The organism is Nocardioides jejuensis (genome assembly GCF_004337475.1).
Taxonomy (GTDB): Bacteria; Actinomycetota; Actinomycetes; order Propionibacteriales; family Nocardioidaceae; genus Nocardioides; species Nocardioides jejuensis.
On the sequence record NZ_SJZJ01000002.1, the window covers coordinates 109,003 to 164,424 of the forward strand.

Consider the following 55,422-nt stretch of genomic DNA (forward strand, 5'->3'; position numbering starts at 1 on the left):
TTGAGCTTGCCGAGGTAGTCGTCGAGGCTCGTCAGCGTCTGGCCGAGGGCGTTGCCCTTGCCGTCGAGCGCACCAGCCAGGCTGCCGAGCATCTCGGACAGCTCGGCCGGGCCGAGGGCGCGGACGACGCGGTCGAGGCCGTCGAGGATCGTCTGGAGCTCGAGCGTCTGCTTCGAGGTGTCCTGGACGATGCGCGCACCGTCCTTGAGAGCACCCGTCGGCGCAGCCGGGCGGACCAGGTCGACGAACGACGTGCCGAAGATCGACTGCGGCATGACGCGCGCGGTGACGTTCGACGGAATGTCGCTGGCGTAGCGGTCGTCGATGTGGAGGCCGAGCTCGATGCCGCCTTCGGCGGCGCCGCCGGCGCCCTCGGAGAGGCTGTAGAGCTTGCCGACATTGACGCCCTGGTACTTGACGTCGGCGCCGCTGATCAGCGAACCACCGGCGTTGCGGAAGACCGCGGTGGTCGAGATGCGGTTGGCCAGAGCGCCCTTCGACACCGCCACCAGGCCTGCGAGGAGCAGACCGACGCAGATGGTGAAGATCACGCCACGGATCATCAGGACCTTGGAGGTCGGCGGGCGACCATTGCCCGCCAGGACATCACGGATGTTCATGTTCTGCCTTCCTCAGCCCTGGATCCGGAATCCGGGGTCGTTGCCCCAGAACGCGAGGGTCATCAGCATGTCGGCGATGACGACCACGACGATGGACGCGCGGATGGCGCGGCCGGTGGCCTCACCGACGCCCTGCGGGCCGCCGCTCGCGTTGTAGCCGAACCAGGTGTGGAGAATCGTGACGAGCAGCGAGAAGACCAGGATCTTCACGACGGACAGGATGACGTCCTTCGGCTGCAGGAACGAGTAGAAGTAGTGGTCGTACTGACCGCCGGACTGGCCGAAGAGGAAGACGATCGCGAACTTCGACGCCAGCCACGAGCCGAGCAGACCGACGAAGTAGAGCGGGACGATGGCCGTCATCGCGGCGAGCACGCGGGTGGTGATGAGGTACTCGATCGGGTTGACCGCCATGGTCTCGAGGGCGTCGATCTCCTCGTGCAGCTTCATCGAGCCGATCTGCGCGGTGAAGCGACAGCCGACCTGACCAGCGAGCGCGAGCGACGCGACGAGCGGCGCCAGCTCACGGGTGTTGACGGAAGCGGACACGAAGCCGGTGATCGGTGCGAGACCGATCAGCTCGAGGCCGTTGAAGCCCTCGATGCCGAGCGAGGTGCCGGACGAGAGACCCAGCAGGATCATGATGCCGATGGTGCCGCCGCCGACGAGGATGGCGCCGGAGCCCCAGGCGATGTCCATGACCTGGCGGAGGTACTCCTTGCGGTACTTCAGGATCACCGCGGGGAACGACACGATCACGCGCATCATGAAGGTCGCGAGGTCGCCGCCCCGGACGAGGGTGCCCTTGACGGACGAGATCTGGTTTGCGAGCACGGCCATCTCCTATGCCACCGACTGCGGGACGAGCATCACGTAGGCCTGCGTGATGCCGACGTTGATGACGGCCAGGGCGACGATGCTGATGACGACCGACTGGTTGACCGCGTCTGCGACACCCTTGGCGCCACCAGAAGCGGCGAGGCCCTTGTAACAGGAGACGATGACGGCGACGAAGCCGAAGAGGAGCGCCTTGAACTCGGCCAGGATCAGGTCGGTCGGCTGAGCGAAGGCGATGAAGCCGCCGAGGTAGGTGCCGGAGCTGACGTTGCCGCTCTGGACGTTGAGCAGGAAGCCCGTGCAGATGGCGGCAACCGCGACGACCACGTTGAGCAGCAGCGCGACGAGGATCGCCGCCGCGAGACGCGGAGCGATGATGCGGTTGACCGGGTTGATACCCATGACCTTGAGCGCGTCGACCTCCTCACGGATGGTGCGCGCGCCGACGTCGGCACAGATGGCGGAGCCGACGGCACCCGCGATGATCAGCGAGGTCACGAGCGGCGCGCCCTGACGCAGGACGCCGATGCCGTTGACCGCACCGGCGAAGGAGCCGGCACCGATCTGGTTGGCGACCGCGCCGACCTGCACCGAGACGATGACGCCGAACGGGATGGCGACCATGATCGCGGGCGCAAGGCCGACGCGGATCATGAACCAGCACTGGAAGAAGAACTCACTCCAGGAGAAGTTGCGCTTCACGATGTCGCCGAAGATGGCGATGATCGACTCGACAGAGAGCAGCGCCATGCCGCCGACCGTCGTCACGCCCTTCTTGGCGCGGCCCGTCATGTCACTGACGAGTGCGGTGACCGCGCTCATGAGAGCCGCCCCTCGTCTACGGGGACACATGCCCTGATCTGTGTCACTTGCGCACTCCTCGACTCACACGATCCGACGTCAGCGCAGCGTAACGGCAATCACATCAGTGGTCACAGGAGTGACCAAAGATGGTGTTTACCGGTACCTGCTGGACTGCCTAACGGCCGAATGTGGCAGGGGTCACGGCCTGTCCACATCTCGGCCAGGCAAATGTCTCCTTGGTGCCATTCGCGGTCCGCGGCGCGGCTTTCCCAAGCCAGCAAGGGCAACAAGCACCTGTACGCGCAGGCGATGCGGACGCCACGGCTCGAGCAGTACGGCGAGCTCCGCATCGTCGACCGGGGCACCCGTCAGCGCCCACCCGATGTCCTTCGCGACGTGATAGTCGCCGAAGCTGACGGCGTCCGCGTCACCCAGCGCACGTGCCCGTACCTCGGCACTCGTCCAGACGCCCACCCCGGGCAGCGACTGCAGCTTGCGGTCAGCGGTCTCCAGGTCGTCGGCGGTGATGCGCTCGAGCGCAGCCGCTCGTGAGGCCGCGGTGACCAGCGCGCGCGACCGCGCCGCGTCGACGTGGAAATCCAGCCACTCCCAGCTGGGCACAGCAGCAACCACTGCCGGGCTCGGCTGGAGGAAGAGGTCGGGCCCCTCCCCTGCCGGCGCTGGCTCACCGTACCGACGGACCAGGCGCCGGAAGCCGGCGAACGCCTCCTGGCCGGTGACCTTCTGTTCCAGGATCGCCGGGAGCAACGCCTCGAAGACCAGGCCCGTCCGTCCGATGCGCAGGTGCTGGTGGCGGCGATGCGCCTCGACGAGGACCGGAACCCGCGGGTCGAAGCCGGTCGGATCATCGAGCGCGCCGAGCAGCGCGGGCAGCGCGTCGAGCGCCCAGACGGCGCCCGGCCCCCAGGCACGTCCGCCCACCTCGCCCAGCCCGGGACGCGGCATGACCTGTAGACGGACCGGGCCCTCCGGCGTACGGAAGGCGCGCCAGTGGCTGCCGCCCTCGATCACGTACGTCGGGTCCCCCGCGCCGCGACGGGCCGCCACGAGGATCTGGCCCGCGGGGCACGGCCACGCCGGGCGCCAGGTGCGCTCGGTCGCCGTCATGAAGGCGAACTTACCGAACACGTATGTAACTGGCTGTGACAACTTCGGCCTATGCTGCTGGCATGACCTCCGTGCAGCGCCCTGACGGCCGCCAGACCGACGGTCGGCGTACGGCAGCCGCCGCGCGCCGCCGCGAGCGTCGTCGCGAGATCATCCAGGCCACCCGTGAGCTCTTCGACGAGCGCGGCGTGCGCGACGTGCAGATCGAGGATGTCGCCCGGTCGGTCGGCATCAACCGCGCCATCATCTACCGGCACTTCTCCGGCAAGGAGGAGCTCTTCGCGCTGACGCTCGTCGGCTACACCGAGGAGCTCGAGGAGCGCCTGCGCGAGGCCGTGAAGAGCCGCCGCAAGCCGCAGACCCAGCTGGCTGCTGCGGTCGAGGCCTTCGCGGACTTCGGCATCGAGTTCCCCGCGTTCGTGGACTGCGCACTCACGCTGATGCGCCGACCGGGCGCCGAGCTGCTCGAGGAGGTCAGCGAGAGCGCGATGTTCAAGCTGGGTCGTGGCATCACCGGGTGCATGGAGCAGCTCGCCGACGTCGTACGCCGCGGCAACGACAGCGGCGAGATGCGGGTCGAGGACCCCTACCAGCTGGCCAACACCCTGTACGCCGCCGGCCTCGGCTCCCTGCAGCTCGCGCGGCTCGGCATCACCGTGCGCCCCTCCTCGTCGGGTCTGCCGACCGTCGTGCCGCTGCCGGCGGAGCAGGTCAAGAACTACATGGTCGACGCGGCGCTGGCACTGGCCGGCGCCTGATCCCGCTCCTACGCAGGAAGCCCCCGCCCGGCGAACCGGGCGGGGGCTTCTCGCGTGAAGCGGTCGATCAGCGCTCGACGATGGCGACGATGCCCTGACCGCCGGCCTCGCAGACGGACAGGAGCACGCGGCCCTTGCCCTTCTCCTTGAGCAGCTTCGCGGCGACCGGGATCAGGCGACCACCGGTGGCAGCGAACGGGTGCGCCGCGGCGAGCGACGAGCCGTTGACGTTGAGCTTGGAGCGGTCGATCTCGCCGAGCGGCTTGTCGAGGCCCAGGCGCTCCTTGCAGAAGACCGGGTCGGCCCAGGCCTTGAGCGTCGAGAGGACCTGCGCGGCGAACGCCTCGTGGATCTCGTAGTAGTCGAAGTCCTGCAGCGTCAGGTTGTTGCGCTCGAGGAGCTGCGCGACGGCGTACGCCGGGGCCATCAGGAGGCCCTCGTGGCCACCGACGAAGTCGACAGCAGCGACCTGGAAGTCGGAGATGTAGGCGAGCGGCTCGTAGCCGTTGGCCTTGGCCCACTCCTCCGAGGCGAGAAGGACGGCCGAGGCGCCGTCGGAGAGCGGCGTCGAGTTGCCGGCGGTCATGGTCGCGGCCTCGCCCTTGCCGAAGACCGGCTTCAGCTTGGCGAGCTTCTCGACGGTCGAGTCGGGACGCAGGTGGTTGTCACGCTCGACACCACGGAACGGCGTGACGAGGTCGTCCTGCCAGCCCTCTGCCCACGAGCGGGCGAGGTTCTGGTGCGACTTCGCGGCGAGCTCGTCCTGGTCCTCGCGGGTGATGCCCCACTCGAGCGCGGTGATCGCCTGGTGGTCGCCCATGGCGAGGCCGGTGCGCGGCTCGGAGTTGGCCGGCGGCAGCAGGCCGATGTCGCCCGGGCGGATGCCCAGGAGCGCCTTGACGCGGTCCTTGTTGGTCTTGAGCTGGTTGATCTTGATGAGCTTCTTGCGGAGCTTCTCCGAGATCGCGATCGGGGCGTCGGAGGTCGTGTCCGAACCACACGCGATGCCGGACTCGATCTGGCCCGTGGCGATCTGCAGCGCAACCACGTTGGCGGCGAAGAGGCCGGTGCCACACGCCTGCTGGATGTCGACGGCCGGCGTGGCCGGGTCGAGCTGCGTGCCGAGGACCGACTCGCGGACCAGGTTGAAGTCGCGGGAGTGCTTGACGACCGCACCGCCGGCGACGAGGCCGAGCTGCTTGCCCTCAAGGCCGAAACGGGTGACCAGGCCCTCGAGAGCCGCGGTCATCATCTCCTGGTTGGACGCCTCGGCGTAGACGGTGTTGGACCGGGCGAACGGGATGCGGTTGCCGCCGATGATGGCGACGCGGCGGGTCTTGGCCTGCATGGTCACTCCTCTAGAGGTCTGAGATGTCCCTATCCTTGCCGGTCGGGACGGGTGATGGAACCGTGTGAGTGCCAGATCACGAAATGTGGACACCCAGTTACACTTCAAGTTACATGATCCTGACAGCGCGCCGTCCCCGTAGGGCCGTCCCGCACGCCGCCTTTCATCCGAGATGAGGAAGCCACACCCATGACCGACCGTTACCAGAGCTTCACGAAGTCGTCGATCGGCAAGCTGCTGGTCAAGCAGCTCGGCCTCCCGAACCCGGTCGAGCTCGACCGCTACACCGCGGGTGCCCCGCTGGTGAAGGGCACCGTGCTCGTCGGCGGCGCCGGCAAGCTCGCCGCGACCCTCCCCTCCACGCTCGAGGGCCTGGGCATCGAGTCCGCTACGTCGGTCGAGGAGGGCGCCAAGTTCAAGGGCCTCGTCTTCGACGCGACCGGCTTCGACTCCGAGGCCGACCTCGTCCAGCTGCAGCAGTTCTTCACCCCGGTCATGCGCAAGCTCGAGAACTGCGCGCGCGTCGTGGTCATCGGCCTCAACCCGCGCGAGGTCAAGGGCGGCGCCCGCATCGCGCAGCGCGCCCTCGAGGGCTTCACCCGCTCGCTCGGCAAGGAGATCGGCAAGGGCAGCACCGTCCAGCTGGTCTACGTGACGCCGGGCGCCGAGGGTGCGGTCGACTCGACCCTCGCCTTCTTCCTCTCCCCCAAGTCGGCCTACGTCTCGGGCCAGGTCGTCCGCATCGGCACGAACGCCAAGAAGGCGCTCGCCAAGGTCGACATCGAGCAGCCGCTCGCCGGCAAGGTCGCCATCGTCACCGGCGCCTCCCGCGGCATCGGCGAGCAGATCGCCCGCGTCCTGCACCGTGACGGCGCGACCGTCCTCGGCATCGACGTCCCGCAGGCCGCCTCGGACCTGCAGGCCGTCATGGGCGAGATCGGCGGCACCTCGCTGACCCTCGACATCACCCACGCCGACGCCCCGCAGCGCATTGCGCACTTCGTCAAGGAGCAGTTCGGCGGCGTCGACATCGTCGTGCACAACGCCGGCATCACCCGCGACAAGAAGCTCGCGAACATGGCCGAGGACCGCTGGCAGTCGGTCATCTCCGTCAACCTGACCGCCCCCGAGCGGATCACCCGTGAGCTCCTCACCCAGGGTGCGATCAACAAGAACGGCCGCATCATCGGCGTCTCCTCCATCGCCGGCATCGCGGGCAACGTGGGCCAGACGCAGTACGCCGCCTCCAAGGCCGGCGTCATCGGCTTCGTCGACTCGCTGGCCGACGAGCTCAAGGACGGCATCACGATCAACGCCGTCGCCCCGGGCTTCATCATCACCGCGATGACCGCGGCGATCCCGTTCGCCACCCGCGAGGTCGGCGCACGCCTCAACGCCATGCAGCAGGGTGGCCTCCCGGTCGACGTCGCCGAGACGATCGCCTGGTACGCCTCCCCCGCCTCGACCGCCGTCACCGGCAACGTCGTGCGCGTCTGCGGCCTGATGATGCTCGGCGCCTGAGATGGCGGAGACGCGGATCATCCAGGGCACCGCGGGCGCCGGTGCGATGCTGAAGGCCGTCCTCCCGACGGTCCCCGGCGTCAACCAGCTCCCCGGCGTGAAGAAGACCTCCAAGGACCTCCCTGACCTCGTGCTCCGTCGCGAGGGCCTGGAGATCACCCGCGCGGCCGTCGCGCCGTACGCCGCCATCGCCGGCTTCCCGGTGAAGGACGTCGCGCCGCTGCCGTACGTGCACAACCTGGCGTTCCCGCTGCACATGGCGCTCCTGACCGACCAGTCCTTCCCATTCGCGGCGATGGGCCTGGTCCACCTGGAGAACTCCATCTCGCAGCTGCGTCCGATCGCGTTTGGCGAGAAGGTCGACGTCGAGGTCAAGGCCGCCAACCTGCGGAAGTCCACCAAGGGCAAGGCCTTCGACATGCTGACCACGGTCAGCGTCGGCGGCGAGACCGTGTGGGAGGAGACCTCCACGTACCTCCGCGTCGGCGGCGGTGACAAGGAGAACGGGGACGCCGGCATGGACCTCGCCCCCGTCGAGGCCACCGGTGCGATCTGGTCGCTCCCGACCAACCTGGGCCGTCGCTACGCGGCGATCTCGGGTGACCGCAACCCGATCCACCTCTACCCGTTCACCGCCAAGGCGCTCGGCTTCAAGGGCCACATCGCTCACGGCATGTGGACGATGTCGAAGGCGGCCGCGACCCTCGAGGCGCGGATGCCGGACGCCGTCCGGCTGGACGTGGCGTTCAAGACGCCGATCTTCCTGCCGGGCAAGGTGCGCTTCGGTGCGGTCCCGGTCGAGGGCGGTGTCGACTTCGCGGTCACCAACCCGAAGAACGGCGCTCCGCACGTGCTCGGTCGCACCCGGGCGCTCTGACGTAGTACGCCGAACGGCCGCGACTCCCTCACGGGGGTCGCGGCCGTTCGTCGTTTTCGGCCGGGTCAGCGGCGGAGGCGGATCAGGCCTTCCTGGGCCGTGGTGGCGACGAGGCGACCGTCGGCAGTGAAGAGGCGACCGATGGCCAGACCGCGTCCCTGCGAAGCACTCGGGGAGACCTGGTCGTAGAGCAGCCATTCGTCGGCGCGGAACGGGCGGTGGAACCAGACCGTGTGGTCGAGCGAGGCCGCCTGCATGTCCGGCTCCATGAACGACGTGCCGTGGACGACGAGCGCGGTGCCGAGCAGCGTCACGTCGCTGAGGTAGGTCAGGGCCGCCTTGTGGATCATCGGGTCGTCCGGGAGCTCACCGTCGACGCGCACCCAGAAGCGCTGACGCGCCGGGTGATCGGGGTCGCCCTCGAGCGCTCCCCCGGCCCGGGAGTCACCCGCAGCCCGCATGTCGAGGACCGACCACTCCTGCGCCAGCACGTCGACGTACGCCGCGGGGGCACGCTTGCGGAGCAGGTCCAGCGAGGCCGGGCAGTCGTCCGGAGCCGGCACGTCGGGCATGACGTCCTGATGCTCCAGCCCCTCCTCGTCGACCTGGAAGCTCGCGGTCAGGTAGTAGATCGGCCGACCGTGCTGGCGGGCCTCGACCCGCCGGGTGGCGAACGACGACCCGTCACGGATCCGCTCGACGTCGTAGATGATCGGGACGTTGGGGTCGCCCGGCCGCAGGAAGTAGCTGTGCAGCGAGTGCATCGACATGCCTTCGGGCGCCGTGCGCTCGGCGGCGATCATGGCTTGGCCGGCGACCTGCCCACCGAAGACCCGCTGGAAGAACGTGATCGGCTGGCGGCCGCGGAAGAGGTTGACGTCGATCGTCTCGAGGTCGAGCAGGTCGACCAGCTCGCTGGCAGAGGTGGGCATCAGTCGGTGCCTTCCGGGGCGTCGGGGGTCTCGTCGCTGCCGGCGCCGGGGCCGTCGAGTCCGGCGAGGAACTTCTCGAACTCCGCCCCCAGCTCGTCGCCGGTCGGGATCGGCTGATCCGTCGCGAGCAGGCTCTCGTCGATGCCGCGCTGGAAGGCGTCGTACTGCTGCTCCATGCCGGCGACGAGCTCGGCGACGTCGGGGTTCTCCGCGAGGTGCTCGGCGATCTCCGCCGTACGCCGCTCGGCCGCGACCTTGAGCGCGTCGAGGTCGAAGGTGAGGCCGGTCGAGTCCTCGACCCCGGACAGCAGCGCACGCGCGGCCTCCGGGTAGTCGCTGCCCTGGACGTAGTGCGGCACGTGGACGACCCAGCCGACCATCGGGTGGCCGCTCTCCCCCAGCCGCACCTCGAGCAGCGCGTGCGCCGACGACGGGATGCGCAGCTCGCCGCGCCACTGGTTGGCACGCAGCAGGAGCTCGCGGCGGTTGGCGTGCTGCGTCACCGCGAGCGGTCGCGTGTGCGGCACTGCCATCGGCACCGACCCGAGCGAGACGACCAGCGAGACGCCGAGGACCTCAACGACCTCGCGCACCGCTCCGGCGAACGCCTCCCAGCGGTTGTCCGGCTCCGGGCCGGAGAGCAGCAGGAACGCACGACCCGTCGCGTCGCGCTGCACGCGGACGACGAGCCGCGGGGCGTCGTACGACTCGTAGTGGTCCTCGACGAACGAGATCGCGGGACGGCGGGCGCGGTAGTCGTGGAAGACGTCGACGTCGAACGTCGCCACCACCGGGCCGACTCCCCCGGTGGACTCCAGGTGGTCGACGGCGAGCACGGAACCGTTGCCCGCGTCGAGGAAGCCATGGAGTGCGACGACGAGCACGGGATCGTCGCCGAGATCGGTCACGTCGTCGACGATGTGCACGAAGCGGTTGGACCCTGCCACGCGACACCCCTCTTCGGTAGTTTGCTGGTGCGTTGAGCCTAGTGGGCAGCACCACTTGTCCAGCGCCTGCCCCGTTCCGGTTACTGGCGGGTAGCATCAGATCCGACACCCACGAACAATCGAGGAGATCCTGTTGTCCCGACAGCTCCGCGACGTCGTCTTCGTTGACGGCGTTCGTACTCCGTTCGGCCGGTCCAAGGGCCAGTACGCCGAGACCCGCGCTGATGACCTGGTCATCAAGTGCATGCGCGAGCTCCTTCGCCGCAACCCGAACCTGCCGCCCGAGCGGATCGACGAGGTCGCCATCGCTGCGACCACGCAGATCGGCGACCAGGGCCTGACCATCGGTCGCACCGCGGGCATCCTCGCGGGTCTCCCGACCACGGTCCCCGGCTACGCCATCGACCGCATGTGCGCCGGCGCGCTCACCGCTGTGACGACCACCGCCGGCGGCATCGCCTTCGGCGCGTACGACGTCGTCATCGCCGGTGGCGTCGAGCACATGGGCCGCCACCCCATGGGTGAGGGCGTCGACCCGAACCCGCGCATCGTCGCGGAGAAGCTGGTCAACCCGGAGGCGCTCTTCATGGGCAACACCGCGGAGAACCTGCACGACCGCTTCCCGGCCATCACCAAGGAGCGCGCGGACGCCTACGCCGTGCGCTCGCAGCAGAAGGCCGCTGCGGCGTACGAGGCCGGCATCATCCAGCCCGACCTCGTCCCGATCGCCACGCGCTCCGCCGAAGAGGGCTGGGGCCTGGCCACCACCGACGAGCCGATGCGCCCGCAGACGACCATGGAGTCGCTCGCCGCGCTGAAGACGCCGTTCCGCTCGCACGGTCGTGTGACCGCGGGCAACGCCGCCGGCATCAACGACGGCGCCACCGCCGCGCTGCTGATGGCTGCCGAGGTCGCCGAGGAGCTCGGTCTCGAGCCCAAGATGAAGCTCGTCTCCTACGCCTACGTCGGCATCGAGGCGGAGTTCATGGGCGCCGGCCCGATCCCGTCGACCGAAAAGGCGCTGGCCCAGGCCGGCCTGACGATCGACGACATCGACGCCTTCGAGATCAACGAGGCGTTCGCCGTCCAGGTGCTCTCCCTGCTCGACCACTACGGCATCGCCGACGACGACGCCCGCGTCAACCCGTTCGGTGGCGCCATCGCGTTCGGCCACCCGCTCGCCTCCTCCGGCGTGCGCCTGATGAACCAGCTCGCTGCGCAGTTCAAGCAGGACCCGGCCAAGCGCTACGGCATCACGACCATGTGCGTCGGCCTCGGCCAGGGCGCCACGGTCATCTGGGAGAACGCCAACTGGAACGGAGAGTCCAAGTGAACGACGTCATCGCACGCGCCGAGGCGCTCCGCACCGACGCCGAGGTCGTGACCAAGGCCCTGCTCCGGAAGGTCACCCTCGCGGGTGGCGCCGGTGTCATGGGCCTGATCACCCTCGACAACGGCTTCGACCACACCAAGCCGAACACCTTCGGCCCGGGCTCGCTCGTCGAGCTCAACACGGCCATCGACGCCGCGATCGCCGACGACGAGATCACCTCGATCGGTGTCACGGGCAAGCCGTTCATCCTGGCCGCCGGTGCCGACCTCACGTCGCTCCGCGCCGCGGGCTCGGCTGACGCGATCCGCACGATCGCCGAGCTCGGCCACTACGTGTTCGGCAAGCTCGCCGGCACGAAGCCGTCGTTCGGCTTCATCAACGGCCTCGCCCTCGGCGGTGGCTTCGAGGTCGCCCTCAACTGCGACTACCGCACCGTGCAGGACTCGATCCCGGCCGCCGGCCTCCCCGAGGTCATGCTCGGCCTGGTCCCCGGCTGGGGTGGCGCATGGCTCGTCCCGAACCTCATCGGTGCCGGCGGTGCCGTCAAGGTTGCGCTCGAGAACCCGCTCAACCAGGGCAAGGTCCTCAAGGGCTCCGAGGTCAAGGAGCTCGGCCTCGCCGACGCGATCTTCCAGGGTGCCGACTTCCTCGAGCAGTCGCTCGTCTGGGCCGCCTCCGTGCTGACCGGCGAGACCGCCGTCGTCCGGCCCGAGGTCGACCGTGGCAAGGCCTGGGACGACGCTGTCGCCTGGGGCCGCATGGTTGCCGCGGGCAAGACCGGTGGCAAGTCCGTCGCCGCCACGCGCCTGCTCGACCTGATCGAGGCCGCGAAGACCAACACCAAGGCCGAGGGCTTCGCGCTCGAGGACCAGGCGCTGGTCGACATGGCGCAGACCGCCGAGCTCGACGCGTCGCTGTACTCGTTCGACCTCGTGCAGAAGCGCGCCAAGCGTCCCGCCGGTGCCCCGGACAAGGCGCTGGCCCGCAAGGTCACCAAGGTCGGCATCATCGGCGCCGGTCTCATGGCCTCGCAGTTCGCTCTGCTCTTCGTGCGTCGCCTGAAGGTTCCGGTCGTCCTGACCGACCTCGACCAGGAGCGCGCCAACAAGGGTGTCGCCTACGTCCACGGCGAGATCGACAAGCTCGTCGCCAAGGGCCGCCTGGACACCGACGGTGCGAACCGCCTCAAGGCGCTCGTGACCGCCGAGGTCGACTACGCCGTTGCCTTCTCCGACGCCGACTTCATCATCGAGGCCGTCTTCGAGGAGATGGGCGTCAAGAAGACCGTCTTCGCGAACGCCGAGAAGGTCGCGCCCGCCGAGGCCGTCTTCGCGACCAACACCTCGTCGCTCTCCATCACCGAGATGGCGGCCGACCTGGAGCACCCGGAGCGGGTCGTGGGCTTCCACTTCTTCAACCCGGTCGCGATCATGCCGCTCGTCGAGATCATCAAGGGCGAGACCACCTCCGACGAGGCGCTCGCGACGGCGTTCGCCACCTCGAAGGGCCTCGGCAAGACCTCGATCCTGGTCAAGGACTCCCCGTCCTTCATCGTGAACCGCCTCCTCGGCCGGTTCATGGGCGAGGTCGCCAAGGTCGTCGACGAGGGCACCCCGGTCAAGGACGCCGACGCGGCGTTCGCCGGCCTCGCGCCGATGCCGCCGTTCGTCCTGCTCGGCCTGGTCGGCCCGGCGATCGCGCTGCACAACAACGAGACCCTCAACCGGGCCTTCCCCGACCGCATGTACGTGTCGGAGAACCTCAAGAAGGTCGTCGAGGCGAAGATCGGCTCCTGGTACGGCGCGGACGGCGAGGTCTCCCCGGAGGTCGCCGCCCTGGTGACCACCCCGGAGAACCCGGTCGTCAAGAGCACCGAGGAGGTCCGCAACCAGGTCCTCGAGGCGCTCGCCGACGAGATCAAGCGCATGCTCGACGAGGGCGTCGCCTCCGCTCCGGAGGACATCGACCTCGCGATGATCATGGGTGCCGGCTTCCAGTTCTGGAACGGTGGCATCACGAAGCTCCTCGACCGCGAGGGCGTTTCGGAGAAGGTCGCGGGCGCGAAGTTCCACGCCTGATCCAGCACCAACGACGACGCCGCCGGTCCCGCGAGGGGCCGGCGGCGTTCGTCGTTTGAACGCGGTGGGGTCAGCCGACGGACACCGGCTCGGCCTGACGCCCGACCCGGCTGTTGCGGTAGCCGAAGGTGCCGTAGATGACGCCGCCGATCAGCATCCAGATCGCGAAGCGGAGCCAGGTCTCGCCACTCAGGTTGAGCATCAGGTAGATGCAGACCAGCGCGGCGACGACCGGGAGCACGGGCGACAGCGGGACGCGGAAGCCGCGCTCGAGGTCGGGGCGCCGGCGGCGCAGGACGGGGACCGCCAGCGACACGAGCGAGAACGCCGCCAGCGTGCCGATGTTCACCATCTCCTCCAGCTTGCCGATCGGCGTCAGCGACGCGATCACGGCGACGAGCACGGCGATCCCGGCGCTGGTCCGGAGCGGAGTGCCCGTGCGCCCGCTGACCTTGGCCAGCCCCTCGGGGAGCAGCCCGTCACGGCTCATCGCGAAGACCACGCGGACCGCACCGATCATCAGCGTCATCACCACGGTGGTCAGACCGGCGACGGCGCCCGCGGAGATGAGCGTCGCGTAGCCGTCCTTGCCGTGCGCGATGAACGCCCGCGCGAGCGCGGCCTCGCTGTCGATGTGGTCGTAACGGACCATGCCCGTGATCACCAGCGCCACCGCGATGTAGAGCACCGTGCAGATGGCGAGCGAACCGAGGATGCCGATCGGCAGGTCGCGCTGCGGCCGCCGGGCCTCCTCTGCCGTCGTCGCCACGACGTCGAAGCCGATGTAGGCGAAGAACACGACGGACGCAGCCGACACGATGCCGAGGACGCCGTACACGTGCGGCTGGATGCCGAAGAGCGACTGCACGAGCGGCGTGTGCAGCCAGCCGCTGCCGACCCCGGCAGCCGGGCCCGCAGCGTCCGGGATGAACGGCGAGTAGTTGCTCGTGTCGATCAGGCTGATGCCCGTGGCGATGACGAAGAGCACGATAAAGAGCTTCACCGCCACGAGCACGAGGTTGACCCGCATGCTCTCCTTGATGCCGTAGCAGACCAGGGCACCCAGCGCCGCGACCATCATGAACGCCGCGAGGTTGAACGACCCGTCCGGCCCGAGGCTGGTCGGCCAGCCGAGCCCGATCTGGTCGAGGAAGGTCACGAAGTACGTGCTCCACCCCTGGGCAACCACGCTCGCGCCGAGCAGGCACTCGAGCAGCAGGTCCCAGCCGATGATCCAGGCGACGAGCTCACCGAGCGTCGCGTAGGAGAACGTGTACGCCGATCCCGCGACCGGCACGGTCGAGGCAAACTCCGCGTAGCAGAGCGCGGCCAGGGCACAGCAGAACGCTGCGATCAGGAACGAGAACACGACGCCCGGGCCCGCGTACTGGGCAGCGACCTTGCCGGTCAGCGTGAAGATGCCGGCCCCGATGACGACGCCGACGCCGAAGACCGTCAGGTCCAGCGCGGTGAGGGTCCTCTTGAGCTGGTGCTCGGGCTCGACGGTCTCGGCGATGGACGCCTCGACGGACTTGGTACGCAGCAGATCCATGCAGGCGACGTTAGCGGTCAGCCGAAGGTGCGCACGATCCGGCGTCCTGCTGCGGCGGCCAGCTCCGCGCCGCTCATGCCGAGCACCCGCCGCAGGACGTCGTCCTGGTCGGCCTCCGACGTGCCACCGCCCTGACCCATCGCGGCGAGGAGCTGCCAGACGGTCTCCGGACCGAAACGGTCGGCGATGACCTGACAGGCCCACCACGAGATGCCGTAGTTGGCGGCGGTGTGCGCGTCGTTGAAACCGGCGTCGCTCGGCAGTGCCGTCAGCCCGGCCTGCGCCATCTCGAGTGCCTCACGGGAGATGACCCTGTCGTCACGCGGGACGGCCTGCACGGAGACCCACTCGGCGATGCCCTCGGCGAGCCAGGTCGGCACCCGGTCGTCCCGGTCGGCAACCGCCACGTGGGTGAGCTCGTGGCGGATCAGCCGGTCGCGCCGGGCGTCGTCACGGCCGAGCATCCGCGGGTGAAGCATGAACCGCACCGAGGCGACGTCCGTGCTGCCGTTGCCGGCCGGGACGCTGAACGCGACGCCCTCGAGCCGTTCAGGGTCTCCCCCGGGCAGCTCGTCGAGCGAGGCCATCTGGGCGACGTCGCTCAGTGCGTAGACGACGACATGGTGGGACCAGGGCAGCGGGATCCGCGGTGCGATGTCCTCGATCCCCCGGTGCACGGCGCTCATCACCTGGTAGGCGTCGTCGATGCTCGCGTGGTCGAAGATGCCGAGGACACCGTCCTCGTTCTCCGCCTCGATGCGCGTGCGCTCCCAGGGCTGCAGGTCGACGTCGTGGTCCTCGTCGTACGTCCGGTCGTGGTCGGCGTCGAGCGCCAGCGTGCCGTCAGCGCCGCGACGGAACGTGAACAGTCCCGGTGCGCGCACCGGCACCACGTCGTACTGGTCGAGCTGCATGATGACGGTGACCTCGGCCTGGATGCTGCCGCCGGGCAGCTCGGTGACGCCGCGCAGCTGCAGGTCGTACGCCGCGAGCGGCAGCTCCTGCAGGTTGGCGAAGAGCCGCCGCTGGTTGTGCAGGAAGCCGCGCTTCGCGGGGTCCACCGTCTCCATGAAGGCGGGCTGGTCGTGCATGAGCACCGCCTTGGCGCGCGCGGCGAGCAAGGTGCTGATCGCGTCGTCCAGGGGCGGGCCGACCGGCGTGGGAGCCGGGGCCGGGGTCGGCGAGGAGCAGCCGGCGACGAGCAGAGCGCCCAGCAGGAGCGGCGCCAGCCGCTGGAAGCCTCGCCGCACGGGGTCAGCCGACGCGTGCGTCGTCGGCCGCGACCCCGACCGCCGCAGCGACGGCGTCGGCGAGGTGGGTCGGGGTGAGGCCGATGCGCTCCAGGATGACGGCGCGCTTGGCGTGGTCGAGGAACTCCTGCGGGATGCCGTGGAGCTGCACCGGGGTCGATACCCCGGCCGCGTTGAGCGCCTGGAGGATCGCCGTGCCGACACCGCCGGCGACGCCGTTGTCCTCCACGCTGACGACGAGGCGGTGGCTTCGGGCCAGATCGACCAGGGCCGGGTCCACGGGCTTGACCCAGCGCGGGTCGACGACGGTCGCACCGATCCCGCGGGCTTCGAGCAGCGCCGCGGTCTCGAGCGCCGTCGCGGCCATCGAGCCGACGCCGACGAGGAGCACGTCCTGAGCCGCGCCGCGCGCCAGCACGTCGACGCCACCGATCCGCTCCAGGGCCGGCATGTCAGCCGGCGGCGGGCCCTTCGGGAAGCGCACCACGGTCGGGGCGTCCTCGACGGCGACAGCTTCGCGCAGCAGCTCACGCAGCCGCGCACCGTCACGCGGGGCCGCGATGGCGAGACCCGGCACGACCTGCAGGATCGACATGTCCCACATACCGTTGTGGCTCGCGCCGTCGTCACCGGTGACCCCGGAGCGGTCGAGCACGAACGTGACGCCGCAGCGGTGCAGCGCGACGTCCATGAGCACCTGGTCGAAGGCACGGTTGAGGAACGTCGCGTAGACCGCGACGACCGGGTGCACGCCGCCCATCGCCAGACCGGCAGCAGCGGTGGCCGCGTGCTGCTCGGCGATACCGACGTCGAAGGTCCGCTCCGGGAAGCGGGCGGCGAAGCGGTCCAGGCCCACCGGGTGCATCATCGCGGCGGTGATCGCGGCGACATCGCTGCGCTCCTCGCCGATCTTCACGATCTCGTCGGCGAAGACGTCGGTCCAGATCGCGGCCTTGGGCTGCTCCTCGCCGGTCGCGACGTCGAACGGGCCGGGCGCGTGGAACTGGTCGGCCTCGTGCTGCTCGGCACCGTGGTAGCCGTTGCCCTTGCGGGTCAGCGCGTGGACGATGACGGGCCCGTTGAACTTCTTGGCCTGCGCCAGCGCCTGCTCCAGAGCAGCGCGGTCGTGGCCGTCGATCGGGCCGACGTACTTCAGGCCGAGGTCCTCGAAGAGGCCCTGCGGCGCGAGGGCGTCCTTGACGCCCTTCTTCATCGCGTGGAGCGCGTCGTACGCGACGGGGCCGACGCCGGGGACGGCGTTGAGGCGCTTCTTGACGCTGCCGAGCACCTGCTCGTAGCGCGGGTTGGTGCGCAGGCTGGTCAGAGCGGTGGCGAGGCCACCGATGGTCGGCGTGTAGGAGCGCTCGTTGTCGTTGACCACGATGACCAGGCGGCTGTCGTGGGAGATCGCGATGTTGTTGAGCGCCTCCCAGGCCATGCCGCCGGTCAGGGCACCGTCACCGATGACGGCGACGACGTGGCGCTCCTCGCCCTTCAGCGCGTAGGCCTTGGCCAGGCCGTCGGCGTAGCTGAGGCTGGTCGAGGCGTGGGAGTTCTCCACGATGTCGTGCTCGGACTCCGCGCGGCTTGGGTAGCCCGACAGGCCGCCCTCCTGGCGCAGGGTGTCGAACCGGCCGGCGCGGCCGGTCAGCAGCTTGTGGACGTACGCCTGGTGGCCGGTGTCGAAGACAACCCGGTCGTGCGGGGAGTCGAAGGTCCGGTGGATCGCCATCGTGAGCTCGACGACGCCCAGGTTGGGGCCGAGGTGACCACCCGTCCGTGCGCACGTGTGCACGAGCGTCTCGCGGATCTCGGCGGCCAGCTCGTCGAGCTGCGTCGCGGTCAGGCCACGGAGGTCACGAGGGGTCGAGATCGACTCCAGGTAGCCCATGGTGCGTTCCTCCGGCCTTCGGTGAATGAGTGGGAAGTCTAGCCCTGAGGAGGGGTCGTCAGCGCCCTGTGGCTCGCCGATCCGACGAACCCGGGCAGCAGCGCGGTGGCACCGGTGGTGAGGTCGAGGTCGAGCGCCGCGGCCGGGTCGACGAAGACCATCTGCCGTCCCTCGCCACAGACGACGTCCGCGTCGGTGGCCGCGGTGGCCGCGGCGTACAGGTGGACGGCGTCGAGGCGGCCCGGGCGGTGTTGGACCAGCGCGACGGTGACCTCCTGGAGGGGGCCGTCCGGCGCCAGCCCGGTCTCCTCCATCAGCTCCCGGTACGCCGCGGCGAGGGGCTGCTCCCCCGCCTCGACGTGGCCGCCGGGCAGGCCCCACTTCTCCGGGTCGAGCTCCGGGAACTCGTCGCGCTCCTGCATCAGGATCCAGCCGCGCGGGTCAACCACCGCGATGCTCGCGAAGACCCGGTCGACGGCGAGTGCGCGGTAGTCCGCCGAGGCCAGGAACGACGGCAGGAAGTGCCGCGCCGACTCCCAGAGGTCGAGGGTGCTGACCCGGTCCGGGTCGACGAACGTCATCTGGCGGCCCTCGTTGCAGACGACGTCGCGATCGGTGAGGTCCGCTCGCCCGATCCACAGCTGGTAGTGCGCGACGCGCTCCTCCTCCGCGTAGGCGAAGACCTCGTCGCGCCAGAGGGTCAGGGCGCCCGGCGGCAGGCTGACACCGGTCTCCTCGGCGAGCTCGCGGTACGCCGCCTCCTCGTGGGTCTCGCCCGGCTCGACGTGTCCGCCCGGAGCGCCCCACTGGTCCGGGCAACGTGGCGCGTGCTCGTCGCGCTCCTGGAGGAGCAGCTGGCCCGCGGCGTTGACGAGCAGGATGTTGACCGTGCGGTACATCGTCAGACCGCCTCCCCCTCGACCTGGGCGTAGGCGACGACGCCACCGGCACAGCTGGCCAGCGCCTCCGGAGCGGTGTGGCCGTCGGCGTACTTCCTGAGGAAGGCGGCGAGGCCGGGGTCGTCGGGGCCGCTCAGCACCAGCTGACGACCCCAGACCGTCACGACGGCCGGCCCTGGCAGGCCGGCGTACGGGGAGAGGATGCCTTCGGCCGGGAGTGCGCGACCGAGCGCGGCGACCTCGTCGGCGTCCATCGCCGGGTCGTGGGTGATCCACACGGCGCCGTGCTCCAGCGCGTGGACGGCGAGGCCGTCGTCGACCGGGCGGTCGTAGACACCGCACGCGAGCCACTGGGGCGCGTGGTCGCCGCCGGCCGGCGGCACGGAGCTGTAGTGCGGCTCGAGGACGTGATTGCGCGTCTCGATCCGGACGGTGCGCACGTCGGCGACGTGCGTCGTGTGCTCGGGGACGGTGAACGCGGCCACGACCCCGCCCGCCGCCAGAACGCCGGCGAGGCCGACCGCGAGCCATGGGCCGCGCTTCGTCCAGCGGGAAGCGACGGTCATGGTTGAAGTCTCGCAGCCGGCCTCGAGGAGCCGACGGGCCGGGGCCCGGTGGGTAACGACAGGCGTCAGGACGCCGTGAAGACGAGCGAACGGTTCACGCGGACGGTCTTGCCGTTGCCGGTGAAGACGAAGGCGCTCGTGTACTTCGTGGGGTTGGCGGCAACGGCCTTGGCCGCGGCAGCGCTGAGCTGGACGGTGATGATCGCCGTGCCGTTGGGACCGACCGAGATCGAACCGGTGCCGATCGTGGCGCTCAGCGCGTTCTTGACCGTGACCGAGGCGCCGCTGGTCATCGGCAGACGGTTGGTGACCGTGATCGACGCGACGCCGGTGCTGCTTACCGGCACTGCGTCACCGTCCGCCGGCGTCGTGAAGCTCGGCGCCGGGATCGCGACGGTCTCGCAGTCGGTCAGGGTGTCGGTGCTGCCGGCACGGATGCCGTCAGTCCCGTCACCGCAGTTGACCGTGTCGACGGAGTCGTCGAGGGCGTCGATCGTGTCCGTGCCGCCGAGAGAGTTGACGGTGTCCGCGCCGGTGCCGCCGTTGATGTTCTCGGCACCAGCCGTGCCGGTGAGCGTGTCGGTGCCGGCGTCGCCGTACAGGTAGCCGCGGCCGGTGATCTTGTCGTTTCCGTCACCGCCGTGCGTGGACGCCGAGGCGTCGGGGTTGGTCGAGTTCGTGCCCGTGGTGTCACCGGTGTTCGTGATGGTGTCGTTGCCCGCACCGCCGTCGACGACGCCGCTCTTGACGTCACTCACCGAGATGCTGTTCGCGACTGCGCTGCCGACCACGACGACCTGGGCCGACTTCAGGCCGCTGACGGTGACGTTCTCGACGTCGGTGGCGATGTTGTCGTTCTCGCCGCCCACGCCGTCGTTGGCCGTGCCGTCGAGCGAGACGGCGAGGTACGTCGTGCTGGTGGGGTAGCCGGAGTACAGCGCCCGGTCGCTGCCGCCGCCGCCGTTGACGACGTCGCCGCCGTCCTGCCAGAGCGTCGTGGTCGGCGCGTTGGGCCGGAGGGCGTCGTTGCCGCCACCGCCGTTGAGGGTGTCCGTGCCGAGTCCGCCGATGAGGTTGTCGTTGCCCGCACCGCCCGTGACCGTGTCGTTGCCGGCCAGGCCGTTGAAGGTCAGCGGCTGCGTCACAGCGCTGCCGACCGCGACCGAGTCGGCCTTGTTGGAGCCGACGATGTTGAGCGAGGTGACGCCCGCGCAGTCGTTGACGGTCGGCGTGGCGGCATCCCACGTGCAACCGGCGATCTCGCCGATCGGGTCTCCACCGCTGGTGGCCGTGACCTCGAGGCCACCGGTGGTGTCGGGGGCGACGGTCACGGCGATGGCGACGTCACCGCCCTTGATGCTGAGCACACCGTTGGTCAGCGTGGCCGAGCCAGCGGTCGCGAAGGCCGGCGCCGTGGCGAGGACCGTGAGAGCGGCAGGTGCGGTGAGCGTGAGCGCAGCGATGGCAGCGCGGAGACGAGCGTCAGACATGGATCCCCCGAAGAGTGGTGTGGTGCCGGTCACTGCCCTAACGGGCGTCCGCGCTGGGGGAAACGCACCAAATGGGCCGGTCCAGACCAGTCAGCGGAGCGGTCGGGCCACGGTTGCGGCGAGGTGCCCGGGCGCCTGCACGCAGTACGAGTCGGTCAGCAGCTCGGCCACCTCGTCCCAGTCCGTGTCTCCGTCGAGGACCAGACCGACGACGTTGGTGCCCCACGAGGCCTTGAAATACGGCGCGCCGAGGTGCTGCAGCGCCATCACCTCGTCCGGCTCCGCCCGCAGGACGAGCCGGATCAGCTGGTCCTCGCCACCGAAGACGTGAGCGACCGTCGCACTGCCGACCTTCCAGCTCATGCCGGTCCAGGCAGGCACCCGCACGCACTCGGGCAGTGCGGTCAGGACGGCGTCGATGCGGGTGATCCACTCCTCCGGTGGGTCAGGTCGCTCGGCCATGGGAGAACGCTAGCCCGGGGCCGGTCAGTGTGTCGGCTCGCGATGAGCCTCGACGAGCTGACCCGTCCGGAGCCGCGCGAGCGCGTCCCGGCACTGCGACTTCACGGTGCCGAGCGAGATGCCGAGCGCATCGGCGGTCTGCTGCTCGGTCATGTCCTCGTAGTACCGCAGCACCACGACCGCACGCTGCCGCGGCGCAAGCTCACCGAGGGCGGCGCGCAGTGCCAGCCTCCCCGCGAGATCCGGCGCGTCCGCTGCACGCTCGGGCAGGGCGTCGGTGCCGACCTCCCGCCAGCGTCGGCGTCGCCAGCGGTTGACGGACTCCCGGGCCAGGATGCTGCGCACGTACGGCTCCGGGTTGTCCGCGATCCGGCCCCACTGCGGCACCGCCTTGATCAGCGCCGTCTGCACCAGGTCCTCGGCGTCCTCGGCGTTCCCCGTCAGGAGGTACGCCGTCCGCACCAGCGCCGCGCGCCGCGCGCCGACGTACTCCTCGAAGGCGCGCTCAGCCGCGGACACGTCGCCTCCGGAGGACACCCAGGCCGAGGACGGCCAGAAGGGGAACCAGACCGGCCAGGACGAGCCCGACCAGCACCGGGCTCACCCAGAGCGTGTTCAGCGTCGTTCGCGGGTCCGGCCGGTGCACTGGCGCCGCTGACAACAGATCCGTGGCCAGGTCCGGCGTGTTGAGCTGCGCATGAGGAAGGGCGATGAGCGGCTTCGTCTCCCCGGTCGTCGTGTCCACGGAGACGATCGTGGCCCGGAAGTCGGCACTCCCGTCGGGAGACACCCCAGCGACGACCTGCGTCCCGCCGGCCCAGCCGAAGAGGCTGTACGCCCGGACCTTCGGCCAGCTCCGGTGCCGCCCGTCGGGGCGACTCACGACGAGCCGCGCACCCTGGTCGTCACTCGCCGCGAGGGCCACGGATCCGTCACGCGAGGCGCGCATCGGCGACGAGGTGGCGTCGTACGGGCCGAATCCCACGGCGATCGGAGTGCTGCGCGGAGTGCCCGTCAGGTCCACCAGGAGGTGCTTCTTGCCGCGACCGTTGAGGTCCACCACGAGCCGACCGTGCCCGTCCGAGGCGATGACGCTGGCGACCTTGCCGACCCGCGGCGCGGCGAACGCTGACCACCCGCTCGTTGCGTCCTCGACATCCCAGATCCAGCCGGCTCCCGAGGTGCGGGAGGACGACGCCTTATCCGTGCCCGCGGCACCCTGGATCTCGCCGGCCTGGAGGTACAGGCGGGCGTCATCAACCCAGACGAGATCCCAGGCGCTCAGGCCGTGCGGCGACGTGATCTCGTGCCGGGTCACCTTCCCGGTCGTGGTGTCGTAGACCGCGATGCCGGTGAGCGGCGGCCCGGGCACGTCGACGTCCCGCGCCCCGGCCTTGTTGTCGGCAAGCCAGTAGGCGATGTAGCGACCCGACGGTGACAGCACTGAATCCGGGTCGAGCGGACCCGACTCGGGCGCGACCCCGTCCGGCAGGTCGATGGTGCGGTACTCCCCGGTGGTCGCTGACACGCCGACGTAGTGCGTCGACCCGGACCAGCCGGTGCCGGCGGTCAGGAGCGCCGCCATGGGTCCGACAGGGGCCTTCTCGTTGGGCTCCGTCCAGCGTGGTGGGACGTGGAGCTCGTCCGGCAGCGCTCCCGCGCCGTTCGTCGCGGCAGGCGGCACGTAGCGGTCGGCGTCACGCGGAAGCATCGCGCCGACTCCGCCCACACCTGCTGCCACGACCGCGAATGCGGCGACCGCGCCCGCCGCCGTACGCCGCCGCTGGCGCTGCTTGCCGGCACGCCAGAGGCCGTCGGCGCCGCCGGCAGTCGGTGCGGGTGCCTCGGCTGCCAGGTCGCGCAGCTGTTCATGGAGCTCGGTGCTCATCGGTCCTCCCGTGCGAAGTCTCTACCCCCTCACACGTCACGAGGTCCGAAAAAGGTTGGGTCGCGTCGGAAACCCTCAGAACGCGTCGCCGCGGAGCCGCTCCTCGACGCGCTCGACCTTGCCGGTCAGCATGCCGTCGTGCCCGGGCCGGATGTCGGCCTTGAGCACGAGCCCCACCCGGGGAGCGAACGGCAGCACGGCCTCGGTAGCGCGGCGTACGACGTCCATCACCTCGTCCCACTCCCCCTCGACCTCGGTGAACATCGAGCCGAGGCGATAGGGCAGGCCGGAGTCGCGCACCACCCGAACGGCGGCGGCGACGGCTTCGGACAGCGAGCCGTCCTCGGTGGCGGTCGTCGTGGGTGCGACGGAGAAGGCGACGAGCATGCCTCCACGCTAGCGCGCGGAAATGCGGACCGGCCCGCCACTCACGAGGAGTGACGGGCCGGGCCGTTGTCAGCGGAGCGTCAGGCGCCCTTGACCAGGTTGCGCAGGACGTACTGCAGGATGCCGCCGTTGCGGTAGTAGTTCGCCTCACCGGGGGTGTCAATGCGGACGACGGCGTCGAACTCGACACCGGTGTCCGTGGCGACGCGCACCGTCTTCGGCGTCACACCGTCGTTGAGCGCCGTCAGGCCGGTGACCGAGAAGGTCTCCTCGCCCGTGAGGCCCAGCGAGTCGGCGTTCTGGCCGGCGGGGAACTGCAGCGGGACGACGCCCATGCCGATCAGGTTCGAGCGGTGGATGCGCTCGTACGACTCGGCGATGACGACCTTGACGCCCAGGAGCGAGGTGCCCTTGGCAGCCCAGTCACGGGACGAGCCCGAGCCGTACTCCTTGCCCGACAGGACGACGAGCGGGATGCCGGCGGCCTGGTAGTTCTGCGAGGCGTCGTAGATGAAGCCGACGGGGCCGCCGTCCTGGGTGAAGTCGCGGGTGTAACCACCCTCGGTGCCCGGGGCCACCTGGTTGCGCAGGCGGATGTTGGCGAACGTGCCGCGGATCATGACCTCGTGGTTGCCACGGCGCGAGCCGTAGGAGTTGAAGTCACGCGGAGCAACGCCGTTGGCGGTGAGGTACTGACCCGCCGGGGTGTCGCCCTTGATGTTGCCGGCCGGCGAGATGTGGTCAGTGGTGACCGAGTCGCCGAGCTTCAGCAGGACGCGGGCGCCGGTGATGTCGGAGACCGGGGTGGTCTCGAGAGACATGCCGTCGAAGTACGGCGCCTTGCGGACGTACGTCGAGGACTCGTCCCACTCGAAGGTGTTGCCCTCCGGGGTGGGGAGCGACTGCCAGCGCTCGTCGCCGGCGAAGACGTCGGCGTAGTCCTTGGTGAACATCTCCTGCGTGATCGACTCGGCGATCACCTGCTCGACCTCGGACGGCGACGGCCAGATGTCCTTGAGGAAGACGTCGTTGCCGTCCTGGTCCTGACCGATCGGGTCGTTGAACAGGTCGATGTTCATGTTGCCGGCGATCGCGTAGGCGATGACGAGCGGCGGCGACGCGAGGTAGTTCATCTTCACGTCGGGGTTGATGCGACCCTCGAAGTTGCGGTTGCCGGAGAGGACCGAGACGACGGCGAGGTCGTGCTCGTTCACCGCGGCGGAGACCTCGGGGATGATCGGGCCCGAGTTGCCGATGCAGGTGACGCAGCCATAGCCGACCAGGTCGAAGCCAAGCTTCTCGAGGTACGGCGTGAGGCCGGACTTGTCGTAGTAGTCCGTGACGACCTTCGAGCCGGGGGCGAGGGTGGTCTTGACCCACGGCTTGCGGGTCAGGCCCTTCTCGACGGCCTTCTTCGCCAGGAGCGCGGCACCGAGCATGACGGACGGGTTGGACGTGTTGGTGCAGGAGGTGATCGACGCGATCGTGACCGCGCCGTTCTCCAGCTCGAACGACGAACCGTCGGCCAGCGTGACCGGGATCTTGGCGTCGGGCTGCGAGGTGTACGTCGGCAGGTGGCCGGCGAACGACGTCGCGGCGTCGGTCAGCTGCACACGGTCCTGCGGGCGCTTCGGGCCGGCGATCGACGGGACGACCGTCGACAGGTCCAGCTCGAGCTTCTCGGAGAAGCGCGGCTCGGCCTCGGGGTCGAGCCACAGGCCCTGCTCCTTGGCGTACGCCTCGACCAGCGCGAGCTGGTCCTCGGAGCGGCCGGTGAGGCGCAGGTAGTTGATGGTCTCGTCGTCGATCGGGAAGATGCCGATCGTCGAGCCGAACTCCGGCGACATGTTGCCGATGGTGGCGCGGTTCGCGAGCGGGAGCGCGGCAACGCCGGCGCCGTAGAACTCGACGAACTTGCCGACCACACCGTGCTTGCGGAGCTGCTCGGTGATGGTGAGGACCAGGTCGGTCGCGGTGGTGCCCTCGGGCAGGTCGCCCGTGAGCTTGAAGCCGACGACGCGCGGGATCAGCATGGAGACCGGCTGGCCGAGGAGCGCCGCCTCGGCCTCGATGCCACCGACACCGAAGCCGACGACGCCGAGGCCGTTGACCATGGTGGTGTGCGAGTCGGTGCCGACGCAGGTGTCGGGGTACGCCTGGAGGACGCCGTCGACCGTGCGCGTGAAGACCGTGCGGGCCAGGTGCTCGATGTTGACCTGGTGGACGATGCCGGTGCCCGGCGGGACGACCTTGAAGTCGTCGAACGCGGTCTGGCCCCAGCGCAGGAACTGGTAACGCTCGCGGTTGCGCTCGTACTCGATGACCGTGTTCTTCTCGAACGCGTCCGGGGTGCCGAACGCCTCGGCGATGACGGAGTGGTCGATGACCATCTCGGCCGGCGAGAGCGGGTTGATCTTCGACGGGTCGCCGCCGAGGTCAGCCGCAGCCTCACGCAGGGTCGCGAGGTCGACGATGCAGGGGACGCCGGTGAAGTCCTGCATGATCACGCGCGCCGGCGTGAACTGGATCTCCTTGTCGGGCTCCGCGGTCTCGTCCCAGCCGGCCAGCGCCTTGATGTCGTCGGCGGTGATGTCGGCGCCGTCCTCCGTGCGGAGGAGGTTCTCCAGCAGCACCTTCAGCGAGAAGGGCAGGGAGTCGACGTCGAGGCCCTCGCCCGCGACGGCGTTGAGCCGGAAGATCTCGTACGACGTCCCGTTGACGTCGAGGGCGCCCTTGGCGCCGAAGCTGTCCTGACTGGCCATCAGTCACTTACTCCTCGTGTTGGTGGTGCTGCTTGCTAGGTGGCAACCCGGAGCCATACTGCCGCTCCCCCGCGGTAGCGGGTAGAGCATCGGCGGAAGTCTCAGAAACCGAAGTCTCTTGATGTCAAGATACATCACGTCGAGTGAACTGCGCGACGCATTCGACGTGGTGAGTCATGGGGAAGAGATCGAAGGCCCGCAGCGCCGTCAGCCGGTAGCCCATCTCCGCGAACAGCGCCACGTCGCGGGCGAGCGCGGCCGGGTCGCAGGCGACGTACGAGACGGCGCGCGGGGCCCGGTCGACGATCTGCGCGACGACGGCCTGCTTGGCGCCTTCACGCGGCGGGTCGAGCACGACCAGGTCGAACGGCTCGTCGTACTCCTCCTTGAGGACCTCGGCCACGCCGCCGGCGACTGCGGACGCGTGGCGCCACATGCCGAGGTTGCGCTTGGCGTTCTGCACCGCGGCCGCGTCACCCTCGATGGCGACGACCTTGCCGCCGTCCCCCACCGCCTCCGCGAGGTACGCCGCGAAGAGACCCACGCCGGCGTACAGGTCCAGGGCCTTCTCCCCCGGCTGCGGCTGCAGCTGCTCGAGGACAGCGTCGACGAGGACCCGCGGCGCGTTGGGGTGCACCTGCCAGAAGCCGTCGCTCGCGACCTGGAAGTCGCGCGTGCCGGCCGACGCCTCGACCGTGCGCGTCACCAGACCGGAGTCGTCGGCCGTCGCCGGCGCCGTGATCAGGCAGTCGTCGACCTCGATGACGTCGTTGGAGCGGTACTTGCGCAGGCCCTTGCGGCCGGGAGCACCCGGCAGCCCGACGAACGTCGTGCGGGTGCGCCAGCGCAGACCTCGCTTGAGCTCCCTGTCCCCACCCGAGCAGTCCTCGACGACCAGGTTCGCCACCAGCGGGTCAGCCGGGTCGAGCTTCGCGATGCGGAGCAGCTGCTCACGCACGACGGCAGTCTTGAGGGCACGCTGGGCGGCCGGCTTCACGTGCTGGAAGTCGCAGCCGCCGCAGAGGCCGGGGCCCGCGACGGCGCACGGCGCCTCCACCCGGTCGGCGGACGCCGTGAGGATCTCGACGGCGTCGGCGCGCCAGAAGCGGTCGCCCTCGGTGCCTTCCGTGATCTCGATGACCGCGGTCTCGCCGGGCAGGGAGTGGCGGACGAAGACGACACGCGTGTCGTCACCCACGGGCACGCGCGCGATGCAGAAGCCACCGTGCGCGATGTTGCCGACCTCGACCTCGAACCGGGTGCCGACCATCGATGCACCGCGCGCCTTCTTCTCGCGGTTGACCCGCTGGCTCCGGCGCTGCTGGGTGTTACGAGGGCGCTGCTGGCCGCTCATTCGTCTCCTTCTCCACGGGCATCGCCCTCTTCTCGGGTGCGGCCACGGCGGAGGTCTCCGGCGTGGACGCGGCCCTGCTCCCGACGTTCACGCTCGAGCGCAACTGCGGAGGACCGCAGCTGGAACGGCACGGACGTCACCATGATCCCGGGCGTGAAGAGCAGGCGGCCCTTCAGCCGCAGGGCGGTCTGGTTGTGGAGCAGCTGCTCCCACCACCGGCCCACGACGTACTCCGGGATGTAGACCGCGACGACGCCGCGGGGGTGTTGCTTCCGGACCTCGACTGCGTAGTCGATGATCGGACGGATGATCTCGCGGTACGGCGAGTGCAGGACCTTGAGCGGCACGTCGATGCCCCGCTCGTCCCACTGGTCCAGCAGCCGCTTGGTGGTGTCGTCGTCGATGTCGACGAAGATCGCCTCGAGCGTGTTGGGCCGCGTCGCCTTGGCGAAGGCGAGGGCGCGCAGGGTCGGCTTGTGCAGCTTGGAGACCAGCACGATCGCGTGGACGCGGGTCGGCATGACCTTGTCCTGCTCGTCGGCCTTGAGCTCCTCGGCGACCCGGTCGTAGTGCTTGCGGATCCCCTTCATCAGCACGAAGAAGAACGCCATCGCCAGGATCGCGATCCACGCGCCGGCGAGGAACTTCGTCAGCAGCACGATCACGAAGACGACCGCGGTCATCGCCAGGCCGAAGGTGTTGATGGCCCGGGAGCGGTACATCCGGCGGCGTTCGGCCGGATCGGTCTCGGACTTCAGGTGCCGCGTCCAGTGCCGGATCATGCCGAGCTGGCTGAGGTTGAAGGAGACGAAGACGCCGACGATGTAGAGCTGGATCAGTCGCGTCGGCTCGGCGTCGAAGGCGATGATCAGGACCATCGCGAGCGTCGCCAGGAAGATGATGCCGTTGCTGTAGGCGAGGCGGTCGCCGCGCGAGGCGAGGGCCCGCGGCGCGTAGCCGTCCTGCGCGAGGATCGAGCCGAGCACCGGGAACCCGTTGAACGCCGTGTTGGCGGCGAGCACGAGGATGATGCCGGTCGTGGCGACGATGAAGTAGAAGCCCGGCGGGAAGCCGTCGAAGACCGCGCGGGCGATCTGCGCGATCACGGTGTGCTGGTCGTAGCCCTCGGGCAGCGGCTGGCCGTGCAGCGTGAGGCGGTCGATGTCGTCGGGGTCGACGTACTTCAGGCCCATGCTGCGGGCCAGGCCGATGATGCTGATGAGCATGGTGATGGCGATGCCGCCGAGGAGCGCGAGGGTGGTGGCGGCGTTCTTCGACTTCGGCTTCTTGAACGCCGGCACGCCGTTGGAGATCGCCTCGACACCGGTCAGCGCGGCACAGCCGGAGGAGAAGGCGCGGGCAAGCAGGAAGATCAGCGCAATCTGGCCCAGGTCGCCCTCGTAGCCCGGAGCCGGCGCGATGGTCAGGTCGGCGCTCTCGACGTCCGGCAGGTTGCCGGTGATGCCGAGGAAGAGGCCGTAGATGCCCATGCCGATGACGCCGGCCATGAACGCATACGTCGGGATGGCGAAGGCCGTGCCCGACTCGCGCACGCCGCGCAGGTTCACGCCCGCGAGGAGGATGACGAGCGCACAGGCCCACGCTGTCTCGTGGTGGTTGATGAACGGCAGCGCGGATGCGGCGTTCTGCACGCCGGAGGAGATCGACACCGCGACCGTCAGGACGTAGTCGACCAGCAGCGCACTCGCCACGGTGACGCCCGCCGTACGACCAAGGTTGACCGTGGCGACCTCGTAGTCGCCGCCGCCGGACGGGTAGGCGTGGACGTTCTGGCGGTAGGAGAGGACGACGGTGAGCATGACCAGCGCGACCGCGAGGCCGATCTTCCAGCTGAACGCGTACGCCGTGACGCCGGCCGCGGACAGCATGATGAAGACCTCGTCCGGGGCGTAGGCGACCGACGAGAGCGCGTCACTGGCGAAGACCGGGAGCGCGATCCGCTTCGGAAGGAGCGTCTCCCCCAGCTGCGATGAGCTGAGCTTGCGGCCCAGGAGGATGCGCTTTGATACGTCGCCGACACTCACGAACGACGAGGCTAGTGCACCGCTGTCGTCGTGCCTGCGTTAGCGTCAGCGTGTGCACGTCGTGATCATGGGCTGCGGCCGCGTCGGTTCGACGCTCGCGCGCAGCCTCGAGGACCGCAACCACACCGTTTCGGTGATCGACAACAACGCAGACGCCTTCCGGCGCCTGGGTCCGTCGTTCAACGGGGAGAAGGTCGTGGGCTACGGCTTCGACCAGGAAGTCCTGGAGAAGGCCGGCATCCGGCGCGCCGACGCGTTCGCCGCGGTGTCCAGCGGTGACAACTCCAACATCATCGCGGCGCGCGTCGCGCGGGAGTCGTTCGGCATCCAGCAGGTCGTCGCCCGCATCTACGACCCGGGCCGCGCCGAGGTCTACCAGCGCCTCGGCATCACCACAGTCGCCACCGTCAAGTGGACCGCCGACCAGGTGCTCCGCCGCCTGCTCCCGGCCGGCGCCGAGCCGGACTTCCGCGACCCGTCCGGCACCATCCGCGTCGACCACATCGGCGCCCCCGAGGCCTGGATCGGTCACAAGATGATCGACTTCCAGATCCAGTCGGGCGCCCGCGTCGCGTGGATCGACCGCCTCGGCGAGGGCATCCTGCCCACGCGCGACACCTTCCTGCAGGAAGGCGACCGCCTCCACCTCGTCATGCGCGAAGAGACCGCCTCCGCGGCGTACGACGTCCTCCGCAACGGCCCCGAGGAGCACTGACCCACTCATGCGTGTAGCCATCGCCGGAGCCGGCGCTGTCGGCCGGTCCATCGCCCGTGAGCTGATCGGCAACGGTCACGACGTGCTGCTGGTCGACAAGGACCCCGACTCCATCCGCCCCGAGCGCGTCCCGAACGCCGAGTGGCTGCTCGCCGACTCCTGCGAGCTGAGCTCGCTGGAGGAAGCACGGTTCGAGCACTGCGACGTGGTCATCGCCGCGACGGGTGACGACAAGGTCAACCTCGTGACGTCGCTGCTGGCGAAGACCGAGTTCGGTGTGCCGCGCACGGTCGCACGGATCAACCACCCCAACAACGAGTGGCTCTTCACCGAGGCCTGGGGCGTCGACGTCAGCGTCTCGACCCCGCGCATCATGTCGGCGCTGGTCGAGGAAGCCGTCTCCGTCGGCGACCTCGTGCGCCTCTTCACGTTCCGCAAGGGCAACGCCAACCTCGTCGAGATGGTGCTGCCCGCAGACTCTCCGCACGTCGGCGTCCCGAGCGGCAACGTGCCGTGGCCGGCCAACTGCGCGCTGGTGACCATCCTGCGCGACGGGCAGGTCTATGCCCCTGACGCCGAGCAGCCGCTCGAGTCGGGCGACGAGCTGCTCTTCGTCGTGCCTGCCGAGGTCGAGGAGGAGCTCGAGAAGCTCCTCTCCCCGCGCTCGCACGGCTGACGCAGGCTCAGCCCTCGGCCGCGACCGGCGTCCGGTTGCGGCCGAGCAGCCACACCATCAGCGCGAGCGAGGCGAGCTGCAGCGGCCACCCCATGACCAGCTTGCAGGCGCCCAGGATGCCGACGGCGACACCGCTGTCGAGCGGCCCATGGCTCGCGAGCAGGTAGACCGGCGCCTGCACGACGACGCGCAGCACGCACGGCGCGACGAGCACCCAGGTGAGCTGGCTGCAGAGCCGGCGCACCCGTACGTCGTCGCGCCAGCCGGTCGGGTCACCGGTGACACTGCCGACCATGAAGCCGACCAGCGGCCACCGGGTGACGATCGACAGGATCAGCGCCGCCGCGTAGCCGGCGTTGTAGAGCAGGCCCGGCAGGAAGTAGGCCAGCGCCTGGTCGTCCGCGCTCCCGCCGCCGCGGGCAGCACGCCACGCGAACGCCGCACCGATGCCGATGCCGAACAGGGCGTTGACCGCGAACTGCACCGTCTGCCGCTGCACGACCCGCGCCAGCAGGGCGACCAGGGCCGCACCGAGACTGATGCCGAGGGCCAGCGGCAGCTCGCGCGTCGTCAGGAAGATGACGGTGAACAGGATCGTGGGCACAGCCGCCTCGACCATGCCGCGCCGGCCGCCGAGGGCGGTGCTCAGCTGGCGGCGTACGACGGCCTCGACCGTCTCCGTCGTGGCGTGGTGGTCGCCGGCACCGCGCAGGTCGGCGATGTCGTTCACGAGGTGAGCTCGTAGCGCGGGTTGAACATCACGCGGTGACCGTCCTGGACGCCGATCCGACCCTCGACCCGGATCGAGCGGCCCGGGCTGATCCCGGTGATCCGGCGGCGACCGAGCCAGACGACCGTGAGGACATCCGAGCCGTCGAAGAGCTCGGCCTCAAGCGCCGGCACGCCACCGCGCGGGCGCAGCGTCACCGTGCGGAGCGAGCCCTGCAGCTTGATGTGCTGCCGGTCGGGCGCGTCGGCGATGGCACAGCAGCCCGACCCCTCGACCGACTTCTGCAGCTCGCGGGCGTGCTGGTCGGTGCTGTCGGCCCAGCGGCTGATCGTGCGGCGCAGCCGCGAGCGTCCGTCTCCCATGACTCCAGCCTAGGCCGGTTTCAGACGCGCCGGGCGTCGCTGGGGACGGCGAGCGGCAGCGGGTCGCCCGGCGCCATCGCACCGGCACCCCGGCGGACGATGAGCGACAACAGTGCCTGGTCGTACGCCGGGCGGACCGCGTCGTCGCGGACGGGGGCACCGATCAGCGTGGCGCGGACGAACCAGCGCGGGCCGTCGATGCCGACGATGCGGGTCTCCTGGAGCACCTCGGAGCCGTCGGGGAGCTGACCGGGCACGCGGCACACGAGCTCGGTGCCGAAGCGACCGTCCGCCTCGGTGGCCGTGCCACCGCGCTGCGCGGCGTCGGCCGCGATCTGCGGGCGGATCTCGTCCCACATGTCGCCACCACGGCTCGCCGCGAAGGCCCGGACCTCGAGCGCGCCCTGGTCGCCGGCGAAGATGACGGACTGGACCTCGCCGCTCGCCTCCTCGACCTGCATCCGGATCTCGAATCCGTCGACGTGCGTCAGCACGATGCCGCCCAGGTCGACGCGCGGGGCGCCGTCCTCCAGGTCGACCTCGCTGATGTCGAGCGGACGCACAGGGGTGGCCGGTGCCTCGTCGGCGGCCGCGCCGCTGACCGGCGACGCCTCGACGGGAGCAGCGTTCTTCTTGCGCTTGTTGAACATCAGTGGGTGCTCCCAGCAGTGAGTGAGTCAGGGGCGGTGAACCCGCCGGTGGAGCCGTGGCCGCCGGCACCGCGGGAGGTCTCGTCGAGCGACTCGACCTCGATGAATCGGGCGCGCTCGACGCGCTGGACGACGAGCTGGGCGATGCGGTCACCGCGGCGCAGCTCGATCGGGGTGGACGGGTCCAGGTTTACCAGGCAGACCTGGATCTCGCCGCGGTAGCCCGCGTCGACGGTGCCCGGTGCGTTGACGATGGAGAGGCCGGACTTCCACGCGAGGCCGGAGCGCGGGTGCACGAGGCCGACGAAGCCGTCGGGCAGGGCCAGCGCGATGCCCGTCGGGACGAGCTGGCGCTCCCCCGGTGCGAGCGTCACGTCGACGGTCGTGACCAGGTCGGCGCCGGCATCGCCGGGGTGGGCATAGGCCGGCAGCGGCACGTCCGGGTCGAGCCGGACGATGGCGATGTCACACATGATTGCCGACCCTACCTGCGCGGTCCCACACCCGGGATGTCAGGATCTCTCCCGTGGAGTACGCCGAGCGACTGTTCGTCCCCCTGCGCTGGTGGGTGCAGGCGACCATGCTCGTCGCCACCTTCTGGCTCGCGCTCGTGGTCGCGGTGCCGCCGGTCGCGGCGTTCAGCATCATCGCGGTCATCGCCGCGCTCGTCGCCGCGGGCTTCCTGCGGTACGGCGCGATCCGGGTCCAGGTCACCGACGGCGAGCTCCGCGCCGGCCGCGCCCACCTCCCCCTCGGGTACGTCGGCACCGTGACGCCGCTCGACAAGGAGCAGACCCGCCTGCTGGCCGGTCGCGACGCCAACGCCCGTGCCTACCTCGCCATGCGCCCCTACGTGAAGCGCTCCGTGCGGATCGACGTCAACGACCCGCAGGACCCCACGCCGTACTGGCTGGTGTCGACGCGCCGTCCGAAGCAGCTCGCGGCCGCACTCGCTCGCTGAGGGCCCGTGCCGACTAGGGTGGGCTGCAACGTCCACCCCTGAGGAAGGCACCACCGTGGCAAAGGGTTCCAAGGCCTGGTCGATCATGTCGCTCGGCGCGGCTGTCGGCAGCGCCGCCGTTGCGAAGAAGACGCTCAACACCGGCTGGACCAAGGCCACCGGCAAGACCCCGCCGGCCAACCCGGCCGACCCCGACGTCAACGTCTGGGAGGCCGTCGCCTGGGCCGCCGCGAGCGGCACGTTCGTCAACATCATGAAGATGCTGGCCACCCGCCGCGCCGCGAACTACTACCTCAAGTCGACCGGCAACCTTCCGCCGGAGCTGCGGGCCGACGGCAACAAGGCGCCGTCCGGCAAGAAGCCGAAGAAGAAGTCGTCCGCCGACGACATCGCCGACATCGTCTCCGCCGGCGTCAACTGACTGCTCACAACGCCGAAGGGCGCCGTACCTCGGAGGTACGGCGCCCTTCGGCGTTGATGATGATCAGGCGCAGTCGCGGCAGGTCATCGTCTTCTCGTCAGCCAGCTGGCTGCGGTGGTGCACCAGGAAGCAGCTCATGCAGGTGAACTCGTCCTCCTGCTTCGGCTTGACCTCGACGCTGAGCTCCTCGTGCGAGAGATCGGCGCCGGGCAGCTCGAAGGATTCCGCGGCTTCCGCCTCGTCCTCGTCCACCTTGCCCGAGGTCTTGTCGTTTCGACGAGCCTTGAGCTCCTCGATCGAGTCTTCCTTCTGCTCTTCCTCAGTCTTGCGAGGTGCGTCGTAATCAGTCGCCATGCGTCTCTCCCAGGTCTTCGTCTACCGCGTCTACTCCGTGCAACTCCCGACTGCGGCGGGGCAGATTGTGCACCATCCCTCGCGCCGATGCACGTGTATCCCAGCGTTGCGTGCACGGAACTGTGAGCGCGTGCGGAGTATTCCCGATTTCCGGTCCCGGTCCGGACCGGTTGCAGGCCGTCTCAGCCCAGGAAGCCGCTGGCCACCGCCAGCGTGCGGAAAGCAGCGAATCCGGAGGACGGCGCCGCGATGACGACATCGCGGCCCGTCGCGCCCTTCGTGAGCTCCACCCGGGCGCCTGCCTCGCGGGCAACGAGCGCCGCAGCCGCGTGGTCCCACACCTGCACGCCCTCCTCGACGTAGGCGTCGGCGCCGCCCTCGGCGACCCGGCAGAGGTCCAGCGCGCAGGAGCCGAGGCGACGGATGTCACGGACCTTCGGCAGCATCCGGGCCACCGCGGCTGCCTGGACGCCGCGGACCTCCGCGGAGTAGCTGAACCCGGTGAGGACCAGGCGCTCGGCCAGCGGCGCCTCCGCGCGTACGCCGATCGGTCGACCGTCGCGGGTTGCTCCCCCGCCAGCCGTCGCGGCGTACTCCGTGCCTGAGGCGACGTCGATGACGACGCCGACGATCATCTCGCCGCCGCCCAGGTCGTCGGCGCGCTCGGCGGCGATGGAGACCGCGTAGTGCGGGATGCCGTAGAGGAAGTTCACGGTGCCGTCGATGGGGTCGACGATCCAGCGGATGCCGCTCGACCCGTCGATCGAGCGACCGCCCTCCTCGCCGAGGAAGCTGTCGTCCGGACGGGCCGCCAGGATCCGCTCGCGGATCAGGGCCTCGCTGGCCCGGTCGGTCTCGGTCACGACGTCGACGTCGCTCGACTTGGTGTCGGCGACCTCGACGGTGCCGGCGCGGGCCTCCCGCACGAGCTCCGCTGCCTCGCGGGCGACCTCGAGAGCCAGGGCCAGCAGATCGCCCGGACGCGAGGTGACCGAGGCGCTGGTCATCGGTCAGCCCCACCGACCGTGGGTCGGTCGCCCTGCTGGAGGTTGGCGCAGCAGTCCGGCGCGCAGCGGTCCCAGCAGGCAGGGAGGCCGCCCTCGGCGGGCCGGCCGATCGGGATGCCACGCTCGACGGCTGCGCGCTCGAGCACCAGCTCGCGGACCATCGCGACGAAGCGCGGGTCGATGCCGGCGGTGGCGGCGCGCACGTAGGTGATCCCGAGCTTCTCCGCCGTGGCCGCCGCCTCGGTGTCGAGGTCCCAGACCACCTCCATGTGGTCGGAGACGAAGCCGATCGGGATGGTCACGACGGCGGCGGTGCCGTGCTCGACGAGCTGGGCCAGGTGGTCGTTGACGTCGGGCTCCAGCCAGGGCACGTGCGGTGCGCCCGAGCGGGAGCAGTAGACGAGCTGGTGGCGGAACCGGTGGCCGGTCTCGAGACGCACCCGCTCGACGATCTCCTCCATCACGCTGCGGTGCTGGAGGTCGTAGGCACCGCCGTCGGGTCCGCTCGCGTCGTTCATCGCCGTCGGGATGGAGTGGGTGACGAAGGAGAGGTGCGCCGCCTCGCGCTCGGCGTCGGGGAGGTCGGCGACCGCGGTGAGCGTCGCGTCGACCATCGCATCGATGAAGCCCGGGTGGTTGAACGAGCGCCGCAGCACGTCGAGCTCGAGCTCCGTGCCCTCGGGCAGCGCGGCGACGGCGTCCGCGAGGTTCTCGCGGTACTGCCGACAGCTCGAGTACGACGAGTAGACGCTGGTGAAGAAGACCGCGGCACGCTTCACGCCGTCGGCCACCATCTGCTCCAGCGCCTCGCCGATGTAGGGGCCCCAGTTGCGGTTGCCCCAGTAGACCGGCAGGTCGAGACCGTTGCCGGCGAGGTCCTCGCGGATGGCGGCAAGGAACTCGCGGTTGCGGTCGTTGATCGGCGACTTCCCCCCGAAGTGGAAGTAGTGCTCACCCACCTCCACGAGCCGTTCGCGCGGGATGCCGCGGCCGCGGGTGACGTTCTCGAGGAACGGCACGACCTCCTCGGGGGCCTCCGGACCGCCGAAGGAGACCAGCAGGAGGGCGTCGTACGGCGAGGGGTCGTGCTGCATGCCCCCATCGTAGAGAGACGTGGCGTAGGGTTCGGGAAACGGAGTCGACCAGCGACCAGCCGGGCCATGTTTGTAAGGGACGTCACGATGCAGCACCTCTCGCTCACGGGGCTGAGCGATGACGGGCGCCGCCTGATGATGACCGACGGTGCGGGCAACGGGTTCTTCCTCGATGTCGATCACCGACTCCGTGCTGCTCTCCGTGACAACCGCACGACCGGCCCCGCTCCGAGGGAGAAGAAGATGGAGTCCACCCTTCGTCCGCGCGACATCCAGACCCGGATCCGGGCCGGTGAGTCCGCCGAGTCGGTGGCCACCGCCGCCGGCACGTCGGTCGACCGGATCATGGTCTTCGCCGCACCTGTCCTCGCCGAGCGCGAGCACATGGCCGAGCGCGCGCAGAAGGGTGCGGTCCGTCGCCGCGGCACCGCCGAGGCGGGGGCCCGGACCCTGGGTGACGCCGTCACGCTGCAGCTGCGTCCGCACGGCGTGCACGCAGAGGACGTCGAGTGGGACGCCTGGCGCCGCGAGGACGGCCGCTGGGTGCTGACCGCCGAGTACCTCTGCGACGCGCGCGCCGGCCAGGCCCGCTTCGCCTTCGACATCCCGGGCAACTACGTCCTCACCGAGAACGACGACGCCCGCTGGCTGATCGGCGACGCGCTCGAGACCTCCCCGGTGGCACCGCAGCGCGACGACCTGCAGCAGGCCCGCGAGCGTCGCCTGGCGCCGGTCGAGGACACCGAGCCGACTGTCCCGGTCTTCACCACGTCTCCCGAGGCGCCGTCGGCGCCCGTCGAGACGCCGGCCCCTGCCGCTCAGGCCCCGGTGGCCCCGACGCCCGCAGCCCCTGCCGCTCCGGCTGCTCAGGCCCCGGCTGCGGCTCCCGCTGCGCCGAAGCCGACCGCACCTGCCGCGGCTGCTGCGGCAGCGCGCGACGAGGTCCCGCTCGGCGAGGCGCCGGAGCGCACCGAGGAGCCGGCCCGCAAGCCCGTCCCGAAGAACAAGCGCGGTCGCGCCTCCGTCCCGAGCTGGGACGAGATCATGTTCGGCGGTCCATCGGAGCGCTGAGGGCGGCCTTCTCGACCTCGAGCACGGCCACCGAGTGCCGCTCCGCCTCGAAGGCGGCGTGACCACCGCGCACCCCGAAGAGCCGCTTGGACCACACCAGGTAGGCGACGGCGGCGAGGTTGACCAGCAGCGCCAGCACCTTGATCAGACTGATGTGGTGGGCCACCTCGTAGAGCTCCCACGGGATGAACGCCGAGGTGCCGACCACGGCGACGTACTCGCCCCAGCGCTTGAGCAGCCACAGCCCGATGCCCTCGAGGAACTGCAGGCCGGCGTACGCCGCGACGCCCACCGCCGCCCAGATCAGGGTGTCGTGGCCGAAGTGCATCGCCTTCTGGATCAGGTGGATCGGGCTGGTCTCCTGGACGTCGACATGCATGCGGTCGGCGATCGGCTTGAACAGCGGCAGGTAGGTGTCGAACCAGTGCTGCAGGCTGTTGCGCGCACCCTCGAAGCGGTAGATGCCGTAAGCGATGCCCGACAGGATCAGGCCGCGGATCAGGCGTTCGACGGCCAGCAGGCGCAGGATGAAGGCGTCCTTGAGCGCCTTGCCGCGCAGCACGATCGGCGCGGTGTCGGCCGGCCCGGACAGCTGCGGTGCGCCGGGGACGTACAGGTCGCACCGCAGGCAGCGCCACGCCTCTCCGGCGGGCGTCGTGACGTGCAACCGGGCAGCGAGCGCTTCCTCGTCGGGACGGAAGGTGACGTGCCCGCGGGCGCCGCACGAGCGGAGGTTCCAGTCACGCGCACGCGGCTTCAGGTCCATGCGCGCAGCATGTCAGGTCAGCGGGCGCGACCGGCGGCGATCCAGCCGGACCAGCTGCCGGGGTAGAGCGCAGCCGCGATACCCAGCGTCTCCAGGGCGAGGATGTCGTGGCACGCGGTCACTCCGCTGCCGCAGTAGACGGCGACGTCCTTGCCGATGCCCGCCCCGACGTGGCGATACGAGTCGCGCAGCGTGTGGACGTCCTGGAAGTGACCGTGGTTGTCGAGGTTCCACGCCGTCGGGTGGTTGACCGCGCCCGGGATGTGGCCCGCGACGGGATCGATCGGCTCGACCTCGCCGCGGAAGCGCTCGGGCGCCCGCGCGTCGATCAGCGTGCCCGCCCCGGCGATGCGCGCAGCGCCGTCCGCATCGACGACCGGCATCGAGCCGGGCACGCCGTGGAAGTCGCCGGGAGTCGTCACGACAGGGCCGGACTCGACCTCTCCCCCGGCCGCCGTCCAGGCCGACCAGCCGCCGTCGAGGACACGCACGTCCGGGTGCCCGTAGTGGCGCAGCAGCCACCAGGCGCGCGAAGCGGCGTGACCGGCCCAGTCGTCGTAGACGACGACGGGCGTCTCCAGGCCCACGCCGGCCCGCTGCATCGCAGCGACGAAGACCGCCGGCTCGGGCAGCGGATGGCGGCCGCCCTCGCCGGGTGGCGCAGCCAGGTCGGCGTTCATGTCGACGTACGCCGCCCCGGGGATGTGGCCCGCCTCATGATCGGCCGGACCACCCGGTCCGCCCATCCGGTAGCGGACGTCGAGGAGGACGGGACGACGTCCCGAGTCGAGCAGGGAGCGGAGCTCCTCTGCGGACACCAGCGGCGTCATGACGGCCGCGCCTGCGGCGTGTTCTTCGCGGTGAGCGCGGGGTCACGGGTGACGACATCGCCCAGCGCGGCGTCGATGCGGGACATCACCTCGGGATCGAGCTTCACGCCGACCGCCTTGACGTTCTCGTGCACCTGCTCGGGACGCGAGGCGCCGACGATCGCGGACGCCACGTTGTCGTTCTGGAGGACCCAGGCGACGGCGAGCTGGGCCGGCGTCAGGTCGACCTCGGCGGCGATCGGCACGAGACCCTGGACCGCGGTCAGCACGTCGTCGCGCAGCCAGCGCCCGACCATGTCGGCGCCACCCTTCTCGTCGGTCGCGCGCGACCCGGCGGGCGGCGGGGTACCGGGTAGGTACTTGCCGGTCAGCACGCCCTGGGCGATCGGCGACCAGACGATCTGTGACACCCCGAGCTCGCGCGAGGCGGGCACCACCTCGTCCTCGATCACGCGCCACAGCATGGAGTACTGCGGCTGGCTCGAGATCAGCTGGATGCCGAGCTCCTTCGCCAGCGCGTGGCCTGCGCGAATCTGGTCGGCGGTCCACTCGCTGACGCCGATGTAGAGCGCCTTGCCTTGACGGACGACGTCGGCGAACGCCTGCATCGTCTCCTCGAGCGGCGTCTCCACGTCGTACCGGTGGGCCTGGTAGAGGTCGACGTAGTCAGTCTGGAGGCGACGAAGCGATCCGTTGATCGACTCCAGGATGTGCTTGCGCGAGAGCCCCGAGTCGTTGTGACCGCGCGGTCCGGTGGGCCAGTAGACCTTCGTGAAGATCTCGACCGACTCACGCCGTTCGCCCTTCAGCGCCTCGCCGAGCACCGTCTCGGCGGCTGTGTTGGCGTAGACGTCGGCTGTGTCGTACGACGTGATGCCCGCGTCGAGCGCCGCCCGCACGCACTGCGTGGCGACGTCGTTCTCGACCTGGGACCCATGGGTGATCCAGTTGCCGTACGTGATCTCCGAGATCTTGAGCCCGCTGTTCCCGAGGTACCTGAAGTCCATGCCTGCGAGTCTGCACCGACGGTCAAGGACGTCGGTGGCGGCTGGCATGATTCTCCGCTGTGGCTGAACTGATCTTCCGTACCGGCACGATGGACGCCGGCAAGAGCACCCTGGCGCTCCAGACCAACCACAACCACGCCGCGCGCGGCCGCGTCGGGCTGATCTTCACCACCAAGGACCGGGCCGGCGAGGCCGTCCTGTCGAGCCGGCTGGGCCTCACCCACCAGGCCGTCGAAGTCAACCCCGACTTCGACTTCTGGAAGCACGTCGTCCAGTCGCTGACCGCCGGCGCCCGGATCGACTACCTGATCTGCGACGAGGCCCAGTTCTACGCTCCGGCGCAGATCGAGGACCTCGCCAAGATCGTCGACGAGCTGCAGATCGACGTCTTCTGCTTCGGCATCCTCACCGACTTCCGCACGAAGCTCTTCCCGGGCTCCGCACGCCTGGTCGAGCTCGCCGACCGCACCGAGGTGCTGCAGGTCGAGGCGCTCTGCTGGTGCGGCAAGAAGGCCACCCACAACGCCCGCACCGAGAACGGCGCGATGGTCACCGAGGGCGACCAGGTCGTCGTCGGCGACGTCGTCGAGGATGCCGACGTCCGGGTCGCGTACGAGGTGCTCTGCCGCCAGCACCACCGCCGTGCCCTCACCGCCGCCCGCGCGAAGGCCGTCTCGCTGGCTCCGGAGCCCCTGCCGTTCGGCTGATCAGCCGATCAGGATGGGGATCTCCAGCTCGTCGCGCGTGAGCGATCCATGGAGTCCGATCATGGTGTTCTCGCGCGGGAAGTCGCGGGTCGAGAAGATCGCGAGGTCGTCATGGCAGGCGACCATCACGTCACCGAGTCGCCCGGCGACGCGGTCCTCGACGGGACCGAACCAGCCACGGGCGATCGCCTCGTCGCGGCTCAGCACGGTCGCCCGATCACCGAGGTGGGCACGCCAGGCGGCGAGCACGTCGTCGAGCGCACCGGGCTTCACGTAGAGGTGACGGAAGCGCGCCTCGCCACCGACTAGGGTGATCCCTCGCCGCAGGTGCGAGAGCTTGTCGAGCTCGATCCGCGAGCCGGCCGGCGAGTCGATCATGCCGTGGTCCGCGACGACCAGCAGGCGCACGGACTTCGGCAGGGCGTCGCGCAGGTCCTCGGCGAACTCGTCGATCAGCTGCAGCTCGACGAGCCACTCCGCCGACGCAACGCCGTACTGGTGGCCGGCCTTGTCCAGCTCGCCGTCGTAGACGTAGGTGAACGACGGCCCGTCAGCGGACTCCAGCGTCTCGGCCAGGCGGTCACCCGGTGTGTCCGCGCCGCGGTACGTCGCTCCCCGGTGTGCCGCGCGCGTGAGCCCGGACGTCGCGAACTGCTTCTTGTTGACCGCTGCGGTGTAGATGCCGCGCGCCGCCAGCTGGGCGAACGCCGTCTCGTGCGACTGGTACGTCAACGGGTCGACGTCGCGGTCCCACTGCAGATGGTTGAGCAGCTCGCCGGTCTCCGGCACGCGCGCCGTGTAGCCGACGAGCCCGTGCTGACCGGGCAGGAGACCGGTGCCCAGACTGGTCAGGCTGGTCGCGGTGGTCGACGGCACACCCGAGGTGCCGGTGGACCCGCGCAGCGAGGTCAGGAACGGCGCCGCGTGGGCGTAGCGCTCGAGCAGCTGCTGGCCAAGACCGTCGATGAGGAGCACCACGTACGCCGGCGCAGGCGGGAGGACCAGCCCCGACGGCGTCACACCGAGCGGCTTGCCCAGCGCAGCGGCCACCGCCGGCACCACGTCAGCGATCGACCGCTCGCCGTACGCCGGGAAGCCGAGCTCGAGGCCGGGGAGGCTCATCCCTGCGTGTGCGCGCTCAGCGACGCCGCGAACGCGAGCAGCCGGTCCACCTCGTCCTGGCCCTCGGCCGCCGCGCTGACGCGCAGCGAGAAGTCGTCGGACGCGAGCACACCGGTGTAGCCGTGGTCGGCGTCGCAGTTGGGGTCGTTGCAGCCCGCGGGCTCGAGGTCGATGCGGCCGACGCCGCCCCAGCCGATCGTCAGCACGGCCTCGGCAGCGGGCTGTGCGCCCCGGTCCGGGTTGGTGACCATGCGGGTCACCACGACGGACTTCACGCCAGACAGGGCGATCGCCTCGGTCGAGGTCGACGTGTACGGCTGCGGGAGCAGGTCGTCACCGCCGTGCTCGTCGGTGTGGGCCAGGATCAGCCGGCTCGGGGTCAGGACGACCACGGTGATGTGGCGGCGTACCTCGTCGTGCTCGATCGTCGGCTCGTGGTGGACGTGGAAGTCCACGATCTCCTCGCCGGCGAGCGCGGTCGCCACGCCGTCGAAGACCACCTCGGGGTAGTACCCCGTGCGCTCGATCGCGCGCTTCAAGCTGCTCGTTGCCATGGGGCCGAGTCTGTCACGGCTCACGGTGGTCGACGTGCGAGCGCGAGATCGTGCTCGCGATGTCGAGGACGGATTCGACCGTGGCCTGGAGGTTTGCGCGGGTCGAGTCCTCGGGCAGCGGCATCGTGATGAAGGAGACGATCAGCCGTGTGGTCCAGGTGATGGCGACCCGCGGGTCGACGTCGGGCCAGACACCGGCCGCGACGCGGGCGCGGATGATCGGGGTCAGGCGCGGCTCGGCCGTCTCCAGGACGATCGGGAGCAGCCGCGGGAGCTGCGCGTTGAGGATCTCCGGGTGCCGGGCCAGGATCGCCCGCATGGCCGGGTGCTCACGCGCCTCCATGACGATGTCGACGACCACGGTGACGTAGTCGCGGAACGGATCGGTCGAGGTCTCGGCGCGCTGCACGACCTCCTCGACGGCCCGGTGCACCTCGACCCGCATCAGCGAGTCGTAGAGCTCGGTCCGATCGCGGAAGTGCCGGTAGAGCGTGGGGCGCGACACCTGCGCCCGCTCGGCGATCGTGGTGATCAGCCGCGGACGGGGGCCGTGCTCGCGCAGCACCTGGGCAGCCGCATCGAGGATGCGCTCCCGCAGGTCGTTTCGACCAGCCACTCCAACTCCGTCCTTCGCGTGCGCCCATTATCGCGGACGCCGACCGCATCCCTGAACGCAACGTTTTCCGTGTTTCATGGTTACACTTTCGCCGTTTTGTAACGAGAAGGAGGAGTCGTGGGCCTGACCAGCGATCCGTTCGCCGTCCTCGCCGACCGCCTCGCCGGACGCTCCGCGTCATCCGACGGAGCCCGCCTCGCGCTCGTCGTCGAAGGTGGCGGCATGCGCGGCGTCATCTCCGCAGCCATGGCGACGGCGCTGGAGGAGATCGGCGCCACGCGTCACTTCGATCTGTTCGTCGGAACGTCGGCCGGCGCGACCAACGCCCTGGCCGCGGCCTGCGGCCGGTCGAGCGTGCTCAGCGACCTCTACCCGACGGCGTACGTCTCGCGCGAGCTGATCGACCCGCGCAACCTGCTCCGCGGCCGACCCGTGGTCCACGGCGAGCGGGTCATCGACGTGACGCTGCGGGCGCTCGAGCTGGAGAGCCTGATCCAGCAGGTCACCGCGCCGGTGGCCCTGGTCGCCACCCGGCTGACCGACGGCGTCGCCGTGCCCCTCACCGCGCTGCGCGGGCCTGGTGAGCTGGCCGGCGCTCTCCTCGCGAGCTGCGCACTCCCCCTCGTCGGTGGGCCGCCGGTCGACCACGTCGGCGAGCGCTGGCTGGACGGCGGCGTCTCCGAGGCCATCCCGGTGCGTGCCGCCGCTGCTCTCGGTGCGACCCACGCGATCGTGCTCGCCACCCGGCCGGACGGTGCGGCCCCGAGCCGCGGTCCCATGGACCGCCTGATCGAGCGCTACCTCGGCCGGTACGGCAGCGACGTCGCCGCCGCCTACCGCGCACGCCCCGAGCGATACGCCGCCGACCGGGCCGCGATGACCGCCGGCGAGCTGGTCGGCGTCCGCACGGCCGTGCTGGCGCCCGGAGCGCACGACCCGATCCCGGGCCGCACCGACCGGGACCCGGACCGGATCCGGATCGCCCACGCCACGGCGTACCGTCGCGCCCACGAGCTCCTCCGCTCCGTCGGCGTACTCGATGACCAGACCCTTGCGAACGGAGCCTGACATGCTGCCCGACCAGCCGCTCTTCTACTCGGCCCTCAAGTACGCGCTGCTCGCGCCGTGGCTCAAGCTCGCGCTGCAGCCGAAGGTGATCGGCCGCGAGAACGTCCCGACGTCCGGTGGTGTCCTGCTCGCCGGCAACCACCTGTCGTACCTCGACTGGCTCGTCGTCCCGATGTCGCTGCCGCGGATGGTCCGCTATGTCGCGAAGGCGGAGTACTTCGAGGGCACCGGCCTGCAGGGCGCGTGGCACCGGTTCTTCTTCACCAACACCGGCAACGTCCCGATCGACCGCTCCGGCGCGACCGCCGCCGAGGGCGCGATGATCACGGCGAAGCGGATCCTCAACGAGGGCCACATCTTCGGCATCTACCCCGAGGGCACCCGCTCGCACGACGGCCGCCTCTACAAGGGCAAGACCGGCGTCGCGCGGATCGCCTTCGACACGCAGGTGCCGCTCGTCCCGGTCGCCGTCATCGGCACCGACACCCTGGCTCCGGCCGGCAAGGTCGTGGGCCGCTGGACCCGCCCGACGATCATCTTCGGCGAGCCGATCGACCTCTCCCCCTGGGCTGGCCGCGAGGAGTCGCGGGAGGCACAGCGCGAGCTGACCGACCTGGTCATGGAGCGTATCGCCGCCCTCTCCGGTCAGGAGTACGTCGCCGACACGTACTGCGCCGACGCGAAGCGCGCGTTGCGGGAGTCCCGCGAGGGCTGATCCGGGTCGATGATGGGCAGGTGACCACCTCACCTGCTTCACGCGCGGCGCAGGCCGCGGCCCTGCTGGACCTCCACGCAGGCCCCGGCTTCGTGCTCCCGAACGCGTGGGACGCCGGCTCCGCCAGGATCCTCGCCGGGTGCGGCTTTCCGGCGATCGCCACGACCAGCGCGGGCGTCGCGTGGTCGCTGGGTGTGCCTGACGGCGGACTCGTGTCGCGCGACGTGATGCTGTCGCACATCGCGGCCATCGTCGCCGCCGTGCCGGTGCCGGTGACCGCTGATCTGGAGGCGGGCTACTCGTCCTCCGCCTCGGGGGTCGCAACCACTGTCGGGCTGGCCGTGGATGCTGGCGCCGTCGGGGCGAACCTCGAGGACATCGCCGACGGCTCGCTCTTCTCCGTCTCGGACGGCGCCGAGCGGATCGCCGCCGCGCGCTCTGCCGCGCCTGCGGGCACCTTCGTCATCAATGCCCGCACGGACACGTACTTCGCGGGTGCCTTCTCGGATCCGTTCGCGGAGACGATCACGCGGGCAGTCGCCTACGTCGAGGCCGGCGCGGACTGCATCTTCGTGCCGGGCGTCCGTGATGCCGACACGATCCGGCGTCTCGCCGCCGAGATCCCCGCGCCCCTCAACATCGTCGCCGGACTCGCCAACACCATCTCCGCTCCCGACCTCTTCGCCCTCGGCGTTGCCCGGGTGAGTCTCGGGGGCAGCATCACGCGCGCTGTGTTCGCGTTGCTGGAACGCGCAGGTGCCGAGCTGCTGACCACCGGCACGCTCGGGTTCCTCGACGGCGCGATCAGCTATGCGGAGTTGCAGGAGCGGATGCGTTCCTGAGCGCTGCGTTGACGACGCTGAAGAGGCGGCTCGACGGCTCGAGCGCCGGACCGACTTCCGTGCCATCGTGCCGGAGCGTCAGCGCGGCGAAGCAGACGTCGCTCGTGAGCACCGCGACCCATTCACCACTCTCGCTGTGGAAGGTGAGCGCATCGGTCCTCGTCTCGACGATGTCCGGGCAGTGGCGGATCTCCGGGACCGTGGAGACGCCGGGCTGCGTGTTGACGAGATCAACCAGCCGCTGGACATCCGCTGCGGCTGTGACCGTACGGCGGGTCGTCTTCGTGGCCGGCCCGGGTCCGGAGGACGACGTGGTGGTTCGACGGATCGTGACCTCCGAGACATCTCGAGGGATCCACGCAGTCCTGGCGAACCGCGCTGCGACAAACGTGTCGACGCGGACCGCGACCCCGCCGGCGCACGTGCTGATCGCGAAGGTCGCGATGCCGCCGGTGTGCACGGACGTGCTGCGACCGAGGACCTCGAGGTCATGCTCGGTGATGTGCCCGTTCGTGCTCGACCAGGAGTCGCCGTTGTCGGCCCGCAGCGGCCGCGGGGCATGCCGGTGCACCCACGTCTCGAGGTCCGCCACCGACGCGGGCACGGTCCACCACGTCGTTCGGCGGAAGTGATCATCCGACGGCGTCAGCCCCACCGACGCCGAGCGAAACTGCTTGGCGGGCGACGTCGTCCACTCCTTCGATCCCTTCGGCATCGGCACGGCGTGCAGCAGCCAGTCGGCGTACTTCGCGGTCGCGGCCCGGTTGTCGGCTGTGGCCGGCTCGTCGAGATGGATGCGCGGGTTGGCCGAGGCCGCGTGCGTCGGCGTCGCGGGCGGATCCGACGTGCACGCCGTCAGGCTGAGGGCGAGTGCGGCGGACGCGGCGACGGCAAGGGCAGGGCGCATGGGCGACATGATCGTCGGACGCGCTGGCGCGCGAGGTGGTTCCGCCGAACCCGTCAGCCGATGTGCTCGGCGAGCGCCACGATGATCCCGCTCGGGCCGCGGAGGTAGCAGAGCCGGTAGATGTCCTCGTAGTTGGCGACCTGCCCGAGCAGCGTCGCGCCGTGTCGTCCGAGGCGGTCCAGCATCGTGTCGATGTCGTCGACCTCGAACATCACGCGGTGCAGCCCGATCGTGTTCGGTTGTGCGTGCGGCGGCTCGGGGGTGGTCGCCACCGGAGTGGCGTACGCCGTCAGCTCGAGGCGGCCACTGCCGTCCGGCGTACGCATCATCGCGATCTCTGTCCGTACGCCGTCGAGCCCGGTGCACTGGTCGGCGACCGCACCCTCGACCTGCTGACGACCCTCCAGGTCGAGGCCGAGCTCGGTGAAAAAGGCGATCGCGGCGTCGAGGTCATCCACCACGATCGCGACGTTGTCCATGCGCAGGGTGGTCATCTGGTCAGGCTAGGCCGGGCGACCGGGACGAGGCCATGCCGCCCGCCTGAGTAGCACGACGCATCCCCTCCGGCTCCCGCTCCCTGAGGCTGGGTCCATGACCAAAGAACTCCTCCGCACGTCCCTTGTCGTCGCACTCTGGAGTGCCGCGATGTGGTTCGCCTGGCTCGGCTGGGACCACGGCTACTACGAGGTCAACGGCGTCGCGCAAGGTCCGTACCGCGCGTGGCAGGTGGTCGGCTGCGGTGCTGCCGTCACCCTCGGCGCCGTCGTCGGCTACCTGCGCTCCCCCGGTCGTTCGTCCATCTGGATCGTTGCCGCGGCCGGCGTCGTCGGCTTCGCGGTGCCGTGGGGCCGAGATGCCTCCGGCGACGAGTCGGGCATGTGGCTTGTCGATCTGATGATGCTGCTGGTCGGCGGCTTCATCGGGCTGTCGATGCTGCTCGGGCTCATCTGGCTGATGCGCGACGCCGACCGGAGCGACGGCCGCTGGTCCGAGGAGGTCATCGGCTTCCTCGCGATCGTCGGCTGCCTGCTGCTTGTCACGCCGGTCTTCCCGCTCGGCGTAGTGGTGCTGGGGATCGCTGCCGTCTCCTACGTACGTCGTCGTCGGAACCGCGCGCCGTTGGTGCGCTGATCCAGCACGCACGACACCGGCTGTCACGCGCGTTCGTAGATGCCGATCACGTCACCGGTGGCGTCGCTGAACACGAGTTGGTCGTCGCGCAGCCGGACCTGCGACGCCTGCGCGATCGCGTCCACGTTCTGCGGCGTCTCGGCGAACGCTGAACCGGTGCCGGGCTTCAAGGTCGTCAGACACGCCACCAGCGTGGTGACTGCCGGGCCCGCCTGAGCCCAGTCGCCAAACGTCGATAACAGCGCGGTGCCACTCGTGGAGTTGCACCCGTCGGCAGCACTCCACGCGATGTCTGCATCCCGACGCGAGAAGGAGGCACCCAGACGCTTCCCCGTGAACGTGCGCCAGTCCTCCCGCTTCCCGAAGAGCTCGACCGGGTGCCACGCGCCGATCAGCTCCGACGCCGTAGCGACTCGGTCCGCTGAACGCGACGCGGACGGCCGGGGCGATTCGGCGCGCCCGGGGTCCGATGCGTGCGAGCACGCGGAGAGCATCAAGCAGGCGGCAAGGGCCACGGCAGTGGGACGCATACCGCGACGCTAGGAGACGCGGCGCCCACCGTCTTGATTTCCGGAGAACCGATCGAGTCAGGCTGCGTCGTACGGCTGCGGCGCTCGGGGTGGGCGCGACCGAACGGTGTGGCCGGTGGGAGTCGCAGTCTCGATGGAGCCATCAGGCGCTGGACCTGCTCGCCAACCTGGTGCTTGTTTCGCGTGGTTGCACGCTTCGCAGAGGCCCTGCCCGTTGTCGAGGGAGGTCTGTCCGCCGGCATCGTGGTCGAGCGCGTGGTCGAGATGACGGATCGGAGCCCCGCACCACGGCGTACGACAGAGCTGGTCGCGGAAGACGATCAGCTTCGCCAGCATCCGGGGGAAGAGGCGGGCTCGGGAGTCCATGGCCACGAGACGGCCGTCGTTGCCGGCGTACAGGCGGCGGAGCCAGAGCTCGAGGCCGGCGTCCAGGGTGTCGTGGGCGAGCCGACGGGCAAGGTCCGCGGGGATCTGGCCGAAGCCGTCGAGGTGCGCGGGCTCGTGGTCGCCGCCGAGGAGAGTCTGGTCGGAGAGGACGACATCGACCGTCGTCGGGACGACCGGCGGACCGCCCGGAACGACGGGTCGGGCACCGGTCGCGCGCACGACGAGGAGGTCCGCCATCAGCTGACCGCGCGAGCGCTCGTCACCGGCAGCGCGGAGCCGGTCGGCCTCCTTCGACAGCGCCGCGAAGACCGCCACACCCTGCGCCACCGGGAGCAGCGCCGAGAGCTGGCTCATCACGTCGGGAGCGGGACGCAGCGTGACCCGGCGGTCGGCCTCGGCCTTGCGCCGCCGCCCGACGACCGAGCCGGGATCGAGCTGGTACGCCAGCCGGCGGACGTCGCCAACGAGCTCCCGATCGGAGTACGCCGAGAAGGCCTCCGGGTCGCCGGCGATGGCGCGGTCGACCGTGGCGCGATCGCTGCGCGACAGGCAGGCCGTCTCCTGCGCCATCAGCGTCGCGCGGAACTCGGTGACCTGGCCCGCGCGCAAGGCGGACAGGGTGTGCGGCATCTCGTCGCTGAGCACGACCGCGAGGCCGAGGTGCCGCTGACCGCGGTGCGGCGACTCGCGGCGGGCGAAGGCGACCTGGGAGGCAACGCCTCTCCCCTGCCTCGCCGACGGCACACCGGCCGCCGCCTGCTCGGCTCGCTGGGAGCGAGCGAACTCCGCCGTGACCACCGCCTGAGCACCAGCCGCAGCACAGGTCAGCTCCTCGAGCGCTCGCAGCAGCTCGATCCGCTGCGGATCGTCAGCGGCCAGCTCGGCAGAGCCAAGCGACCGGGTCCATCCGCGCACGGTGTCCGCATCGACGGGCAGCCGAGTCGGCCCGGTGACCACCGAGCCGACGACGTTTCCCGAGATGCCGAACATGTGTTCGATTTTACCTGTGCCTGTACCGGAAAGGAACCCCTCCAGACCTCCTTGTGGAAACTGTTTTCGCAGGTCAAAGCCCGGTTTTCATCCACAGGTCGCCGATCGCGCCGACCCCCGCTCCATCGCTCAACAGTTCACCTCAAGCACCGACGTCGGCTTGCTACAGGACGAGTACGACCAGTCCACGCCACCGAACTTGTCGCGCGTGCTGTCGACGTACACCTCGGTCGTGCGCTGCTTCGTCACGCGGTAGTAGCTGACGATCGGGTCGCCTTCGGTCGTCAGCGCCTGGACCTTGAGCTCGCCGCCCTTCCCCGATCTGAGCGCTGCAGCCAGGCACGTGATCCCGTCACGACCCGCCCTCTCCAGGCTGATGCCCTGATCGAGGACCAGCGACCCGCAACTTGGCAGCGGCGCACGCGCCTCAAACGAGCCGTCGCCCGGATCGCCAGCATCAGCCGAGCACGCACTGACACCCGCAAGGCCGATGACCAGCCCGGACAACGCGACGACCCACCTGCGAGGAGATTCCATGTCGGTCTGACGCGCCATCGTCGCCTCGGGTTCCGACGACGGCGACGTACGCGAACTCGCACCGCTGTCGCCGACTCAATGCAGCGTGTCCCCCGGCAGCGGATTCAGCCGCCGCGCAAACCAATCAGCGCGAGCATCCGTAACCGGCTGGACGCGGATCGACGCGGAGAGCACGGAGGCACCAGAGGACGAGGCCAGGACCAGCGGCAGCGAGATGTGGTGGATCTGGGGCAGGTCGTTCTTGAGGCGCGCGACCCGCAGCAGCAGCTCCTCGACCGCGTCGACGTCGACGATGTCGGAGCCGCGGTAGCCGAAGAGCATCGGCGACCCCTTGATCTCGCGCGTCATCGCACGGGCGTCGTGCACCGACAGCGGCGGGATGCGCCAGGAGCGGTCGCCGAGCAGCTCGGAGACCGGACCCGCGATACCGAACGAGACCACCGGGCCGAAGAGCGGATCCTCCTCGGCTGTGATCGAGACCGGCACGCCCTGCGGCGCCGTCGGCTGGACCACGAACGCCGCCTCGTCCGGGTGCTCGACCCGGCCACGGAGCAGCGCCCATGCCTGGCGCATCTCCCCCGCGTCGCGGATGTGGCGCCACGAGTGGACCAGGTCCGGACGCTGTCGGAAGCGGTCGGCGGTCGCCTTGAGGACGACGTCCCAGCCGAGGTCCGAGGCCGCGGCGATCGCGTCCTCGACGGTGTCGGCGGGCAGCGACGGCCACAGCTCCATGCCGTACGCCGCGAGGACGTCGTGCGCCTCGGCGTACTCCAGGACGCGGCCACGGGGAGCGATGGAGAGCACCTGCTCGACGACCTCGCGGCCGCCGACGGGGTCGACGAGCACCTCGGCGGCCTCGTGCTGCGGGAGCCGGAGCCACACGGCGTACTCGACGACCTTGGCGAGGGCTCGGACCGCGGACTCGACAGCCGGATAGGACGGCACCGATCCGCGGCCGGCAGCGCCGCCGGACGCATCGCGCACGCGGAGCTGCGGCGGGACACCCTTCTCACCGAGGAACGTCGACACGATCGGCTTCGTCGACGTGGCCGCAGCCGCAGCCAGTGCGGTCGCGGGCTCGGCGGCCGAGGCGTTGAGGGGCGGCAGCCAGACCGCGACGACGGCGTCGATGTCGTCGGACCCGATCGCCTCGCGCAGCGCCTCCTCGAAGTCCGCAGCGGTCGCCCGCGCGCCCAGATCGAACTGGCGCGCCACCACGAGACCTGAGCCGGCCGCAGCATCGCGCGCCAGCAGTCCGATGGCGTCGGAGTTGCCGACGACAGCGACCCGGCGTCCGGCCGGAAGCGGCTGGTGCGCGAGCACCTGCGCGACGTCGAACATCTCCTCCAGCGTGTCGACCTGGATCACGCCGGCCTGGCGGAACATCGCGTCGACGGCACCCGGCGGGGTCATCGCCGTACGGACCTGGTGGCCCATCGGCACACCCTGCGTGGTCCGGCCGGACCGCACAGCCACGATCGGCTTCTTCCGCGAGACGCGGCGGGCGATGCGGGAGAACTTCCGCGGGTTACCCATCGACTCCATGTAGAGCAGGACGACCTCGGTCGAGTCGTCCTCCTCCCAGTACTGCAGGAGGTCGTTGCCGGAGACGTCGGCACGATTGCCCGCAGAGACGAACGTCGACAGGCCGAGGCCTCGCGCGTTGACCTTGTCGAGGATCGCCGAGCCCAGCGCACCGGACTGGCAGAAGAAGCCAGCGCGACCACGGGCCGGCATGTTCGGCGACAGCGAGGCGTTGATCGAGACGTCGGGGTCGGTGTTGATGACGCCGAGGCAGTTGGGGCCGATCAGCCGCAGGCCGTAGGAGCGGGCGAGGCCGACGAGCTTGCGCTGGCGCTGGCGCCCCTCCTCACCGGTCTCCGCGAAGCCCGACGAGATGACGACGAGACCCTTGACGCCCTTGGCCGCGCAGTCGAGAACGACGTCCTGCACCGCGTCGGCCGGCACGGCAACGATCGCGAGGTCGACCTCGTCCGGGATCTCCCCCACGGTCGCGTACGCCGCGAGGCCGCTGGTCGACTCCCCCGTCGGGTTGACCGCGTAGACGCGTCCGGTGAAGTCGCCGGTGACCAGGTTGCGCACGAGCGCCTGGCCGATCGAGCCGGGGCGACGCGAGGCACCGATCACCGCGACGGACCGGGCGGCGAGGAACTGTGCGATCGCCGCCGACTCCGAGCGGTGCTCGCGGTCCTGCATGACACCGATGGCGGTGGTGGTCGGGTCGATGTCGAAACCGAGCGTCATCACGCCGTCCTCGACGCCGCCCATGACCTGATAGCCCGCGGCCTCGAACGTCGCGATCATCCGCTTGTTGTCGGGCAGGACGTCGGCGGTGAAGCGTCGTACGCCGCGCTCCCGGCCGGCCTGCGCGAGGTGCTCGAGGAGGATCTGCGCGATGCCGCGACCCTGGTGCCGGTCCTCGACGAGGAAGGCGACCTCCGCCTCACCGGGCGACACGACGTCGAAACGACCGACCGCGATGATCCGGCCGGCGAGCTCCATGACGAAGGCGATCCGCTTGGTGTGGTCGACGCGGGTGAAGATCGCGATCTCGCGCGTCGACAGCTTCGGCCGGGGCGCGAAGAACCGGTAGTACTTCGACCGGTCGGACACGCGCGCGTAGAACTGCTCGAGCCCCGCGGCGTCATCCGGACGGATCGGACGGATGTGGGCCGTGCCACCGTCGAGCAGCAGGACATCAGCCGCCCAGTGGTGCGGGGGCTCAATGGTCTCCGGCGCGGCTTCGCTCACGGGGAGAAATCTACGGGAGACTTCCCCCATGGCACGCCGCACCACCCCCGCACCGCCCCCTGAGGACTTCGAGGAGCACATCCTCGACATCGACGTCCGTGACGAGATGCGGTCATCGTTCCTCGAGTACGCGTACTCCGTCATCTACTCGCGCGCCCTCCCGGACGCGCGCGACGGCCTCAAGCCGGTGCAGCGACGCATCCTCTACACGATGAACGACATGGGCCTGCGGCCCGACCGCGGCCACGTCAAGAGCGCCCGCGTCGTCGGCGAGGTCATGGGTCGCCTGCACCCGCACGGTGACTCCGCGATCTACGACGCGATGGTCCGCATGGCCCAGCCGTGGTCGATGCGCGTGCCCTTCATCGACGGGCACGGCAACTTCGGCTCGCCCGACAACGGCCCGGCCGCCATGCGTTACACCGAGGCGCGCATGTCCCCCGCCGCGCTCGCGATGACGGCCTCCATCGACGAGGACACCGTCGACTTCAAGCCCAACTACGACAGCCGCGAGATGGAGCCGACGGTCCTTCCGTCCGCGCTGCCCAACCTGGTGGTCAACGGCACCACCGGCATCGCGGTCGGCATGGCGACCAACATGGCCCCGCACAACCTGGTCGAGACCGTCCAGGCGCTGCGGCACCTGATCACGCACCCGAAGGCGACCGTCGACGACCTGATGCGGTTCATCCCGGGTCCCGACCTGCCGACCGGCGGCAAGATCATCGGCCTCGACGGCATCCGCGACGCCTACGAGACCGGCCGCGGCAGCTTCAAGATGCGGGCCACTGCCCGCGTCGAGACCCAGGGCCGCAAGAAGGTCATCGTCGTCACCGAGATGCCCTACAACGTGGGCATCGAGAAGGTCGTCGAGCGGATGAAGTCGCTCGTCCAGGCGAAGAAGCTCCAGGGCATCTCCGACGTCAAGGACCTCTCCGACATGGCGAACCCCACGCGCCTGGTCATCGAGGTCAAGAACGGCTTCCACCCCGAGGCGATCCTCGAGCAGCTCTACAAGCAGACGCCGCTCGAGGAGTCGTTCTCCATCAACGCGGTCTGCCTCGTCGAGGGCCAGCCCCGCACGCTCGGCCTCAAGGAGCTCCTCGAGGTCTTCCTCGGTCACCGCTTCGAGGTCGTACGCCGGCGCTCGTCGTTCCGCCGCGGCAAGGCTGCCGACCGCCTGCACCTGGTGCAGGGACTGCTCATCGCGATCCTCGACATCGACGAGGTCATCCAGGTGATCCGGTCCTCCGACAACGCGGCGGCCGCCAAGGAACGCCTCATCGACATCTTCGAGCTGTCGGAGATCCAGGCCGACTACATCCTCGACATGCCGCTGCGTCGCCTGACGAAGTTCAGCAAGCTCGAGCTCGAGAAGGAGCAGGAGGACCTGCGCCGCACCATCGAGGAGCTCGACGCGATCCTCGCCGACGAGAAGCTGCTGCGGAAGGTCGTCTCCGACGAGCTGGCCGAGGTCGCGAAGACCTTCGGCACGCCCCGCCGGACCGTGCTCCTGGAGTCGGCGGGTGTCGCCGTCACCAGCGCCGTGCCGCTGGAGGTCGCCGACGACCCGTGCTTCGTCTTCCTGTCCTCCTCCGGCCTCCTCGCCCGTACGACGACGGCCGATGCGCCCGGCCAGGGCGGACCGCGCGGCAAGCACGACGTGATCGTCTCGGCCGTCCGGGCGACCGCCCGCGGCGAGATCGGCCTGCTCACCACGCAGGGCCGCGTGATCAAGCTCGGTGTCCTCGACCTGCCGACACTCCCGTCGACGGCGAACGATCCCCATCTCACCGGCGGAGCGCCGGTGTCTGAATTTGTCGAGCTGGCCGCGGGCGAACGCGTGCTCGCCCTCACTTCGTTCGCCGAGAACTCGCTCGGCCTCGCCGTCGGCACGAAGCAGGGCATCGTCAAGCGGGTCAACCCGGAGTACCTCTCCAACAAGGACGACTGGGAGTTCATCAGCCTCAAGGACGGCGACGAGGTCGTCGGCGCCCTGGAGATGACCGACCGGGCCGAGACGCTCTGCTTCATCACCACCGACGCGCAGCTGCTGCACTTCGCCGCAGACGGCGTGCGTGCGCAGGGCCGTGCGGGCGGCGGCATCGCCGGCATCCGCCTCGCCGACAAGGCAACCGTGGCGTGGTTCGGTGCCGTCTCCGACGACGCGG

The 55,422-nt window shown here is 70.1% G+C and carries 55 protein-coding genes (2 of these 55 cut by a window edge); 16 read left to right on the forward strand and 39 right to left on the reverse strand.

What is annotated here, in order from left to right; all coding sequences use genetic code 11:
* The 4 genes from EPD65_RS01985 to EPD65_RS02000 form a co-directional block, all read right to left on the reverse strand.
* On the reverse strand, positions 1-620 hold the 5' portion of the coding sequence (locus EPD65_RS01985) for an MCE family protein (protein WP_131581450.1). 448 nt of this gene lie to the left of the window's left edge; the window shows 620 of its 1,068 coding nt (coding positions 1-620); its start codon is at positions 618-620; its stop codon lies beyond the left edge, outside the window.
* Positions 621-632: 12 nt separating this feature from the next.
* On the reverse strand, positions 633-1,454 hold the full coding sequence (locus EPD65_RS01990) for an MlaE family ABC transporter permease (protein ID WP_243640389.1): 822 nt from the start codon (positions 1,452-1,454) through the stop codon (positions 633-635).
* Between the two features lie 9 nt (positions 1,455-1,463).
* Positions 1,464-2,279: an MlaE family ABC transporter permease gene (locus tag EPD65_RS01995; protein ID WP_131581454.1), complete on the reverse strand. Its 816-nt coding sequence runs from the start codon at positions 2,277-2,279 to the stop codon at positions 1,464-1,466.
* Positions 2,280-2,459: 180 nt separating this feature from the next.
* Positions 2,460-3,389 (reverse strand): DNA-3-methyladenine glycosylase family protein, encoded by a 930-nt coding sequence (locus EPD65_RS02000; protein ID WP_131581456.1) that lies wholly within the window; start codon positions 3,387-3,389, stop codon positions 2,460-2,462.
* Between the two features lie 62 nt (positions 3,390-3,451).
* Here EPD65_RS02000 and EPD65_RS02005 point away from each other — a divergent pair, with 62 nt between their 5' ends.
* Positions 3,452-4,147 (forward strand): TetR/AcrR family transcriptional regulator, encoded by a 696-nt coding sequence (locus EPD65_RS02005; protein ID WP_131581458.1) that lies wholly within the window; start codon positions 3,452-3,454, stop codon positions 4,145-4,147.
* Positions 4,148-4,214: 67 nt separating this feature from the next.
* Here the strand turns inward: EPD65_RS02005 and EPD65_RS02010 are convergent, their stop codons facing one another.
* Positions 4,215-5,495, reverse strand: a complete 1,281-nt coding sequence (locus tag EPD65_RS02010) for an acetyl-CoA C-acetyltransferase (protein WP_131581460.1) — start codon at positions 5,493-5,495, stop codon at positions 4,215-4,217.
* Between the two features lie 189 nt (positions 5,496-5,684).
* Here EPD65_RS02010 and EPD65_RS02015 point away from each other — a divergent pair, with 189 nt between their 5' ends.
* Together EPD65_RS02015 and EPD65_RS02020 are read left to right on the forward strand one after the other, a co-directional pair.
* Positions 5,685-7,016, forward strand: coding sequence for a 3-oxoacyl-ACP reductase (locus EPD65_RS02015; protein WP_131581462.1), 1,332 nt, complete (start codon positions 5,685-5,687; stop codon positions 7,014-7,016).
* Position 7,017: 1 nt separating this feature from the next.
* Positions 7,018-7,893, forward strand: a complete 876-nt coding sequence (locus EPD65_RS02020; RefSeq protein ID WP_131581464.1) for a MaoC family dehydratase — start codon at positions 7,018-7,020, stop codon at positions 7,891-7,893.
* A gap of 65 nt (positions 7,894-7,958) precedes the next feature.
* Here the strand turns inward: EPD65_RS02020 and tesB are convergent, their stop codons facing one another.
* Together tesB and EPD65_RS02030 are read right to left on the reverse strand one after the other, a co-directional pair.
* Entirely contained in the window at positions 7,959-8,825 is an 867-nt protein-coding gene (gene tesB / locus EPD65_RS02025; protein ID WP_131581466.1) for an acyl-CoA thioesterase II, read from the reverse strand.
* Positions 8,825-9,772, reverse strand: a complete 948-nt coding sequence (locus EPD65_RS02030; protein WP_131581468.1) for a proteasome assembly chaperone family protein — start codon at positions 9,770-9,772, stop codon at positions 8,825-8,827. Before EPD65_RS02030 ends, tesB begins: the two co-directional genes overlap by 1 nt.
* A 133-nt stretch (positions 9,773-9,905) precedes the next feature.
* Here EPD65_RS02030 and EPD65_RS02035 point away from each other — a divergent pair, with 133 nt between their 5' ends.
* Positions 9,906-11,105 (forward strand): thiolase family protein, encoded by a 1,200-nt coding sequence (locus EPD65_RS02035; RefSeq protein WP_131581470.1) that lies wholly within the window; start codon positions 9,906-9,908, stop codon positions 11,103-11,105.
* Positions 11,102-13,183 carry a 3-hydroxyacyl-CoA dehydrogenase NAD-binding domain-containing protein gene (locus EPD65_RS02040; protein ID WP_243640390.1) on the forward strand — a complete coding sequence of 694 codons (2,082 nt, stop codon included), beginning with the start codon at positions 11,102-11,104 and terminating at the stop codon, positions 13,181-13,183. Before EPD65_RS02035 ends, EPD65_RS02040 begins: the two co-directional genes overlap by 4 nt.
* A gap of 70 nt (positions 13,184-13,253) precedes the next feature.
* Here EPD65_RS02040 and EPD65_RS02045 read toward each other — a convergent pair whose 3' ends face one another.
* From EPD65_RS02045 to EPD65_RS02105, 13 genes are all read right to left on the reverse strand, one after another.
* Positions 13,254-14,735: an amino acid permease gene (locus EPD65_RS02045; RefSeq protein ID WP_131581472.1), complete on the reverse strand. Its 1,482-nt coding sequence runs from the start codon at positions 14,733-14,735 to the stop codon at positions 13,254-13,256.
* 17 nt (positions 14,736-14,752) lie between these two features.
* Positions 14,753-15,985, reverse strand: a complete 1,233-nt coding sequence (locus EPD65_RS02050; protein ID WP_131581474.1) for a hypothetical protein — start codon at positions 15,983-15,985, stop codon at positions 14,753-14,755.
* A 4-nt stretch (positions 15,986-15,989) separates the two neighbouring features.
* Entirely contained in the window at positions 15,990-17,876 is a 1,887-nt protein-coding gene (dxs, locus tag EPD65_RS02055; RefSeq protein WP_131581476.1) for a 1-deoxy-D-xylulose-5-phosphate synthase, read from the reverse strand.
* 38 nt (positions 17,877-17,914) lie between these two features.
* Complete coding sequence (locus EPD65_RS16490) at positions 17,915-18,775, reverse strand: NUDIX domain-containing protein (RefSeq protein WP_243640391.1); 861 nt, start codon at positions 18,773-18,775, stop codon at positions 17,915-17,917.
* A gap of 2 nt (positions 18,776-18,777) precedes the next feature.
* Positions 18,778-19,341, reverse strand: a complete 564-nt coding sequence (locus EPD65_RS02065) for a DUF3105 domain-containing protein (protein WP_131581478.1) — start codon at positions 19,339-19,341, stop codon at positions 18,778-18,780.
* A gap of 65 nt (positions 19,342-19,406) precedes the next feature.
* Positions 19,407-20,831 (reverse strand): hypothetical protein, encoded by a 1,425-nt coding sequence (locus EPD65_RS02070; RefSeq protein ID WP_131581480.1) that lies wholly within the window; start codon positions 20,829-20,831, stop codon positions 19,407-19,409.
* Between the two features lie 90 nt (positions 20,832-20,921).
* Positions 20,922-21,293, reverse strand: coding sequence for an MmcQ/YjbR family DNA-binding protein (locus EPD65_RS02075; RefSeq protein WP_131581482.1), 372 nt, complete (start codon positions 21,291-21,293; stop codon positions 20,922-20,924).
* 24 nt (positions 21,294-21,317) lie between these two features.
* Positions 21,318-21,812 carry a SigE family RNA polymerase sigma factor gene (locus tag EPD65_RS02080; protein WP_131581484.1) on the reverse strand — a complete coding sequence of 165 codons (495 nt, stop codon included), beginning with the start codon at positions 21,810-21,812 and terminating at the stop codon, positions 21,318-21,320.
* Complete coding sequence (locus EPD65_RS02085; protein ID WP_131581486.1) at positions 21,799-23,181, reverse strand: hypothetical protein; 1,383 nt, start codon at positions 23,179-23,181, stop codon at positions 21,799-21,801. Before EPD65_RS02085 ends, EPD65_RS02080 begins: the two co-directional genes overlap by 14 nt.
* Positions 23,182-23,256: 75 nt before the next feature.
* Complete coding sequence (locus EPD65_RS02090) at positions 23,257-23,568, reverse strand: thiamine-binding protein (RefSeq protein ID WP_131581488.1); 312 nt, start codon at positions 23,566-23,568, stop codon at positions 23,257-23,259.
* Between the two features lie 80 nt (positions 23,569-23,648).
* Entirely contained in the window at positions 23,649-26,330 is a 2,682-nt protein-coding gene (acnA, locus tag EPD65_RS02095) for an aconitate hydratase AcnA (protein ID WP_131581490.1), read from the reverse strand.
* A gap of 124 nt (positions 26,331-26,454) precedes the next feature.
* On the reverse strand, positions 26,455-27,684 hold the full coding sequence (locus EPD65_RS02100; RefSeq protein ID WP_131581492.1) for a class I SAM-dependent RNA methyltransferase: 1,230 nt from the start codon (positions 27,682-27,684) through the stop codon (positions 26,455-26,457).
* Positions 27,681-29,729: an APC family permease gene (locus EPD65_RS02105; protein ID WP_131581494.1), complete on the reverse strand. Its 2,049-nt coding sequence runs from the start codon at positions 29,727-29,729 to the stop codon at positions 27,681-27,683. Before EPD65_RS02105 ends, EPD65_RS02100 begins: the two co-directional genes overlap by 4 nt.
* A 67-nt stretch (positions 29,730-29,796) precedes the next feature.
* On the opposite strand from EPD65_RS02105, the gene EPD65_RS02110 reads away from it, so the two are divergent.
* Positions 29,797-30,444 (forward strand): potassium channel family protein, encoded by a 648-nt coding sequence (locus EPD65_RS02110; protein ID WP_424450231.1) that lies wholly within the window; start codon positions 29,797-29,799, stop codon positions 30,442-30,444.
* A gap of 7 nt (positions 30,445-30,451) precedes the next feature.
* The gene (locus EPD65_RS02115) at positions 30,452-31,120 is read left to right on the forward strand and encodes a potassium channel family protein (protein WP_131581498.1); all 669 of its coding nucleotides are present in this window, start codon (positions 30,452-30,454) and stop codon (positions 31,118-31,120) included.
* A gap of 7 nt (positions 31,121-31,127) precedes the next feature.
* On the opposite strand, the gene EPD65_RS02120 is transcribed toward EPD65_RS02115, so the two are convergent.
* The 4 genes from EPD65_RS02120 to dut are packed head-to-tail and all read right to left on the reverse strand — an operon-like array spanning position 31,128 to position 33,335.
* Positions 31,128-31,850, reverse strand: coding sequence for a DUF3159 domain-containing protein (locus tag EPD65_RS02120; RefSeq protein WP_243640392.1), 723 nt, complete (start codon positions 31,848-31,850; stop codon positions 31,128-31,130).
* Positions 31,847-32,212 carry an OB-fold nucleic acid binding domain-containing protein gene (locus tag EPD65_RS02125; protein WP_131581500.1) on the reverse strand — a complete coding sequence of 122 codons (366 nt, stop codon included), beginning with the start codon at positions 32,210-32,212 and terminating at the stop codon, positions 31,847-31,849. The genes EPD65_RS02120 and EPD65_RS02125 overlap by 4 nt, the downstream gene beginning before the upstream one ends.
* 20 nt (positions 32,213-32,232) lie before the next feature.
* Positions 32,233-32,862, reverse strand: a complete 630-nt coding sequence (locus EPD65_RS02130; RefSeq protein WP_131581502.1) for a DUF3710 domain-containing protein — start codon at positions 32,860-32,862, stop codon at positions 32,233-32,235.
* Complete coding sequence (dut, locus tag EPD65_RS02135; RefSeq protein ID WP_131581504.1) at positions 32,862-33,335, reverse strand: dUTP diphosphatase; 474 nt, start codon at positions 33,333-33,335, stop codon at positions 32,862-32,864. Before dut ends, EPD65_RS02130 begins: the two co-directional genes overlap by 1 nt.
* Positions 33,336-33,388: 53 nt before the next feature.
* Here dut and EPD65_RS02140 point away from each other — a divergent pair, with 53 nt between their 5' ends.
* Positions 33,389-33,823: a DUF3093 domain-containing protein gene (locus tag EPD65_RS02140; RefSeq protein ID WP_243640393.1), complete on the forward strand. Its 435-nt coding sequence runs from the start codon at positions 33,389-33,391 to the stop codon at positions 33,821-33,823.
* Between the two features lie 55 nt (positions 33,824-33,878).
* Positions 33,879-34,244, forward strand: coding sequence for a DUF4235 domain-containing protein (locus EPD65_RS02145; protein ID WP_243640394.1), 366 nt, complete (start codon positions 33,879-33,881; stop codon positions 34,242-34,244).
* Positions 34,245-34,307: 63 nt separating this feature from the next.
* On the opposite strand, the gene EPD65_RS02150 is transcribed toward EPD65_RS02145, so the two are convergent.
* The 3 genes from EPD65_RS02150 to EPD65_RS02160 form a co-directional block, all read right to left on the reverse strand.
* Complete coding sequence (locus EPD65_RS02150; protein ID WP_131581506.1) at positions 34,308-34,598, reverse strand: DUF4193 domain-containing protein; 291 nt, start codon at positions 34,596-34,598, stop codon at positions 34,308-34,310.
* A 182-nt stretch (positions 34,599-34,780) separates the two neighbouring features.
* On the reverse strand, positions 34,781-35,605 hold the full coding sequence (locus tag EPD65_RS02155) for an inositol monophosphatase family protein (protein ID WP_131581508.1): 825 nt from the start codon (positions 35,603-35,605) through the stop codon (positions 34,781-34,783).
* Complete coding sequence (locus tag EPD65_RS02160) at positions 35,602-36,699, reverse strand: ferrochelatase (protein WP_131581509.1); 1,098 nt, start codon at positions 36,697-36,699, stop codon at positions 35,602-35,604. The genes EPD65_RS02155 and EPD65_RS02160 overlap by 4 nt, the downstream gene beginning before the upstream one ends.
* A gap of 87 nt (positions 36,700-36,786) precedes the next feature.
* Here EPD65_RS02160 and sepH point away from each other — a divergent pair, with 87 nt between their 5' ends.
* Positions 36,787-37,770, forward strand: coding sequence for a septation protein SepH (gene sepH, locus EPD65_RS02165; protein ID WP_165872851.1), 984 nt, complete (start codon positions 36,787-36,789; stop codon positions 37,768-37,770).
* Here sepH and EPD65_RS02170 read toward each other — a convergent pair.
* From EPD65_RS02170 to EPD65_RS02180, 3 genes are read right to left on the reverse strand one after another with little or no spacing between them, the layout of a single operon-like run.
* Entirely contained in the window at positions 37,742-38,536 is a 795-nt protein-coding gene (locus EPD65_RS02170; RefSeq protein ID WP_131581511.1) for a DUF2127 domain-containing protein, read from the reverse strand. The genes sepH and EPD65_RS02170 overlap by 29 nt on opposite strands.
* Positions 38,537-38,553: 17 nt before the next feature.
* Positions 38,554-39,366 carry a sulfurtransferase gene (locus tag EPD65_RS02175; RefSeq protein WP_131581512.1) on the reverse strand — a complete coding sequence of 271 codons (813 nt, stop codon included), beginning with the start codon at positions 39,364-39,366 and terminating at the stop codon, positions 38,554-38,556.
* Entirely contained in the window at positions 39,363-40,373 is a 1,011-nt protein-coding gene (locus tag EPD65_RS02180) for an aldo/keto reductase family protein (RefSeq protein WP_131581513.1), read from the reverse strand. Before EPD65_RS02180 ends, EPD65_RS02175 begins: the two co-directional genes overlap by 4 nt.
* 59 nt (positions 40,374-40,432) lie before the next feature.
* Between EPD65_RS02180 and EPD65_RS02185 the strand changes: the two genes are divergently transcribed.
* Positions 40,433-41,080, forward strand: a complete 648-nt coding sequence (locus EPD65_RS02185) for a thymidine kinase (protein WP_131581514.1) — start codon at positions 40,433-40,435, stop codon at positions 41,078-41,080.
* On the opposite strand, the gene EPD65_RS02190 is transcribed toward EPD65_RS02185, so the two are convergent.
* Genes EPD65_RS02190 through EPD65_RS02200 form a run of 3 tightly spaced genes read right to left on the reverse strand, consistent with a single transcriptional unit; the run spans position 41,081 to position 43,372 of the window.
* Positions 41,081-42,202 (reverse strand): alkaline phosphatase family protein, encoded by a 1,122-nt coding sequence (locus EPD65_RS02190; protein WP_131581515.1) that lies wholly within the window; start codon positions 42,200-42,202, stop codon positions 41,081-41,083.
* A complete protein-coding gene (locus tag EPD65_RS02195; RefSeq protein WP_131581516.1) occupies positions 42,199-42,756 on the reverse strand; it encodes a DUF5998 family protein in 558 nt (185 codons plus the stop codon). The genes EPD65_RS02190 and EPD65_RS02195 overlap by 4 nt, the downstream gene beginning before the upstream one ends.
* 13 nt (positions 42,757-42,769) lie before the next feature.
* Positions 42,770-43,372, reverse strand: a complete 603-nt coding sequence (locus EPD65_RS02200; protein ID WP_131581517.1) for a TetR/AcrR family transcriptional regulator — start codon at positions 43,370-43,372, stop codon at positions 42,770-42,772.
* Between the two features lie 117 nt (positions 43,373-43,489).
* Here EPD65_RS02200 and EPD65_RS02205 point away from each other — a divergent pair, with 117 nt between their 5' ends.
* Genes EPD65_RS02205 through EPD65_RS02215 form a run of 3 tightly spaced genes read left to right on the forward strand, consistent with a single transcriptional unit; the run spans position 43,490 to position 45,997 of the window.
* Positions 43,490-44,440: a patatin-like phospholipase family protein gene (locus EPD65_RS02205; RefSeq protein ID WP_131581518.1), complete on the forward strand. Its 951-nt coding sequence runs from the start codon at positions 43,490-43,492 to the stop codon at positions 44,438-44,440.
* Position 44,441: 1 nt separating this feature from the next.
* The gene (locus EPD65_RS02210; protein ID WP_243640395.1) at positions 44,442-45,155 is read left to right on the forward strand and encodes a lysophospholipid acyltransferase family protein; all 714 of its coding nucleotides are present in this window, start codon (positions 44,442-44,444) and stop codon (positions 45,153-45,155) included.
* A 20-nt stretch (positions 45,156-45,175) separates the two neighbouring features.
* Positions 45,176-45,997 carry an isocitrate lyase/PEP mutase family protein gene (locus EPD65_RS02215; protein WP_131581520.1) on the forward strand — a complete coding sequence of 274 codons (822 nt, stop codon included), beginning with the start codon at positions 45,176-45,178 and terminating at the stop codon, positions 45,995-45,997.
* Here the strand turns inward: EPD65_RS02215 and EPD65_RS02220 are convergent.
* Positions 45,960-46,904 carry a hypothetical protein gene (locus tag EPD65_RS02220; protein WP_131581521.1) on the reverse strand — a complete coding sequence of 315 codons (945 nt, stop codon included), beginning with the start codon at positions 46,902-46,904 and terminating at the stop codon, positions 45,960-45,962. The two genes, EPD65_RS02215 and EPD65_RS02220, sit on opposite strands and share 38 nt — an antisense overlap.
* Before the next feature lie 53 nt (positions 46,905-46,957).
* Positions 46,958-47,398, reverse strand: a complete 441-nt coding sequence (locus EPD65_RS02225) for a VOC family protein (RefSeq protein ID WP_131581522.1) — start codon at positions 47,396-47,398, stop codon at positions 46,958-46,960.
* Positions 47,399-47,495: 97 nt separating this feature from the next.
* On the opposite strand from EPD65_RS02225, the gene EPD65_RS02230 reads away from it, so the two are divergent.
* On the forward strand, positions 47,496-48,035 hold the full coding sequence (locus EPD65_RS02230) for a hypothetical protein (protein ID WP_131581523.1): 540 nt from the start codon (positions 47,496-47,498) through the stop codon (positions 48,033-48,035).
* Between the two features lie 23 nt (positions 48,036-48,058).
* Here the strand turns inward: EPD65_RS02230 and EPD65_RS02235 are convergent, their stop codons facing one another.
* The 4 genes from EPD65_RS02235 to EPD65_RS02250 form a co-directional block, all read right to left on the reverse strand.
* Positions 48,059-48,565, reverse strand: coding sequence for an META domain-containing protein (locus EPD65_RS02235; RefSeq protein ID WP_131581524.1), 507 nt, complete (start codon positions 48,563-48,565; stop codon positions 48,059-48,061).
* Positions 48,566-48,622: 57 nt separating this feature from the next.
* Positions 48,623-49,942 carry an HNH endonuclease gene (locus tag EPD65_RS02240; RefSeq protein WP_131581525.1) on the reverse strand — a complete coding sequence of 440 codons (1,320 nt, stop codon included), beginning with the start codon at positions 49,940-49,942 and terminating at the stop codon, positions 48,623-48,625.
* Between the two features lie 129 nt (positions 49,943-50,071).
* Positions 50,072-50,497 carry a DUF4362 domain-containing protein gene (locus EPD65_RS02245; protein WP_131581526.1) on the reverse strand — a complete coding sequence of 142 codons (426 nt, stop codon included), beginning with the start codon at positions 50,495-50,497 and terminating at the stop codon, positions 50,072-50,074.
* A gap of 57 nt (positions 50,498-50,554) precedes the next feature.
* Complete coding sequence (locus tag EPD65_RS02250; RefSeq protein WP_243640396.1) at positions 50,555-53,251, reverse strand: bifunctional acetate--CoA ligase family protein/GNAT family N-acetyltransferase; 2,697 nt, start codon at positions 53,249-53,251, stop codon at positions 50,555-50,557.
* A gap of 28 nt (positions 53,252-53,279) precedes the next feature.
* On the opposite strand from EPD65_RS02250, the gene EPD65_RS02255 reads away from it, so the two are divergent.
* Positions 53,280-55,422: the 5' portion of a DNA gyrase/topoisomerase IV subunit A gene (locus EPD65_RS02255; protein ID WP_131581528.1), read on the forward strand. 338 nt of this gene lie beyond the right edge of the window; only the first 2,143 of its 2,481 coding nucleotides appear in the window; it begins with the start codon at positions 53,280-53,282; its stop codon lies beyond the right edge, outside the window.

What these genes read in the sequence shown, in the direction of transcription:
- EPD65_RS02045 (WP_131581472.1), bottom strand. Translation starts at nt 14,735, where the DNA reads ATGGATCTGCTGCGTACCAAGTCCGTCGAGGCGTCCATCGCCGAGACC.
- EPD65_RS02220 (WP_131581521.1), bottom strand. Translation starts at nt 46,904, where the DNA reads ATGCGCCCTGCCCTTGCCGTCGCCGCGTCCGCCGCACTCGCCCTCAGC.
- acnA (WP_131581490.1), bottom strand. Translation starts at nt 26,330, where the DNA reads ATGGCCAGTCAGGACAGCTTCGGCGCCAAGGGCGCCCTCGACGTCAAC.
- EPD65_RS02210 (WP_243640395.1), top strand. Translation starts at nt 44,442, where the DNA reads ATGCTGCCCGACCAGCCGCTCTTCTACTCGGCCCTCAAGTACGCGCTG.
- tesB (WP_131581466.1), bottom strand. Translation starts at nt 8,825, where the DNA reads ATGCCCACCTCTGCCAGCGAGCTGGTCGACCTGCTCGACCTCGAGACG.
- EPD65_RS02240 (WP_131581525.1), bottom strand. Translation starts at nt 49,942, where the DNA reads ATGTTCGGCATCTCGGGAAACGTCGTCGGCTCGGTGGTCACCGGGCCG.
- EPD65_RS02235 (WP_131581524.1), bottom strand. Translation starts at nt 48,565, where the DNA reads ATGCGTCCCACTGCCGTGGCCCTTGCCGCCTGCTTGATGCTCTCCGCG.
- EPD65_RS02155 (WP_131581508.1), bottom strand. Translation starts at nt 35,605, where the DNA reads ATGACCAGCGCCTCGGTCACCTCGCGTCCGGGCGATCTGCTGGCCCTG.
- dxs (WP_131581476.1), bottom strand. Translation starts at nt 17,876, where the DNA reads ATGGGCTACCTGGAGTCGATCTCGACCCCTCGTGACCTCCGTGGCCTG.
- EPD65_RS02190 (WP_131581515.1), bottom strand. Translation starts at nt 42,202, where the DNA reads ATGAGCCTCCCCGGCCTCGAGCTCGGCTTCCCGGCGTACGGCGAGCGG.
- EPD65_RS02195 (WP_131581516.1), bottom strand. Translation starts at nt 42,756, where the DNA reads ATGGCAACGAGCAGCTTGAAGCGCGCGATCGAGCGCACGGGGTACTAC.
- EPD65_RS02115 (WP_131581498.1), top strand. Translation starts at nt 30,452, where the DNA reads ATGCGTGTAGCCATCGCCGGAGCCGGCGCTGTCGGCCGGTCCATCGCC.
- EPD65_RS02180 (WP_131581513.1), bottom strand. Translation starts at nt 40,373, where the DNA reads ATGGACTTCAGGTACCTCGGGAACAGCGGGCTCAAGATCTCGGAGATC.
- EPD65_RS02230 (WP_131581523.1), top strand. Translation starts at nt 47,496, where the DNA reads ATGACCAAAGAACTCCTCCGCACGTCCCTTGTCGTCGCACTCTGGAGT.
- EPD65_RS02110 (WP_424450231.1), top strand. Translation starts at nt 29,797, where the DNA reads ATGGGCTGCGGCCGCGTCGGTTCGACGCTCGCGCGCAGCCTCGAGGAC.
- EPD65_RS02130 (WP_131581502.1), bottom strand. Translation starts at nt 32,862, where the DNA reads ATGTTCAACAAGCGCAAGAAGAACGCTGCTCCCGTCGAGGCGTCGCCG.
- EPD65_RS02010 (WP_131581460.1), bottom strand. Translation starts at nt 5,495, where the DNA reads ATGCAGGCCAAGACCCGCCGCGTCGCCATCATCGGCGGCAACCGCATC.
- EPD65_RS02005 (WP_131581458.1), top strand. Translation starts at nt 3,452, where the DNA reads ATGACCTCCGTGCAGCGCCCTGACGGCCGCCAGACCGACGGTCGGCGT.
- EPD65_RS02090 (WP_131581488.1), bottom strand. Translation starts at nt 23,568, where the DNA reads ATGCTCGTCGCCTTCTCCGTCGCACCCACGACGACCGCCACCGAGGAC.
- EPD65_RS02225 (WP_131581522.1), bottom strand. Translation starts at nt 47,398, where the DNA reads ATGACCACCCTGCGCATGGACAACGTCGCGATCGTGGTGGATGACCTC.
- EPD65_RS02015 (WP_131581462.1), top strand. Translation starts at nt 5,685, where the DNA reads ATGACCGACCGTTACCAGAGCTTCACGAAGTCGTCGATCGGCAAGCTG.
- EPD65_RS02170 (WP_131581511.1), bottom strand. Translation starts at nt 38,536, where the DNA reads ATGGACCTGAAGCCGCGTGCGCGTGACTGGAACCTCCGCTCGTGCGGC.
- EPD65_RS16490 (WP_243640391.1), bottom strand. Translation starts at nt 18,775, where the DNA reads ATGTACCGCACGGTCAACATCCTGCTCGTCAACGCCGCGGGCCAGCTG.
- sepH (WP_165872851.1), top strand. Translation starts at nt 36,787, where the DNA reads ATGCAGCACCTCTCGCTCACGGGGCTGAGCGATGACGGGCGCCGCCTG.
- EPD65_RS02085 (WP_131581486.1), bottom strand. Translation starts at nt 23,181, where the DNA reads ATGAGCACCGAGCTCCATGAACAGCTGCGCGACCTGGCAGCCGAGGCA.
- EPD65_RS02020 (WP_131581464.1), top strand. Translation starts at nt 7,018, where the DNA reads ATGGCGGAGACGCGGATCATCCAGGGCACCGCGGGCGCCGGTGCGATG.
- EPD65_RS02000 (WP_131581456.1), bottom strand. Translation starts at nt 3,389, where the DNA reads ATGACGGCGACCGAGCGCACCTGGCGCCCGGCGTGGCCGTGCCCCGCG.
- EPD65_RS02065 (WP_131581478.1), bottom strand. Translation starts at nt 19,341, where the DNA reads ATGACCGTCGCTTCCCGCTGGACGAAGCGCGGCCCATGGCTCGCGGTC.
- EPD65_RS02100 (WP_131581492.1), bottom strand. Translation starts at nt 27,684, where the DNA reads ATGAGCGGCCAGCAGCGCCCTCGTAACACCCAGCAGCGCCGGAGCCAG.
- EPD65_RS02075 (WP_131581482.1), bottom strand. Translation starts at nt 21,293, where the DNA reads ATGGCCGAGCGACCTGACCCACCGGAGGAGTGGATCACCCGCATCGAC.
- EPD65_RS02150 (WP_131581506.1), bottom strand. Translation starts at nt 34,598, where the DNA reads ATGGCGACTGATTACGACGCACCTCGCAAGACTGAGGAAGAGCAGAAG.
- EPD65_RS02070 (WP_131581480.1), bottom strand. Translation starts at nt 20,831, where the DNA reads ATGTCTGACGCTCGTCTCCGCGCTGCCATCGCTGCGCTCACGCTCACC.
- EPD65_RS02125 (WP_131581500.1), bottom strand. Translation starts at nt 32,212, where the DNA reads ATGGGAGACGGACGCTCGCGGCTGCGCCGCACGATCAGCCGCTGGGCC.
- EPD65_RS02175 (WP_131581512.1), bottom strand. Translation starts at nt 39,366, where the DNA reads ATGACGCCGCTGGTGTCCGCAGAGGAGCTCCGCTCCCTGCTCGACTCG.
- EPD65_RS02245 (WP_131581526.1), bottom strand. Translation starts at nt 50,497, where the DNA reads ATGGCGCGTCAGACCGACATGGAATCTCCTCGCAGGTGGGTCGTCGCG.
- EPD65_RS02160 (WP_131581509.1), bottom strand. Translation starts at nt 36,699, where the DNA reads ATGCAGCACGACCCCTCGCCGTACGACGCCCTCCTGCTGGTCTCCTTC.
- EPD65_RS01995 (WP_131581454.1), bottom strand. Translation starts at nt 2,279, where the DNA reads ATGAGCGCGGTCACCGCACTCGTCAGTGACATGACGGGCCGCGCCAAG.
- dut (WP_131581504.1), bottom strand. Translation starts at nt 33,335, where the DNA reads ATGTGTGACATCGCCATCGTCCGGCTCGACCCGGACGTGCCGCTGCCG.